The organism is Larkinella insperata, assembly GCF_026248825.1.
In the GTDB taxonomy this organism is placed as follows: Bacteria; Bacteroidota; Bacteroidia; order Cytophagales; family Spirosomataceae; genus Larkinella; species Larkinella insperata.
Window position 1 is genome coordinate 3,504,968 of the sequence record NZ_CP110973.1, and the last position, 57,671, is coordinate 3,562,638.

A 57,671-nucleotide genomic window follows, 5' to 3' on the forward strand; every position below is an offset into this window, starting at 1 on the left:
CAGACGATTTACCGAAGATACTGGCAACCGCTTTTTGCGGTAGCCCGTAAAAAGCTGTATTCAGAAGAAAACGCCGAAGAATTGATTCAGGATCTGTTTGTCGATCTGTGGGAGCGTCGGGAAACCCTTCAAATTGAGGATTTGAAAAAGTATTTGTTTGCGGCAGTGAAGTACAAGGTTCTGAATCATATCAAGGCCCTGCTGATTCGGCAGAAATACGAGACTTCCACGAACCGCGATGGGGCAGAGCTCGATTTTCAAACAGAAGACCTGCTGGCCTACGAAGATCTTAACAAAGCGCTGGAGCAGGGAATTGCCCACCTGCCCCACAAAACCCGGCAAATTTTCCGGCTAAACCGGCTGGAAAACCAGTCTGTCCGCCAAATTTCGGCTTCGTTGTCCATCCCCGAGCGCACGGTCGAATACCACATCATGCAGTCACTGCGCAGGCTGCGTTCTCATCTGAAAGAGTACGTTGAGGTAGTGTAACGGTTGCGGGTTTTTTCTGTCTTTTCGTCCGTGGAAAGATGGCAAAACTCAGCCGGAATCGTCGTAGTTTTAGCGAAAAATTACCGCAATGCGATTCCCTAAAACCGTTCGAGCTTTCTTTCTGCTGGCTTGGCTCCTGAGTAGCAACACCGTCATTAGTCAGGCGCAGCAACTTTCCCCGGCTATTCGCCTGAATCAGATCGGCTTCTACCCGAATGCCGCTAAAATTGCCATTGTCGTGGGCGAGGCATCCGACGAGTTTCAGGTAACGACGCCGGATTTAAAAAAGGTCGTTTTTAAAGGAACACTGAGCGCGGCCCGGCAAAATGCCATTTCGGGCAAAACCGCCCGGACGGCCGACTTTTCGGGCCTGAAAACCGCCGGGACGTTTGTTGTCGTGGTGCTGGGTGTAGGCCACTCGTATCCGTTTGAAATCAAAAATGACGTACACCGCGCCGTAGCCATTGGCTCGCTGAAAGGCTTTTACTACCAGCGGGTTTCGGTTGATCTGCCCGCTAAATACGCCGGAACGTGGAGCCGTCCGGCGGGGCACGTCCAGGAAGATACGCACGTTCGGGTGCATCCGTCGGCGGTGTCGCCCGGTCGTCCGGAGGAGACGGTTCTGTCGTCGCCGAGGGGGTGGTATGATGCCGGAGATTACAACAAGTACATCGTCAATTCGGGCATCACCGTGGGAACGCTGCTTTCGTTGTACGAAGATTTTCCGCAGTTCTGTCAACGGTTTGAAATCAATATTCCCGAAAGCGGTAATAAAGTTCCGGACCTGCTGGATGAGTCGCTCTGGAACCTGCGCTGGATGCTGACCATGCAGGACCCGGCCGACGGCGGGGTGTACCACAAACTGACCAATCCCCGCTTCGATGGCATGATCATGCCCGACAAAGCCAACAAAGAACGGTATGTCGTGCAGAAAAGTGTGACGGCGGCTCTGGATTTTGCGGCCGTGATGGCGCAGGCCGGGCGCATTTTCAAACCGTTCAGCCGGGAACTGCCCGGGCTGGCGGATTCGTGCGTGACGGCGGCCGTTCGGGCGTGGGCGTGGGCCCGCAAAAACCCGAACCAGCTCTACCGGCAGAACGAAATGAATGAAAAATTTGATCCGGATGTGCTCTCCGGTGAATACGGCGACCGCGACGCGAGCGACGAGTGGATCTGGGCGGCTGCCGAACTTTACGTGACCACGAAAGACGATGCCTATTACCAAGCCGTCAACCTGTTTCCCGACGATAAAATGCCATTGCCATCGTGGGCGCAGGTTCGGTTGCTGGGCTATTATACCCTGGCCCGTTTTGAAAAAAGCCTGAGTCCACTGGCTCAGAAGGACTTTCCGAAACTGAAAAAACAATTGATCAGTTTGGCCGACGGGTTGGTTCTGGACGTTGATAAACAGGCGTACCAGACCGTTATGGGCAAATCGGCGCAAGATTACATCTGGGGCAGCAGTTCTGTAGCCGCCAACCAGGGGGTTGCGCTGATTCAGGCCTACCGGTTGACCAACGACAAAAAGTATCTGCGCAATGCCCTGACCAACCTCGATTACCTGCTGGGCCGCAACGCTACCGGCTATTGCTTCGTGACGGGCTTCGGCGACAAACCGGTGATGAACCCACACCACCGCCCCTCGGTGGCCGATGGCATTGAAGCGCCGGTTCCCGGTCTGCTGTCGGGCGGGCCCAACGGAAACGCGCCGAAGCAGGATAAATGCGCGGGCTACACGGCTACATCGGCCGATGAAATGTTTATCGATGCTTCCTGCTCGTACGCTTCCAACGAAATTGCCATCAACTGGAACGCTCCGCTGGTGTACCTGGCCGGCGCCTTGGAAGCCCTGCAAAAAGCGCAGTAAAACCTGTTCGTTTAATTATGGATTACACCGTCATCCAGAAAATATGATTTTTCAGTGGGCTCGGGAACAACCCGGGCCTGTCTGTTTTTAGTGAGACAACTAGTTTGTTCCACCGGATTCGCGCAGCATCTCGACCCAGCCTTTGTAAACTTCCGCCGGGGCGTTGCAATCCAGCCGCTTGAATTTTACCCGTACCTGATAGAAATACATCCCGCCGGGCAAGTCTTGCCCCCGGTTGGTTTTACCGTCCCACCGCAGGCCCTCACCGCTGCTTTCGTAGACTTTCATTCCCCAGCGGTTGATAATGGTCAGCTCGGCCGACTCCACAAATCGCGGGCACCGCTGCGGCTGGAATACGTCGTTTTTACCGTCGCCATTGGGCGTAAAGACGTTAGGCATACCAAAAAATGGGCAATTATCCTTGCAGACCCGGTTGCTGGGCGTGCTTTCCTGTCCGCTCCGGCTGACCGCCGTAACCTGATAACAGCCCGCCAGCGAGGTCAGGTTTTCGTGCCGGTATGTCAGGGTTGCGGCATCGACCGTCGCCAGTAACTGCGGCTCATCGTCCTGGCAGGCCGTATAATACAGGTTATATTTCACAACATTCCGGTCGCAACTGCCCGTTGACGGGTTTTGCCAGGTCAGCGTATTGGTAAACGTGGGCTGGTTACAGAACGCATCATCGGCCAGACTGGCGCAATCGAGCTGGTCGATGGACAACACCGGCGGGCAGGGCCGGGTGGTATCGATGGGGATCGCGCAAACGCCCTGCGAAAAATTGTAGAGCAGCGTCGCCGAGAGGGGCGGGGAATACTGACCCGCCGTTTCGACCCGGTAGCAGTAACTGCTGTCGGTAGACATGGTGGCCGGAACGGTTCCGTCGGCGGCATACGTGTCACCACCCGTGTCGGTGTAAGTATAGGTATTCGCGCCCTGCACGGCAACCTCAGCAATGCGGTTAAATGGACCGTTGGGGCCGGTTTTGCTGCGGTAAATCCGGTGAACGCGGTTGTCGTTGCTCCAGGGCGTATTGGCCTGCCAGCTCAGCTGCACCCGACGCACCCCGGCCGTAGCGGTCAACCGGACTGAACTGGCATTTTCAGTAATATCAAGCCGTTGCAACTGGCCGGACGCCGGATCGGTGATGTAAAATTCGACGCGGTAGCGATACGCATTAGCCACGGTGTTCAGGCCCCGGTCGGTAAATACCGTGTCAGCGGCACCGGCCTGAAGCGTGGTGTTGATGGCGGCAACCTGCGCAAAATCGGTGCCAGTCAGGCCCGTTGCCCGCAGCAGACGGTATTGGTAGGGCCCGGAGCCATCGTTGGGGTTGATACCGGGCGGGCGCGTCCAGCGGACGGTAACGACCCCGCGGGCGGCATCGGTTGAATCGACGGTAACGTGGGTGATGAGCGGCACCTGTTCGGGCAGAGAAATACAGACCTCATCGGAAACCACGCTCTGTCCGCTGCCGGGGCGGGGGTACTGCACCACAATGCGGTAGCTGTATGCCACCCCGCGTGCCAGCCCGGCTGCGTTGTTGTTATCCGTAAAATTGGTTTGACCGATGGGTACCCGGCCCACTTCCACGTAACCCGATCCGGCGGGAATGCCCGTTTCGCAAACATCCGGTGTCAGGGTAGTGCAACCTTCCTTGCGGTAAATCACCATCTGGGCGTTGGCGGGCGGTGCGGTATTGCCGCAGGTGTAAGCCGACCACGACAAGGCAATGGCCCGTCCGGCCGCATCGGCTGTGGGCCGGGCCGTCAGGTTCTGCGGTTTGGGCGCGTAAACCCGGATCCGGAAAGAACCCAGCGTGGCGAGTTGCGTTTGGGTAGCGTGGGGGAAATCAACAACCCGGAAAATAACGTCATACGGTTCTGCGCGGACGTGGGCGCAGTTGGTCTGCCAGCGGAACGTGCCCGTGAGGGGGTTGTTCTGAACGCCGGAGGGCGTCAGCGTGGCGGTTGGATTGGCAACCAGGTTGAGGGTCGTACCATCGGCACCTTTGTTGAACGGGCCGCCGTAACCAGTTAGTTCGAGCCGGTTGCCATCGGGGTCGGTAGCCGTGATGGTTTCGTTGATGAGCGTTCCGGCTTCTACGCAAATCTCATCCGGTACCTTCAACTCGGGTCGTTTGTTGATGGAGGGCGTGACAATGATCTGCACATCCCGCACGATTTCACCGATTTTGACGCCATCCCGCCATTCTTCCACAATAAAAGCAATGTTGTACTGGCCTTGTTCGGCGGGCGAATCCCAGCAGACATCGCCGGTGATGGGGTTAACGGTCAGCGTTGCAGGGCCAGTACCGGCTTCGGTGGTGGGGTTGCGACCAATAGTTGCCGGATCGGTATAACCGGCCACGGGCAGCGGGCTGCAGGAAGCGTCGTCGTTTTCAAACTGCCTTCCGGAAGGAACGTATAGCCGGTAAGCCAGGCTATCGCCGTCGGCATCGAAAGCGGCCGGGTTGTGGCACCATTTCTGGCCGACGCGGGCCGAATCTAAGGGAGGATTCAGCAGAACCGGGGTGCTGTTAAGACCCAGACCGGAGTTAACCACGATGGTTGTCCGTAGTTTGAAATTGGTCTGTACGGAGTTCGGAATGTTGCGCGTGCCTTCGTTTCGATTGACGATGGTGCAGCTTATATCGTAAGTGCCCGGGCCGGGGTAGGTGTAAGTGGTTCGGTAGATATTGATGGTTGTGTTGGAATTGATGTTCCGGGTTTCGGCATCGACGCGCGGCACCCGGCGCATTTGCTGCCCGACTCCAAAGCAAAAATTGACATCCCGCTGGGCGAGGGCGGCATCATACCCACCGCCGGACCCGCGCGTAACGTCGTAATACACGGTTAGGGTAATCTCGTAGGTCAGTGCCGTTGAGGAAATCCGGCGGGTGGTGATTTCGCCCGCCCGAACGTGCGTTGCCAGTGCATCCGATGCTGTTGCCAGACAAAAGCCTACACAGCAAAACAGGAGTAGAAACCTTTTCATAGGAGGAACCGTAAGAGATCAACGTATGCTTTATAAACGGCTGATTGTCCGGTTTCTGATACCGCTCCATCGGCTTTCCAAAAAATAAAGTCGTTTCACTGGTTTGCCGAAAGCTTCCAAAAAAAAGCCGTTCGCGGCTGGACGGAACGGCTTTAAAGAACTTCCCGCGAACGGTTTAACGATCCAGCTCGACCATTGCTTTGATAACACCGTTGGCCGGATTCAGCCAGTCGGCAAACTGGTCTTTTACCTGGCCGAACTGCACCCGGTGTGTAATGTAAGTTATGGGGTCAATCAGCCCCTGTTTCAGCGAGTTCAGAACGTGTTCGAAATCCTGGCGGGTTGCGTTTCGGCTGCTCATCAGCGTGGCTTCCCGCTTATGAAATTCCGGATGACTCAAACAGACCTCCCCCCGCTGTAAACCGACCAGCACATACCGCCCGCCGTGGGCCATATACTGGAACGCGTTGTTGATGGCTTTCAGGTTGCCGGTGGCGTCGATGATAACCGTGGACATATCGCCGTTGGTGATGCTGCGGAGCTGCTCGGTTACGTCGGTCGAGCGGGCGTCAATTGTGTACGGTACCCGTAACTTCGTGCGGCAAAAGTCCAGCCGGGCTTCGTTGATGTCCATCGCGATTACCTGCCCGCCCGCAATACGGGCAAATTCCATCACGCCCAGACCGATGGGGCCTGCACCAATCACCAGCACAAATTCACCCGCCTGAACAGCCGCCCGCCGAATGCCGTGTGCGCCGATGGACAGCGGTTCGGCCAGGGCCAGTTCGTCGAGACTCAACCCGTCGCCGTGCACCAGCGAATACGACGGAACGCTCAGGTATTCCACCATGCCCCCGTCCATGTGGACGCCCGAAACCCGCAGTTGGGCGCAGCAGTTGGTTTTTCCGGCCCGGCAGGCCACGCAGGTTCCGCAGTAGAAGTACGGAATGATGGTAACCTGTTCGCCCTTTTCGAAACCGGGGGCGTTGTCGAAATCAACCAGTTCGCCCGCCAGCTCGTGGCCCAGAATGCGGGGATATTCAAAAAACGGCTGCGTTCCTTCAAAGGCGTGCAGGTCGGTTCCGCAGATACCGATGCGCTTGATTTTGACAATGGCATGGCCCGGCGTCACTTCCGGTTTCTGGCCGGAACGGTATTCAAACTGGCCGGGCGTTGTGCAGACTAAGGTTTCCATGATAGGGGATGAGTACCGGTCCTGAATCCCAACAGTAGGCAGGTGCGACCGGGTTAAGTGCGAAGATGGTTATTGATGGCTAAATAATTCTACTCCAGGGGCAAATTGTTGCTATTTCTGGTAGAAAACCAGGACGCATTGGGCCACTTTCCTACATTAGACGGCCGTTTATTGAGCAGAAAAGCGGTTTTTTGCCGATAGCTTCTTAATTTGACCACCAACCTGAAGATTTTTCGATATGATCAAGTTTTACCTGAGTGCCTTGCTACTCCTGGGGGGACATTGTCTCGTCCGGAGCCAGTCGTTAGCACCCGTCGAAAAGAAAATTATCCAGACCGTGCGGCAGAACCAGCCCGATACGGAGAAGTTTCTCGAGAAAACCGTCAACATCAACAGCGGGACGCTCAACCTGGAAGGCGTGCGGGAAAATGGCAAACTGCTCGCGGCTGAGTTTGAGAAGCTAGGCTTCAAAACGGAATGGATTGCGCTGCCGGATTCGCTCAACCGGGCGGGACACCTGGTGGCAACCCGGCAGGGCAAACGCGGGAAAAAGCTGTTTTTGATTGGACACCTGGATACGGTTTTTGAGAAAAGTTTGCCGTTTGAACCCTTTACGCGCGTGAACGATTCGACGGCCACGGGGCAGGGCGCCAACGACATCAAGGGCGGCAACGTGCTGATTCTGGCGGCATTGAAAGCCCTTCACGCGCACGGTTTGCTGGACGATGTTTCGATTACGGCCTATTTTACGGGCGACGAAGAAAGCAGCGGTGGCAGCGAGAGCCGCCGGGATTTTATTGAACGGGCCCGCAAGTGCGACGTTGCGCTGGCGTTTGAAGGAGCGCAGGGGTTGAATACGGTAACAACGGGTCGGCGCGGTTCCAGCAGCTGGACGCTCAAGGTGGTCTCCCGAACGGGCCATTCATCGCGGGTCTTCAGCGATCTGGGCTACGGGGCCATTTTCGAAACCGCCCGCATTCTGAACGAATTCCGGCGCGTGCTGGGGCAGGAGCAATACCTGACGTTCAACCCCGGCCTGATTATCGGCGGATCAGACATCAAATACGACGACAAGGCCGCCAAAGGGGAAACCACGGGAAAGACGAACATTGTGGCACCGTTGGCGCTGGTGAAGGGCGACCTGCGGTTTATCACGGAAAAACAAAAAGAAAGCGCCCGCGCCCGGATGCGCGAAATCGTGGAAAAAAGCCTGCCCATTACCAAAGCCACCATTACGTTTGAAGACGGTATTCCGGCTATGGAACCGGCCGAAAAAAACGAGAAGCTGCGGGAGGTGGTCGATCAGATCAGCCGGGACATGGGGCTGGGGCCGGTTCAATCGGGGGATCCGGGTTCGCGGGGAGCGGGCGACGTTTCGTTTGTGGCCCAGTACCTGCCCTGTCTGGACGGTCTGGGCGCGTCGGGCAAGGGAGCGCATAGCATTGAGGAAGATATCAACCTGAAGCAATATCCCTTGCTGATTCAGCGGGCCGCCCTGCTGCTGTACCGCCTGACCCGCTGAAGCTGAATACGGTTTGTAGAAAACTATTTGAAGGCGGACGAGTTAATCCGATGTCCACGCTTAATTAGCTTATGAACCGTATTTTTCTCTCCCGAACGATCGCGCCGGTGTTGCTGCTGCTGATCGCACTGCCTCTTAAGGCCCAGTTTCGGCTCGACGTTGAATCGGGTCTGGTACTCGGAACGGCCTACACGGATGTCAGGATTCCGAATCAGGGCGGTACGCTCGTTGATCTGGCTCAGCAGTTGAGCACAAACCCCAAGGTATTTTACCGGGCCCGGCTGGGCTACACCATTGCCAACCGGCACACGGTTTCGGTTTTGTACGCTCCGCTGACAGTTCGTTATGAGGGGCGGTTCAACCAGGATATCAATTACAACAACGTCGTTTTTCCGGCAAACCAGCCGACGACGGTTTTCTACAAGTTTAATTCGTACCGGCTGACGTATCGTTACGATTTTGTGACCCGCGACCGCTGGCGGGTAGGGGCGGGGCTTACGGCGAAAATCCGGGATGCAAATGTGCGGTTTGAAGGCGAATCGCGGCAGACGGGTTACGATAACGTCGGGTTTGTTCCGCTGGTCAACTTCTACGCGGCATACACGCCCGGAGATCGTTTGACGGTGCTGCTGGAGGGCGACGCGCTGGGTGCGCGGGCGGGCCGGGCGGAAGATATTTTTCTGGGAGCGGCTTACAAACTCAGTCCTGCCCTGTCTCTAAAAGCGGGCTACCGGGTGGTGGAAGGCGGGGCCGATACGCAGGAAATTTACACATTTACCTGGATCAACTACGCATCAGTGGGCCTGCTGGTAACGTTTTAACATCTGGTTAGAATGACCGTGAGAAAAACGGTCTTGGAAAGCGGGAAATTATACCATAAAAAAGCGGCCACTCCAACGATTTGGGGTGGCCGCTTTAGTTATTTTCAATTAGTGCGTAGCCGTTAATTTTACAATTATTCCCGGGCCATAATAGAGCGCATAGTAGGTGTCTGTGGTGCTGCTGGAAAGAATGTCAACAGCGGTGACATACGGCGGAAGACCCGGCGAAAACAAATTTCCGCTGGCATTGCCCCCGTCCATCTCGCCGTTGGCCACGCGCGATGGGGTCGAAAAACCAAACTCCGTTACGATGGGCTTGTTGCCGGGCGTCAGCGCGATGCTGGTCAGGCCCGAGAATTTGTCCTGGTAAACCATGGGTGTAACGGGAGCCGCTGCACTGCCACTTACTTTATAAATGGCTGACAAACCGGTGGGGAACGGGAAGCCTACCAAGGTGGTGACCAAAAAGTCGGTACCGTTGAAAACAATCCCGGTCGGTACGGCATCGATGGTCGGCGGGCCCACCGGGGTCGGATTCGGAACGTCCGGGAAGACGGCGTAAACGCTCAGTGCGCCGTTGTCTTTGTCCCGGCGGATGATGGCATTGGCGCCCGCATCGGTGATAAACAAATCGCCATCCGGCCCGAATGTCAGATCATACGGGTTCGAATCCGCGGGGTCCGGCGCGTTGGGGTGAAAACTGCGAATGGTGGTTCCCAGGTCGATGCCGGCTAGTGAACTGGCCTGAATCGGAGCGCTGCTGCCGGGAACAAAGCCGGAAACGTCCACAATGTAGAGCTTATCTTCGGTGCCGTGCAGAATGTACAGTTTACCGTCTTTGTAAGCCAGGTGGTTAAGTCCTTCCGGCGAATTCTCGGGGCTCATGGCCGAAGCAAAACCGGCGATGGCGGTGAAGGTTCCGGTTGGGGTGATTACCGATACCTGCCCGTTGTTGACCGTGCCGCTCCCGGCCTGAGTAACCCACAAATTGCCCTTGTCGTCTTCGGCCAGGCCGATGGGCGACAGCAATCCGGCGGCTACCGGTGGTCCGGGGGCTGCCGTTAAGGTCATGGGGTTAGGAAACTGGTGGTCCTGAAGGAGCTGCTGGCAGCTTGTAACCGTGAACAGGCAGCTTCCGACAATCACTAGCGTCAGCAGCCAGCGAAGTGAAAAGGATGAGGTAGTCATTCCCGAAATGGTTTGAGGTATAAACGATTGAAAGGTAGAAGGAACTTAAATGAAATGCGTTGCAAGGTAATTTATCGGACAAATCAGTGTATTCATAATTTATTATCTGGCAGCAATTTTTTTGGTTGAAACCGCACGTTTCGCCAATCAACCGGATTTACCACCAAAAAGACAAAATGAGGTTTTTATTTAACGGTGAATTTGACAACGTGTAGGTAAAATTACTGTCTGAGAACTAGGAAAATAAGGCTTGCATATATGGTGATATTTGTCTTAATTTTCAGCGCCTTAACTCAAACAGTTCAATCTCTATACATGTGAAAACTTCTATCGTAATTGTCGTAGACCATCACTTGCTGGCCCAGGCGCTGTCTGACTTGATCCAGGAGTTTGAAACGTATGAAGTACGCTATGTCGCCGAAAATGGGCGCGACCTGATTCGGTACCTGGGCCGCGGAACCCTCCCGGACATGGTATTGCTGGATATCAGCATGCCCGATATGGATGGGTATGAAACGGCCAAGTACCTGAAAGAGCGCCATCCCGCCATTAAAGTGCTGGCGTTGTCGATGCGGGACCGGGGTGAAAGCAGTACCCGAAGTTATTTGCCCAAAGGCAACCGACCGGCCGACCTGCGCGAAGCCCTCGATCATCTCCGCACCAAAAACGATCGCTATTCCGAGTTCATGACCAACCGGATTATTCGGAGTCTGAACGGAGCGGCCAAGGGAATACCGCTGGAGTATTATCATTTCAGCGAACGGGAACGGACCTTCCTGAAAATGGCGTGCAGCGATATGACCTACGCCGAGATCGCCGACAAAATGTGCGTCAGCGCGCGGACCGTTGACGGGTACCGGGAGGCAATTTTTCAGAAAATGCAGGTCAAAAGCCGGGTTGGCATGGCCATGACGGCCGTTCGCTGGGGCCTGGTGAAGTTATAAGCCGATTATCTCCAATTTTTACTGTACTTTTGTACCGGTGTACGGCTGGGTGGTAACTACGGCCGTACATTGTTTTCATTCGGCTTCGGCGCGGAGCAGTCCGTGTCGTAACTACTGTTCCAAAACAACACCACATGGCGAAAGTTTCTGATCACATCCGTCAGGCAAACGGAAAAACGATCTTTTCAATTGAAGTTATCCCCCCCATCAAAGGCGACAATCTCAAAAATCTGCTGGACAACATTGAACCCCTGATGGAGTTCAAGCCGCCGTTCATCGATGTCACCTACCACCGTGAAGAGTACATCGAGCGGCCCGAACCCGATGGCACCATCAGCAAAATCATCACCCGCAAACGGCCCGGTACCGTCGGCATCTGTTCCGCTATTCTCCATAAATTTGGCGTTGACCCGGTTCCGCATGTTCTCTGTGGCGGTTTTACGCGGGACGAAACCGAGGATTTTCTGGTTGATTTGAATTACCTCGGCATTGATAATGTGCTGGTATTGCGGGGGGATCCGGCTAAACCGTTCGATACCTTCAAGCCCAAAAACAATGGGTATTCGTACGCCAGTGAACTGGTGGAGCAGGTGGCCAACATGAACCGGGGCGTGTACCTGCACGAGAGCGACCACACGATGACTCCCAGCGACTTCTGCATTGGGGTGGCCGCCTATCCCGAAAAACACTTTGAAGCCGTCGACCACGAAACCGATTTTAAATACCTGAAACTAAAGGTCGATAAAGGGGCCGATTACATCGTGACCCAGATGTTTTTCGACAATCAGAAGTATTTCGATTTCGTTCAGAAATGCCGGGATGCGGGCATTACGGTACCCATCATTCCGGGCCTGAAACCGCTGAGTACCCGCAAACAATTGCAGGTTCTGCCGCGGTTGTTTCACCTCGAAATGCCCCAGGATTTGGTCAAAGCCGTTGAAGGCTGCGAAAACGATGCACAGGCGCGGCAGGTAGGCGTCGAGTGGAGCGTGCAGCAGTGCCGGGAACTAACCAAAGCGGGTGTACCGGGGCTGCACTTCTATACGATGGGCAAATCGGATAATGTTATCAAAATTGCCCGGGAGATTTTTTAATAGCCTGCCTGTTTTCCGAAGGCGCTTTATCAGCGAGTAAAGCGCCTTCGGGAGTGGAGAAAGGAACTCTAAACCCACATTACCATGAAACTCACGCTGATTGGCCTGGCTTTTGGTCTGGCCCTGCACGCGTTGTCGGGCTTTGCGCAGGATGCGGCTTACAACCAGCCATACCGTCCTCAATACCATTTTTCGCCCCGCATCAACTGGACCAACGACCCCAATGGGCTGGTCTACCACGAGGGGGAATACCACCTGTTTTACCAGTACAATCCGAAGGGCATTCGCTGGGGCCACATGACCTGGGGCCATGCCGTCAGCCCGGATCTGTTTCACTGGAAAGAACTGCCCCCCGCCATTGCCGAAGACGAGAAAGGAATGATTTTTTCGGGCAGTTGCGTGGTCGATGCGAAAAACACGAGCGGTTTTAGCAAAAACGGCGCCGTGCCGATGGTGGCGATTTACACGAACCACCGCGAAAATAATCAGAGCCAGCACATTGCTTACAGCCTGGATAAAGGCCGGACCTGGACAAAATACGAGGCCAACCCGGTGATTGACCTGAGCCAAAAAGACTTTCGCGATCCGAGCGTGTTCTGGCACGAACCGTCCAAACGCTGGATTATGACGGTTGTGTTACCGACCGAGAAAAAAGCCCTTTTTTACAGTTCTACCAACCTGAAACAGTGGAACAAAACCGGCGAGTTTGCGTCGGCCGATACGCCGGGAAATATCTGGGAGTGTCCGGCTTTGCTGGAAATACCGGTTGCGGGGTCAAAGCGCACGAAGTGGCTGCTGTTCATTTCAATCGGGGCCGGAACGCCCGCCGGTGGCTCGGGAATGCAGTATTACATCGGCGATTTCAACGGTAAAGCGTTTCGTAGTGATTTCAAACAGGGTGATGTGCGGTTTGTTGATTACGGCAAGGATTACTACGCGGCCATCACGTACAACAACACGCCCCGCAAAATCAGCCTGGGCTGGCTCAACAACTGGCAATACGCCAACGACATACCGACGAATCCGTTCCGGGGGGCCATGACCCTGCCGCGCGAACTGAAGATCGTGCAGATGAAAAAGGGCTACGAGCTTCGGCAGGAGGTGGTGAAGGAAATCCGTCCGCTCGCGTCGGACAGCTTTCAGTGGCGCGGGCTCGACACCAAAGAATTAAACCGCAGCCTGGACTCAAACCGCATTAAAGGCGATGTTTACGTGCTGACGTTCGAAGCGGAGGTGACGGGCGCGGCTTCGGGCGATGTGGGGGTTAAAGTGCGGAAAGGCGGGGGCGAAGAAACGCTGATTGGTTACAACACCGCCCGTCAGGAAGTGTACGTAGACCGCACACGCTCCGGCAAAACCGATTTTAAAAAAGAGTTTAGCGGGCGGTTTGTGGCCCCGTTGAAGCGGGAGGATCTGGCGAATGGCCGGATCAAAATGCAGATTTTTGTGGACCGCTCGTCGGTCGAGGTGTTTGTCAATGACGGTCAGGTCACCTCAACGAATCTGATCTTTCCCAAACCCGACAGCCAGGGCTTCGAGTTTTTCGGCGACGGTTTTCGGGCGGTCACCATCCGGAATATTGAATCGGTCTGGCCGTAAGTAAGAAACTTGTCTTAAACCCACTCTGCCATGAAATTCATTCTGCTCGTTTTCGGGCTTCTGGTTAGCCCGTTTTTGTATGCCCAGCGGTCTGCTGCGGAAAAAGCCGTATTAGCGGTTGAGCAGCAACGGTTTGACGCGCAGGTTACCCGCAATTATGCCGTCCTGGAAAACGTGCTGGGCGATGATCTGGTCTACAACCATTCGAACGGGTTGCAGGACACCAAGGAGTCGTACATTCAGGCGCTCAAAGACGGCAAACAGCGCTACGAAGCCATTGGTGTTCAGGAGCAAAAGATTCAGATACACGGCAACACGGCAATTATCAGCGGTATTTGTCTCGTCCGGGCAACCAACAACGGGCAAACCATTAATTCCAAACTGCGCTACCTCGACGTGTATGTCAAGAAAGGTCCACAGTGGCAGATGGTGGCCTGGCAATCACTGAAATTACCGGATTGACGGTTTGGATACCTGACCAAGGCTACAAATGAAACATCTGTTACTAGTGATTGGGTTGTGCTGGCTAAGCGGATCAGCGTACGGACAGCAGGTGGAAGTTGATGGAGGCATTTGGACCGAGCCAGACATGACAGAACCGCAGTACCCGGGTGGAATGAAAGCGTTGGGGGCCTACATCAAAAAGAACCAGCGCCATCCGAAAGCGGCTCGGGAAAACGGCATTCAGGGGCAGGTATTGGTTCGTTTTTGCATTAATTCATTGGGGTACGTTCCTGATTCAACGGTTCGAGTACTGAGAGGTATTGGTTACGGCTGTGATGAGGAAGCCGTTCGATTAGTAAGATGCATGCGCAGGTGGAAACCCGCAACAGCATCGGGAAAACCGTATGCGGTAATCTATCATATTCCAATCCTTTTCCCACCCAGGCCATAAAAAAGGCACCGCGTGGAAGCCGACGGTGCCTTTAAACAATCCTAATCAAGAAAAATTTTAGACGGAGAAGCTTTCTCCGCAGCCGCAGGTCCGGCTGGCGTTCGGGTTTTTAAACTGGAACCCTTTGCCGTTCAGGCCGTCGGAAAAATCCAGTTCGGTGCCAGCCAGGTAGAGCAGACTCTTGCGGTCGACGTAAATTTTAATGCCTTTATCTTCCACAATGTGGTCGTTGGGTTGCTGAGCCGTATCAAATTGCAGATCGTACATCAGACCCGAGCAACCGCCACCCTGAACCGCCACGCGAATGGCGTAGTCGTCGTTCAGGCCATCTTTCTGGCGAAGTTCAATAATTTTATCTTTGGCTTTATCCGTTACCGAAACCATAGCAGTACGTAGTATTTAATCACTAAGGTAAAAACCGCAGGCCGAAAAGAAAAGTTTCTTCAAAAACTCCGCTGAACTCCTTTACTCTCTGCTCAACTCTGCGAAATAACTAGTTAACTTGGGCGAAAGAACGAATGCTGTTTCGCGGAGCTAAGCGAAGAGCAGCGGAGGTAAGCAGAGAACATGATGACGAATGTAGAGCATATTGGCATTGCGGTAAAGAGTCTGGTGGAGGCCAATACCTTGTTTACAAAGTTGTTGGGCGAAAAACCGTACAAAAGCGAAGCCGTTGAATCGGAGGGCGTGACCACCTCGTTTTTCAAAGTCAACCAGACCAAGATCGAACTGCTGGAAGCCACGCGGCCCGACAGCCCAATCGCGAAGTTTCTGGAAAAAAAGGGCGAGGGTATCCATCACCTGGCGTTCGAGGTCTCGGACATTCACGCTGAAATCGAACGCCTGAAAGCCCAGGGCTTTACTCCTCTGAATGAAACCCCCAAACGGGGCGCCGATAACAAACTCGTCTGTTTTCTGCACCCCAGGGAAACGAACGGGGTTCTGGTGGAGTTGTGTCAGGAAATTAGACCGTCCTGAATGGGGAGTAAACGGATTGATGAATTAACCGATATTTGATTATGCTAAAGCGTGTTTCCATCCAGAATTTTAAAAGCCTGAAAGACGTTACACTCGATCTTCAGAAAGTTAATCTATTGATTGGGCCTAATAATTCGGGCAAGACGAATTTTCTAAAGGCGCTGGAGTTTTTCAAGATAACGGGTGTACAATCTCAAAAGATTATGGATCTTGAGTCTGTTTCTTACAAGCATCAAAGAGTGAAAATCAAGTATGAATTCGATTTTGTTCAGAGTCCGAATGGATACATGACTCGAAAATTTGGTAAAAAAGATAGAGAAAATTACCATTATATTCAAACTGCTGAAATAAAAGATAGCGACTCTTATTTATTTGTAGAATGGAAAGATGATTATTGGTTTACTAATGAATTGGGAGAAACGACAAGTTTTCAAGCCTACGAGAGAGATAGGGGTGAGTTTTTCGATTATATATCGACCAAGATTTTTAGGCCAGACCCATCAAAACTCACTCAAACTGTCGAGTTCTCGGCAGATGAAACAACGTTATCATCTGACTGCTCTAATCTTATTTCCTTCTACTTCTATATAAATAGTAATTACCCAAAGATAGCAAAGGACATTCGGTATGATCTATCAAAATGTATCCCTGAGATTTCAAATTTTACAACACCACCAGTAAAAATAGGGAATGAAAGTTTGCTAGGGTTACGATTCTTTGATAAAGAAGAAAACGGTTATTGGGCCGATGAAGTATCAGAAGGGGTACTTTATTTCTTGTCTTTGCTTTGTATAATTCACCAGCCTAATCCTCCTAAATTACTTCTTTTAGAAGAACCTGAACGTGGTATTCATCCGCGTCGAATCCATGAAGTAATGAATTTTATTTTTCGGCTTGTGGATGAAAAGGATATTCAGATCATACTAACTTCTCATAATGAAAATGTTCTTAATGAATTTTCATCCCTGCCTGAATCTGTTTTTGTCTTTGATAAAAATGAAGAGGGGGCTACTTATGTTCGTAATTTGAAAAAGATTATTGATGATTCTCACGAACGTAGCCAAAAAGAGGGGTTAGAAGAAATTGATTTTACTGATGATTTAGGCAAAAACTGGATGTACGGCTTATTAGGAGGAGTGCCCACCGAAGAATTATGAAACTAGTAAAGTATGCATTGATTGCTGAAGGTTATTCCGAATACAAGTTTATACCAGTTTACCTTCAGCGAATGGCTTCGTCACTCGGATTACAGGTCAAACGAAGTAAAATTGACCTCTTAAAAAAGCAACCGAGCAAATCCAAGGTCTATGCTGAAGCTGCAAAGCTAGGGCAAAGCGCTTTTCAGGATGGTGCCGCTTTGTGCTTGATCGGTGTTGATTTGGACGATTCTGACCATACACCCGAACAGAGTCAACACGCAAAAGAGCTTAAGAAGCTTGAGGGCTCTGTTAAACAGATACTAAATAGATATGGTGACAAAATCAAGTTTTATGTGCCTGTCCAGGCGATTGAACATTGGTTGGCTTACCAAAAATATAAATTGGATGCGGGGAAATGTCCAACCAATAACAGCCTTGAAAGCAAACATCAGGACGACTTAAAAGCATTGGTTTACGGAGATAAGAAAGCCAAGCAGTGGAAAATGGAAGAAGTGACCCAGGCTATCGCCGAAAAAGCCGACTTTGACGAACTCGCACGGCAGTCCCGTTCGTTCAACCATTTCCACCGGCAAGTCGTTACATTCTTAAGCAGTCACTAAACCACACGGCCATGAACTACTACAATTCCATCATAGATACCATCGGCAACACGCCCCTGGTGAAGCTTAATAAAGTAACCAAGGGCATTCGGGGAACGGTGCTGGCCAAGGTCGAATATTTTAACCCCGGTAACTCGGTGAAGGACCGGATCGCCATCCGGATGATTGAAGACGCGGAGAAAGCGGGAATTATTCAGCCCGGCGGCACCATCATCGAAGGCACAAGCGGTAACACCGGCTTCGGGCTGGCGCTGGCGGCTATTGCGAAGGGCTACAAGTGCATTTTCACGATGGCCGACAAACAGTCGAAGGAGAAAATCGATATTCTGCGGGCGGTGGGAGCCGATGTGGTGGTCTGCCCCACAAACGTGGAACCCGACGACCCGCGCTCGTATTATTCCGTTGCCAAACGCCTGAACCGGGAAATTCCGAACTCGCTGTATCCCAACCAGTACGATAACCTCTCAAACACCGCCGCTCACTACGACAGCACCGGCCCGGAAATCTGGCGGGATACGGATGGGAAAATAACCCACTTTGCCGCGGGCGTCGGTACGGGCGGAACCATCTGCGGCACGGCCAAATTCCTGAAAGAGCACAAACCGGATGTGATGACGGTCGGGATTGATACGTACGGTTCGGTGTTCAAGAAATACAAGGAAACCGGTGTTTTCGACGAGCGTGAAATCTACCCGTACCTGACCGAAGGCATCGGCGAAGACATTCTGCCGCAGAACGTCGACTTCAACCTGATTGACCATTTTGTGAAGGTGACCGACAAGGATGCGGCCATCATGGCCCGGCGGCTGTCGCGCGAGGAAGGGCTTTTTGTGGGCTGGTCCTGCGGATCGGCGGTGCACGGGGCGCTGGAATGGGCGCGTGAACACCTGACCGACGAAGACGTGATGGTGATTCTGCTGCCCGACCACGGCACGCGCTACCTCGCCAAAATCTACAACGATACCTGGATGAAGGACCACGGGTTTCTGGAATCCCGCGAGTTTTCGACGGCCCGCGATATTGTCCGCAGCAAAAACGGCAAGGGAACGCTAACAACCGTCGGGCAGGACCTGAAAATAGGCGACGCCATCCGGCTGCTCAACCAGCACAGCATCTCCCAAATACCGGTGACCGATGCTGAAGGCGAAATTGTCGGCAGCCTGACCGACTCCACCATCCTGAACAAACTGATCGAAGACCCGACCGTGAAGGAGCTGAGCGTGGGCGAGGTGATGGACAAACCGTTCAAATTTGTGGCGCTCGATAATACCGTTGATGTGCTTTCTTCGCTCATCGACCGCGAAAACAAAGCCCTGCTCGTCCGCGACGAAAACCAGCAGGTCCACATTATCACCCAAGCCGACTTGCTGGCTGCCATAACGAGTTAAGAGTTAAAAAATGAAGCGTTGGCTCCGTTCGTTAGCCAGAATTTCGGCGGAGCCAACTCTTCACTATAAACTCTTAATTCTTAACTTTCACTTTCGGTTGTCTTCGCCCGAAACCATGCCCAGATAGCTCCAGTAGCGGCTTTCGGCGATTTCACCAGCGTTGACGGCTTCCTTGATGGCGCAGCCCGGTTCGTTGATGTGCAGGCAGTTGTGGAACCGACACTGGTTCAGGCGGTCGCGCATTTCGGGGAAGTAGTGGCTGATTTCTTCCTTTTCCATATCAGCCAGCCCCAGTTCCTTGATGCCCGGGGTGTCGATGATGAAGGTGTTGGGCGCAATCTCGAACATTTCAGCGAACGTTGTCGTGTGAACGCCCTTGTTGGCAAACGTCGATACTTCGTTGGTTCGGAGTTGCAGATCGGGAGCCACCGCATTGACCAGCGACGACTTGCCTACGCCGGAGTGACCGGACAACAGGCTGATTTTCTGGTCCAGCAGCAACCGGAACGCTTCGACGTTTTCTCCTTCCGTTGCCGATGTTTCGAGGCAGTTGTACCCGATTTCTTCGTACAGGCCGATGATTTCCCGTTGGTACTCCAGCCCTTCATCCTGTAAGATATCCGCTTTGTTGAAGACCAGCGTGGTCGGGATGCGGAATGATTCGGCGGTCACCAGAAACCGGTCGATGAAGCCCAGCGAGGTCCGGGGAAACGCCAGCGTGACGATCAGCACGGCCTGGTCGATGTTGGCGGCCAGAATGTGTCCGTGGGCGGTTTTGTGGACGGATTTTCGGATGATGTAATTCTCGCGGGGTTCGATGCCGGTGATGACCACGGTGTTTTCAATCTCATCTTCGAGCTCGAACTGCACGCGGTCGCCGACGGCAATCGGGTTGGTGACTTTCAGGCCCTGGATCTTGAATTTGCCTTTCAGCCGGGCGCGGTAAATGTGCCCGTCGTGGTTGCGGACTTCGTACCAGGAGCCGGTCGAGCGTATGATTAAGCCAGTTTGCAAAATAGTTGAGCGGGTTGTTACACAGGGTTGATCAGAGAACATCAAAGTTGATCAGAGGGTTTAAATATCGGATTAACCACTCGACGAACTCCATTTTTTAACAAAGTAACGTGAAAATTGATTAGCAAGCCCAAGTGAAAATGACCCAATTTCAGGTAGGTTAATGTTTGAGCAAGGTGCACGTCGGTCAATTCTTCAACGGTTTTTAGTTCTATTACTACCTTCTTCTCTACCAGCAAATCCATCCGATAGCCATGATCGAGTTTTACTTCTTTGTAAATGATTGGCATTGGCTTTTCCCGTTCAACGAATAGTCCCATCTTGCCCAATTCATAAGCCAAACATTCGCGGTATGCTGACTCCAATAGCCCAGGACCCAATGATCGATGGACCTCTATTGCCCCTTGCAGGACCCGCTGTGAAATTTGATTCAAAAGCATCTCTGATTGACTCTGATAGTCTCTGATTAACTCTGTGTAACAACCCCTTTTACTACCTCCATTACTTTAGACGTAGCGCCCGTATTTCGGGTAACATAATCACCAGAGATGGCCGAAGCCGTTGCCAGCGCGTCCGAATCCGCGTAAAGCCGCCGGAAAACCGTTTCGAGGGCCGCCGAGTCCGGTACCGGGAAAGCCGCTCCGGCCTTCGTCAGATCAACGGCTTCCTGAAACTTGCCGTAGTTGGGTCCGAAGAACAGCGGCATCCGAAACGTAGCCGCTTCCAGAATGTTATGCAGCCCTTTCCCAAACGCACCGCCGATGTAGGCGAATTCACCGTACTGGTAGAGCGAAGAAAGCATCCCGATGTTGTCGATAATGAGCTGGTTGAACGGTTGAAGAGAGGAGTGGTTCGCGGCTTCCGAAAACCGGACGGTCGGGCCGGGGAGCTGACTACGCCAGCGCTCAATTTCGTCGTCGTGGATTTCGTGGGGGGCAACAATGACTTTCAAGGGTTGATCGAAGCGGTTCAGAAACGGAATCAGCACGTCCATGTCGGCCTGCCAGGCGCTCCCGACCACCAGCAACGGCTGATCGGCTTTGAACGCCCGGGCAACCGGTATTTCTCGGCGGGCGTCGGCCACCTGCTGCACCCGGTCGAAGCGCGTGTCGCCCGCCAGCGTCACGTTCGTTACGCCAATGCGCTGAAGCAGGTCGACCGACTCCTGGTTTTGAACCAGAATGTGGTCGAAATAGCGCAGAAACGAGCGGTAAAAACCGCCGTACGGTTTGAAAAAGATCTGGTCGGCCCGGAAAATGGCCGAAAAGGAGAGAATTGGAACCTGACGGTTTTTCAATTCCCGCAGGTAATTGTACCAGAATTCGTATTTAATGAAAAACGCGATGGACGGGTTCACCAACTGGACGAATTGCCGGGCGTTTTCGGGCGTATCGAACGGGAGGTAAAAGATAAAATCGGCCCCGGTGTAGTTCTTCCGGACTTCGTAACCCGAGGGCGAGAAAAACGTCAGCAGAATTTTGTAACCGGGATACCGTTGCCGGAACGCTTCGATAACCGGGCGCCCCTGCTCAAATTCCCCCAGCGACGCAGCATGAAACCAGGCGATGGGTGCGGCATTACCGGCCAATTTTGCTTTTATTTGTTCAGCCCATTGCTGACGTCCCGCAACGGCCAGCCGGGCTTTGGGATGAAATTGAGCCACCACCTGGAGCGTAGCCTGATAGAGTCGGATGGAGGTATTGTAAAGTGCAGCGAGCAAGCGGATGGTGCGTTGGTTCGAATTCGTAAAACTACAAACTTAACTCATACCCCCATGCAAACGTACGACACACTTGTCGAAGCCCTCGACGACCTGAACCGAAAAGGATTCACGCTCGACTTTAACCTAGCCGGCGATTCGCTGATTTGCCGGAGCAAAGACCTGCAACTGAGCCCGGAGCAATTTCACATTGTGGATGTTTACCGCTTCGAAGGCGTAAGTGACCCGGACGATAATTCAATCCTGTACGCCATCGAGTCGAAAGACGGGCAGAAGGGAACGCTCGTCAACGCCTACGGAGCGTACGCCGATGAGCTGTCGGACGAAATGGTGGAGAAATTGAAAATTGATTGATTTCGGGCGAAACTTTTCGGGCGCGATATGGCTTATATGGACGTAGTTACGTGTGAACAAGCATCATGAACTGGAACAAACTGCAAGACAACGCCCAATTAGACCAAATCCGGAACGAGTCGGCCGAACAGCCGGTATTGATTTTCAAACACAGCACCCGCTGTTCCATCAGCTCAACGGCATTAAGCCGCATGGAGCGCAACTGGAGTGATGCGGCCGGTATTAAGCCGTATTATCTGGACCTGATTGCCTTCCGCTCGGTATCAAATCAGGTGGCGGAGGACTTTGGCGTTCCGCACCAGTCACCGCAGGTCTTGCTGATTCAGAACGGTGAATGTGTTTACGACGCTTCCCATTTTGACATTTCGTTCGATGCCCTGAAACAGCAGGTTGTATCGGCCTAATTCAGCTATAGAGTAGTATCAAGCGCCGCGTCTGCCAAAGACGGGGCGCTTTTTTTGTTTTCAGCCGAACAAATATGCTCACCGAACCCGGAAATTAACCCCGTAGCGTAATCTTCGCCCGGTGGCAAACGCCCCCGATCGGCGGGTTAAATTTCGAGACGCTTACCTCGACGGTATCAACCTTGGGATATTTTTTACGGATTTCAACGATGATGTTGTGGGCAATGTGTTCGAGCAGCCGGGCGGGCTGCTGCATGGCCGCGTGGGTAATGTTGTACAAGTCGCCGTAGTTGACCGTCGTGCTTAAGCGGTCGAGCTGGGCGGCTTCGGTGAGGTCGGCGGTAACGGTTATGTCGACGGAGTACTTGTTACCAATCTTCTGTTCTTCGTCGTAAAAGCCGTGGTAGGCGAAAAATTCGAGTCCTTCAAGCGAAATGGTTCCCATGAGCAGCGAATTGACGGTTTTTCCGTCTTTCCCAACTGGTTAAATTTTCGCCCAAAAGTAGAACAAAAAAGCGGACTCGGCGTCCGCTTTTCGTTAAATCTGGTCGAAGAAGGAACCGGCTTCTTTTTTCTTTCCTTCCGGTTCAGTTTCCTCGGCAACGGCCTGCGGCTCGATTGTATCCTCCTCGGCGATGGGTTCCGTAATGGGCAACCCCGCTTCGGCGGCTTCGGCACCCTGGGCCGCCACCGGGTCGGCAAAGACCGCTTCGTCGGCTAGGGGTTCGGTATTGTCGATTGCGTGTTGCAGGGCATCGTCCGTCGTTTCTACGTGCAGGGTCTCGGGGTTCACCAGGTCCGAATCCCCGTCGGCGGCTGGGGTTCCCTTCGCGGCAAGGGGCTCGTTTTCGGTGTGCTGCGCGGTCACCTCGTCAATTTTGGCCTGAATGGACGCCTGATTGAATTTCTTTTCAAACCGATCAACATTTTCGAGGGCGCCGTTGGCCAGCATCTGAATCTGCTTGATCAATCCTTCCTTGTATTTCTCCATCGCCTTGAAGTCGTGTTCCATCGCCTTCAGGTCGTTGAGGATGTTTTCTTTGATGTAGCGTGCCTGATTCTCAGCATCCTGCACCATCAGCGTGGAGCGCTTGCGGGCTTCGGCCAGAATTTCATCGGCTTTCTGTTTCGACTCGTTCAGGTATTTTTCGGCGGCTTTGTTGGCCTGATCGGTGATCTGCGTACTGGTATCGTCGGCGGTCTTCAACGTTTTAAACAACGTCATCTCGATGTCCTTGAACTTGCTGAGTTCTTTTTCGGCCAGTTCGAGTTGCATCTTCAGCATTTTCCCCTCACTCGTTACACGCTCCCATTCCTGCGAAAGAGACGCCAGAAACGCGTCTACTTCTTCGGGACGGTATCCGCCGAATCCTTTCTTTTCAAATGTATGCTGCCGAATCTCGATGGGCGTTATTTTCATGTTGGAAAGGTTTATGGTGCCATAACTTTCACTTTTCTGCTAAAAGTAAAGTTATCCGGCCGAAATTATCAATTTTTTGTCCTGAAATTTGCGAAATTGCCAAGAACAAAGCAAATCATTTAGCTAGCGGGTAATCTCCCAGACCGAAATCAGCCGGTCATCGCTGGCCGAAACGAGTTGCTGTTGAAACGAGCTCCAGAGCAATTTATTGACCGACGTTCCGTGTCCGGCGTGCCGCGCCCGGTCGATTACTTTCAGCAGCCGGAAGCTCCCGGCATCCCAGACTTTGATGGATTTATCCATGCTGCACGTGGCAAACAAGGCGCCGTCCGGGCTGTAGCAAATGTGGTTGATGGCGAAGAGGTGGGCCGGAATGTCCTGTTGTTCGGCGTAGCGGTCGGCAACCACCCATGCTTTCAGGTGGGCGTCGCGCCCGGCCGAGAGCAGGTACTGTCCGTCTGGTGAGTACTGAACCGTGAAAACGGAATTGCTGTGCGCGGGAATGGTTTGTTTGAGCGTCAGATCCTGGGCGTCGAAAATCCGGATACCGTGGTCGCTGTACCCCACGGCAACTTCCCGGCTGGTTGGGTTGATGGCAATGCTGCGGGCGCTTTTGTCGCTTACTTTCAGGTGTTTCCGAACCGCAAATTCGGCCCGGTCCATTACGATAAGAACCCCGTCGGACAAGGCTATCCAGGCCGAATCCTCAAAAAACTTGATGTCAAAAATGGCCGCGGATGTAATCTGGGCCGACCGAACTTCCTGCTTCTGAACCGGGTCAATGATGTGGATGCCGTCGTAATTTTGCCCGACCCACAGTTGCCCGCGTTCCGGCTCGAACGCCAGGGCGTAAACGGAAGCGGGAATACGGGCCAGCAGGGTGCCCAGGTCCGGTTTGTCCAGCTGCCAGCGAACCACCAGACCATCGGCCCCGGCCGAAAAGAATTCGGTTGGCGACCCGCCTGAATCAAGCGTATAGACACAATCGCGGTGCCCGGCAAACGTATCAACTTTATGAACTTGCATTAGCTATAGTTTGTACAATGATAAAGGGAAAATGCGAAACTGTTCGGGTGTGTTTACTTTTTCGCTTCCGATTCCCCATTTTCCTTTTATCATTGCACCCTCAAATCGAGATTCGGATTATGTCAGTTTATCAAACCCACCGGCTGGGGGCCAGTTGTACGGCGGTGTTGTGGAAAATTGAGGAAAGCGAAGACGAACTGCGCCCACTGCTGACGCTGACGGTTCCGGAGCAAATGGAATTGCTGACCATCACGCACCCGGCTCAGCGCGTCGAGTGGCTGGCGTGCCGGGCGGCCGTCCGGGCGCTGGTGGAATCGAACGGACCCTACGCGGGCTTGTACAAAGACGAATACGGAAAGCCCCACCTGATCGGGCTGGATGCGCACATCTCCATTTCCCACACCTCGGGCTGGGCGGCTGCCGTTATGCACCATTCCAAACCCGTTGGGATTGATATTGAGCCGTTTCGGCAGCAATTCGTGCGGGTGGTTCCGCGGGTATTGTCCGACGACGAAATCCGCCACGCCGACGGGGATCTGCACCGGTTGGCTGTTTACTGGTGCGCCAAGGAAGCACTCTATAAACTGTACGGGAAACGCCAGCTCACCTTCCGCGAACACCTGCACGTGGAGCCGTTTTCCGACGGAGCCGGGTTGCTAACGGGGCACGTCCGTTTGCCCGACGACGTACGGGAATTGAAGATTCATTACTTCGAAACCGGGCCGGGGATGCTGGCCGTGGCCTTTTAGTGCCCCTACGGACCAGGGCCCGTAGGGACGGAAGGTTATTTACTGGTATAGTCCGAGAGGGGCGGGGTAGCTCCTTCGTCGTTGACGGCATCCATCAGTTGTTCTACTTCCTTAACCCGGCCGGTATCGCCGATTTTCTCGAACGCCAGCATCAGGTTCCGCAGCACGCGCCGGACAATGTCCAGGTTGGTGCAGGGCTGGTAATAGGTATCGGCTGGTTTGAGGTTCAACTGACCAATGTAATGATCAATGTCGGACTTGGAAAACACCAGGCCACGGTTGAACACGTTGATGTAAAACTGCGTATGGTCTTTCTTATAAGTCAGCACAAACAAACTGGGCAGGTTGACCCCGTATACCGGCAAACCCAGTTGCTGGGCCACCATCATGTATATGACGCACAGCGAAATCGGGTTGCCGCGCCGACTTTCCAGCACGACGTTGATCATCGAGTTGGACGGCGAATGGAAATGTTTGGTATTGGCGGCAAACTTGAGCTTGTTAAAAAAGACGCTGTTTAAGGTCTTGATCTGATCAATCGGGTGCATTTCCGACTTCCCTTCCAGCCAAACATCCAGGTAAAGTTGTTTGATTTCCTGCCGGAGTTTATCAAGCGACAGATCCGGGTACTGGTACGTCGCTACAATCCATAAACCTTCCAGGAGGTCGATGCCGCCCGTGTCTTTCCAGGTACGGATTCGTTCCAGAACGGACTGGTATTGAAGATCGTGGATCAGCTCCTCGATTTTCTTTTGATGAAGCGGATTAAAGCTATCCTCCCACTCACTCTCCAGATAAGGAATCAACTGCCCACCTAATTCACGAATTCTCTGCTCTACATGCTCGGTGATTTCCTGGTCATCATCGTCTAACAGCGAAATCAACGCTTTTATTTCGTTATCGTTTATCATGCCCTTCCAACTAGAGTTACGGTCCGGTTTGTTAAACCATGGACAAATCGGTGGCCCGACGCTTCGGTGGAACCGTGCTGCGACGGCCTACCCGAAGATAAAAACTTATTTTTAGAAACCTACTGAATTTTATACTTTTGCCCGCAGGCACTAGGAAATGTCCTGAATTTATAACACCATTTTATAAAAAATGATTTTCTTACCAGGGTTGATAAAATTTCCCGTCAACCCGCACGTACCGGCAAGTTTTTTGCTTGATTCGTACAAACTCAACGCGTGAAATAACTCCTTACATATAAGCACTCCCATGAGAATTTTAGTCACTGGCGGAGCCGGATTCATCGGTTCGCACACGGTTGTTGAACTGGTGAATGCCGGGTACGAACCGATTATCATCGATAATTTCTCAAATTCTGACCGTTCTGCCTTGGATGGTCTGCGTCAGATTCTCAACCGCGATGTTATCTTCTATCAGGGGGATTGCAACGATCCGGAAACGCTGAACGCGATTTTTGAAAAAGAAAGCCTTGGGGGTGTCATTCACTTTGCGGCTCACAAAGCCGTGGGCGAGTCGGTGGCCAAGCCGTTGATGTATTACCGCAACAACCTGGATTCAACCATCCTGCTGCTCGAAACCATGCAGCGGTATGGCGTTTCGAACCTCGTTTTCTCGTCTTCGTGTACGGTTTACGGTCAGCCCGAGCAACTGCCCGTGACCGAAGCCACGCCCCGGCTACCGGCGCAGTCGCCTTACGGGAATACCAAAACCATCTGCGAAGACATCATCCGCGATACCGTCCGCTCGGGAGCAGCCATGAAAGCCATTGCTTTGCGGTATTTCAACCCGATTGGTGCTCACCCGTCCGGCCTGATTGGCGAGTTGCCGCTGGGCGTACCGAGCAACCTGGTTCCGTTCATTACGCAGACGGCCGCCGGACTGCGGGAAAAAGTAACGGTTTTCGGTAACGATTACGATACCCCCGACGGTACCTGCATCCGGGATTACATTCACGTGGTGGATCTGGCCAAGGCCCACGTTCAGGCCCTGCGGCTGCTCGATTCGCAGGAAGAAAATTCTTATTATGATATATTCAACGTCGGTACGGGCCAGGGCAATACCGTGCTCGAACTGATCAAGACGTTTGAAGAAGTCAACCAGTTAAAACTGAATTACAGCATCGGTCCGCGCCGTCCGGGCGACGTGGAGAAAATCTACGCTCAGGTCGATAAAGTAAACAACGTCATGGGCTGGCGGGCCGAAAAGTCGCTGGCCGACGGGCTGCGTGATGCGTGGCGCTGGGAGCAAAATCTGCATTTAAAAAATTCAACCGTTTCGGGTTAAGCGTTATGGGAAAGAAGATTCTGATTACCGGCGGAGCCGGCTTTATTGGTTCACACGTTGTTCGGTTGTTTGTGACCAAATACCCTGATTATCAAATTTTTAATCTGGATAAACTAACGTATGCCGGTAACCTCGCCAACCTTGCGGACATTGAGGACGCTCCCAACTACACCTTCGTGAAGGGCGACATTACCGATGCTTCTTTCCTGGAGCAACTGTTTCAGGAGCAGAACTTCGACGGCGTTATTCACCTGGCGGCCGAATCGCACGTGGACCGCTCGATCACCGACCCGATGGCGTTTGTCACGACCAACGTCGTGGGAACGGTTAATCTGCTCAATGCCGCCAAAAATAGCTGGCTGCCCGATTTCACCGGCAAGCGTTTCTACCACGTTTCGACCGACGAGGTGTATGGGTCGCTGCACAATCCGGAAGATTTCTTCGTCGAAACCACTCCGTACGACCCGCAATCGCCCTACTCGGCTTCGAAGGCGGCTTCGGATCATTTCGTGCGGGCATACGGCAACACTTATAAGCTGCCGGTTGTCCTGTCGAACTGCTCGAACAACTACGGTCCGAATCATTTTCCGGAGAAGCTTATTCCGCTGATGATTCATAACATCCAGACCAACAAGCCGCTGCCGGTCTACGGAAAAGGTGAGAACGTGCGCGACTGGCTGTATGTGATTGATCACGCCCGGGCCATCGACACGATTTACCACAACGGCAAAAACGGGGACACCTACAACATTGGCGGCTTCAACGAGTGGAAAAACATTGACCTGGTGAATCTGCTGTGCGGCATCATGGACCGGAAGCTGGGGCGCCCCGAAGGCACTTCGGCCCAACTCATTACGTACGTCACCGACCGCGCGGGCCACGATCTGCGGTACGCCATCGACGCCAGTAAATTGATGAATGAGCTGGGCTGGAAGCCGTCCCTGCAATTTGAAGAGGGCCTGGAAAAAACCGTTGACTGGTTCCTGACCAATCAGGACTGGCTGGAAAACGTTACCTCCGGCGCTTATCAGAAGTATTACGACTCCATGTACGAAAACCGATAACCAATTTTGAATGAGCGAATGAGTGAATAAGGCGGCCAATTTTTGGCCCGCAGTGCTATTCGCTCATTCGCTCATTCCCTCATCAAAACCATGAAAGGCATCATTTTGGCCGGAGGTTCCGGAACCCGTTTGCACCCGCTGACATTGGCCGTCAGCAAGCAACTCATGCCGGTTTATGACAAGCCGATGATTTATTATCCGCTATCGATTCTGATGCTGGCGGGTATTCGCGAAATTCTCATTATTTCAACGCCCCACGATCTGCCGAATTTCAAGAAACTGCTTGGCGATGGCGAGCAGGTTGGCTGTTCGTTCAGCTACGCCGAGCAGCCCCTGCCGAACGGTCTGGCGCAGGCGTTTGTGATCGGGGAGGAGTTTATCGGTAAAGACAAAGTGGCGCTGATTCTGGGCGATAACATTTTTTACGGATCGGGTCTTTCAAAACTGCTGCAATCCAACAACGATCCCGACGGCGGGGTGGTGTATGCCTACAAAGTCAACGATCCGGAGCGCTACGGGGTGGTGGAGTTCGATGATAACAAAAAAGCCCTGTCGATTGAAGAAAAGCCGCAGCAGCCCAAGTCGAACTACGCCGTGCCGGGCCTGTATTTTTACGACAATGACGTGGTAGAGATTGCCAAGAATCTGAAGCCCAGCCCCCGGGGCGAGTACGAGATCACGGATGTAAACAAAGTGTATCTGGAGCGTGGCAAACTGAAAGTCGGTATTCTGGACCGGGGTACTGCCTGGCTGGATACGGGTACGTTTGCGTCGCTGATGCAGGCGGGTCAGTTTGTGGAAGTGATCGAGGAGCGTCAGGGTATGAAAATCGGCTCCATCGAGGAAGTGGCGTACCGGATGGGCTACATCAACGACGATCAACTGAAAGCCATCGCTCAACCGCTGGTCAAAAGCGGCTACGGCCAATACCTGCTGAATCTGCTGAAATAGCAAAACAGGGGAGGGCGAATGAAAGATTCGTTTCTCCCTTTGTCCCTCAAAAAAAAAGCCTGGACAAAGTCCTGGCCTTTTCCAAACCTAACCTATGAGATGAGAAAATCGGCTTGTCCCATCGGGTGATGAAACGTACCAAGTCTCTGCAAATGTGCAGGGAAATTACTAAGAAATTTAGAGAAGAAACCCCTTATTTATAAAAAATTAAGAGTAACTCAATCCTGCAAGTGATTCTGCGCATTTGACTACGTAGTTCTACTTGATCTCCTTGAGGTAATAGACTGTTATTCAATGCATTAATCTGTTTTTTGCCTTCCTTTCTGCTTGTAATTCCTGCCTCTCTTTTCTATTTTGGATGAACTTTAACGATCAACTCTCATCCAGGAAAACATGACACAAGATCCAAAAGAACCCTACCGGGGCGATGTAGGCGACTTCATTCGGAATCGTGACGCGGAAATGTTAACCCGCAATTTTCGTCTGCTTAAAGAAGAAAGTCAGGGGTCGGGAAAAGATACGTACACCCGCGCCGAGTTTTTTGGAATCAATCGGATTAATGAGTTATTGGGCTACGACGACTGCGTCGGCATCCGGATTTATTACGGACTGGGCAAAGGACAAGATGACAATGGCGACCCGAAACCGCAACTGGTGCTGACGGCTGTTAATTCAAAGGGCAAAGACATTTTCCTGGGCAGCCTGACCCGCGATTCGGAGTTTCGAGGAAGAGAAACCGACGACATCGACGATCCGACCGGTTTGAAAGATATGCCCGCCGGGAGAGATGCCCTGGCGAATGGGCATCCATGTCCCCAGCACTGCTAATTTTATTTATAAATGCTTGAACGTCTGGTTAGCAATTTACAAGCATACCCATTAGATTATATTGGCCATATTTTTATACTGTTGCCGGTAGCTCTTAGTATTTATCGGCGACAGTTCTTAACCAAGGAGTTAATATTATTAATTCTATTTTTTCTAACTTCTTTTTTAGAGGAATGTATACAACTTTATTATTCGCTAAAGGCGTGGAGCAATATTCATTTATATAACCTCTATTTAATCGTCGATATATTTCTAGTCGGATGCATATACTATCAAAAGTTTGAATTTAAAATACATAAAAAGTACATAGTCATAGCTACCTCAATAAGTATAATTATTTCCATTATATTTTTTAAATACGATGAGTTTTCATCAGTAGGGAATACCGTATTTAGAATATTTAGCACAGCTTTAGTTTTATCATACTTTAATTGGTTGTTGGTTGAAATGAAAATAGCCAATATGCTACTGCATAGTTTTTTTTGGATAAGTGCAGGTCTATTACTTTATTCACTAGGGACATTCTTTATGTATTTATTTAGTCAATATACAATAAGTGCCAAGGCTAGCAGCAATATATTTGACCTATATTGGTCTGTTAAGCAAATACTGTATATCCTTTTTTGTGTTTTTTCATCTATTGGTTTTTGGGTGAGTAAATACGATATAAAGAATTATGTGTAATATGCATTAACAGTTTAATCATTAAATTGATTTAGCTATTTATTAGTAGCATTTCCGTTTACTAAAAGACAATTGTTTATCACAACAAGTCTGTGCAAATTTGAGACCTTATCATAACCACCATTTTTAAGTTAAACCTCTTTTTAACCATGAGTGCAATCAGCAGTGGAGCAGGACGCTTCATTTCAGAAGAAGAAGCCGAGCAATTTAAAGGCGCGTACCAGCAACGTAAGAAACAACAACAAATTCCGGAGTCGGATACGGTTCGTTCCGAGTTTTTTGGCAGCGACAATCTGCAACAAATTCTAAGCCAGCCGGGGTGCGTAGGCATCCGGGTGTACCACGCCAAGCGCCAGGAGAAAATCAACGGTTCCGAACACCTGGTCCCCCGGGTGGTACTGGTCGGCGTTGATGAAAACGGGGATGAACTGCTGGAACTGAGCGAACCCATCGAAGCCGGAATGAAAGATATGCCGGCGGTTCGGTCGGGTCAGTTGGCAGACGGTCCGTTGTGTCCGCCAGAATGCAACAAAGTAGGCAAAGGAGGTTGATAGGAACGAGTTATTTATGGTGGATCACCCTTATATCCAGTTAGTTCTTAAGTATCCCCATACGTTTTTGCCAGACCTGTTCCTGGTGTTAGCCTTGGTAACAGGTCTGGTAAATTACCCATTTCTGGATAAGGCCAGTCATTGGCTGTTTAGAATGCTGATTTTATCACTGGGGATTTCTCTTTTACAAAATCACAATGCTGCGTATCGGTTAAACAACCTTTACCTGTATAATTTAAACTCGGTTGCCGAAATAAGCTGTATTGCGGGGGCTTACTGGGTGGAGCTAAAATCCAAACGCAACCGAACGATTGTGCTGGCCGGTCTAGGAGTTTATCTATTGGTATTTTTAGTCGATTTCAGTTGGACCCGAATTGCCGGTATTACGCTCGGCGTTCAGCGGATTGTCATGATTTTGTACGCGCTTCTTTACTTCCATTATATTCTGACGAAGATGCAGGTACAAAATATATTGATTCATGCCATGTTCTGGATCAGCGCCGGAGCAATCGTGCACGCTGCCGGAACCCTGTTTGTTTTTCTGTTTGTGAAAGTAACCCTCGGTGACCTTAGCTCGAACGGAAGTTACGGGTTGTACATCCAGATCGTCAGGGCTTTTACCGCATTTTTTTACGTCGTTCTGATCATCAGTTTCTGGCTCCGGCGACGTGAGTTCAGGATGGTCGAACACATGACCGTTTAATATGAGGTGCTTGCGGATGTGGCGTCAAGATGGTATATTTCGACAATTGATTTTATTATAAGTCCGTGTATGGGACCGCACTTTGCTTCTGACTCGCTGTGAACGAGGACATGAAATTATACATTGCCGTAGGTACGGCCGTTCTGCTGGTGATGGCGATTTTTATCATCGTCTTTGTGGCCTATTACCAGCAAAAACAGATTCGTCAACAACTCATTCTGAAGGAATGGCAGGAGAAATACCGTAAAGGTCTGCTCGCGGCCACCCTCCAGGCGCAGGAACACGAACGTCGGCGCATCGCCCAGGATCTGCACGACGAAATCGGGACAATGCTGTCGGTGACCAAGTTGAGCCTCAATCAACTGGGCCGGACCGTGGAACACAACGACCCCAGCTCAACGGTGCTGGTTCAGAAAACCCGCTCGCTGCTGGACGAAACCATTGCCAACGTCCGGCGCATCAGCCGCGATCTGGTGCCGACTACCCTCGAACGCTTCGGGCTGGTTTCGGCGCTGGAAGAACTGGCCGAAAAAGCCAGCAACGGCGAGGTTCACGTCGAATTGTCGTGTTCTGACAAGCTGCCGCCCCTGATGCCGCAACTGGACCTGACGCTGTTTCGCATTGCGCAGGAGCTGATCAACAACGCCATCAAACACGCCAACGCCCAGCATATTATTATTGATCTGCACTGCCAGCCGAACGGTATGCTGCTGTCCGTTATTGATGACGGGCAGGGATTCGATCTGGATGAAATTATGAAAGATAAGAAACGGGGGCTGGGTCTCCGTAACATCGAAAGCCGTCTGAACGTGATTGACGGTCATGTCACGTTTGATGTGGAAGAAGGCCGTGGCTCCCGGATTCACATTCAGGTGAAAAACCTGAAGCCGGAAGTGGAGGTAGAAGTGGAACCGGTGTAAAAGATAAAAACGGTTTGAAGAAGGGCACGATCAAGTGGTTCTCATCAGCTGGATGATAAGGCGGACCAAACCAGCCGTTTACCCATTAAGCCGCTAGCCACAAACGTTACAAGCTCCAAGCCACCCCTTACTATGAAAAAGATCAAGATTGCCCTCGCCGACGATCATAATTTATTCCGCAAGGGAATGGCTTCCGTACTGAGCCAGGTGCCGGACTTTGAGCTGGTACTCGAAGCCAGCAACGGCCAGGAACTGATCGACAAGCTGACCCGCCGGATGCCCGATGTGGTGTTGCTCGACCTCGAAATGCCGGTTATGGACGGCATCGCTACCACCGAATACATTCGCGAAAACCATCCCGATGTTCGCATTATCATGCTGACGATGCACGACGAGGACCGTTTCGTGTTGCACCTGCTCGAAAAAGGCGTTAGCGGCTACGTGCTGAAGGATGCCGATCTGGACGAGGTGGAAAAAGCCGTTCACCGGGTAATGGACGACGGCGTCTACCTCAACGACTTTGTGTCGAAGGTGATGCACCGGAAAATGGTGAACAAACCAACTACCGTCATCAAGAATCCGCAGACCTCGACGCTTTACAACAGCAAAGTGCTGCTGTCGGAGCGCGAAAAAGAAGTGTTGAAGCTAATCTGTGAAGGATTATCGACGGCCGAAATCAGCGAGAAAATCTTCCTGAGCCCGCGCACGGTCGAAGGGCACCGGCTGCGGATACTGGAAAAAACCGGGACTAAAAATACCGCCGGAATGGTGGCCTACGCCTTCAAAAATAACTTGGTTTAATACCGGAAAAGAGAAAGCGGGGCGGAAAGGAGTAGGGGACCGGTTGGGATTCCCTGCTCCTTTCCGCCCCGCTTCTTTATTGGCCGGCGTCCCATTTCGCTTAACGCCTTTTTTTCAACTTATTTGCAACCGGTGTTGTTACCAAAATAAAACCTGAGTCTATTCGTAAAGAATTGAATAAATAGTAGACAATCTTTCTATTTGAATCATTTAACTTTGCCAATCGAACAAGGGTGATCCCGAATTATGGACAGATTCTCGTATATAGCTAATTCTGAAGCAGCCTACATCGACGATTTATACCGGGCTTATAAACAAGACCCTGGATCGGTAGATGAAAGCTGGCAAAAATTTTTTGAGGGTTTTGAGTTTTCCCAGTCGTATAGTGAAGGTGGCAACGGAACCAACGGCCACACCAACGGCGAAGCAGCTACAAAACCCGTAATCGACACCAAGCACGCTGAAAAAGAAGTATCAGTAGCCAGCCTGATTAAAGCGTATCGCTCACGGGGCCACCTGTTGGCCAAAACCAACCCCATTCGGGATCGGAAAGACCGCAATCCGCGGATCGGTCTGGAAGATTACGCCCTGTCGGAAGCCGATCTCGACACGGTGTTTGAAGCCGGTAACCTGCTGGGAATCGGGCCGAGCTCTTTGCGGAAAATCATGGAATCGCTGGAAAAGATCTACGCCGGAACCATTGGTTTTGAGTACATGTACATCCGCGAGATCGACGTGAAGAACTGGCTGCGCAATAAAATCGAAAAAGAAGCGCTGGTGTTCGATCCCACGCTGGAAGAGAAAAAGCGGATTTTGAAAAAACTGAACGAAGCAACGGTTTTTGAGAATTTTCTGCATACTAAATATTTAGGTCAGAAGCGGTTTTCACTCGAAGGAGGGGAAACCACCATTCCGGCGCTCGATGCCATCATCAACCACGCCGGGGAACTGGGTGTTGAAGAAGTCATGATCGGGATGGCGCACCGTGGTCGTTTGAACGTGCTGGTAAACATCCTCGGCAAGTCGTACGAGGCTGTCTTCAGTGGTTTCGAAGGCAACGTGCCCGACCAGGTTTTTGGCGATGGCGACGTAAAATACCACCTGGGCTATTCGAGCCTGATCGAAACCGCGTCGGGCAAGCAGGTCAGCGTGAAACTGGCGCCGAACCCGTCGCACCTCGAAGCCGTCAACCCGATTATCGAAGGGTTTGTGCGGGCGCAGGCTGACGAAGAATACGCCGGGAATTACGACAAAATCCTGCCAATCCTGATCCACGGCGACGCGGCTGTGGCCGGGCAGGGAATTGTTTACGAAGTAACCCAAATGGCAAAGCTGGCCGGTTACCAAACCGGGGGAACACTTCACTTTGTAATCAACAACCAGATTGGTTTTACAACCGACTTTGAAGACGCCCGTTCGTCGATCTACTGTTCGGATGTTGCCAAAATCATCGACGCGCCGGTTTTCCACGTCAACGGTGACGATCCGGAAGCGGTTATTTTCTGCGTGAAACTCGCCATTGAGTTTCGGGAGAAATTTAACCGGGACGTCTTTATCGACATGGTTTGCTACCGTCGGTACGGCCACAACGAGTCCGACGAGCCGAAGTTTACGCAGCCGACGTTGTACAGCACCATTGAAAGACACGCCAATCCGCGGGAGATTTATAACAAAAGCCTAATTGAGCGGGGCGAGGTGGATGCCGAACTGGCGACCAACATGGACGCTGAGTTTAAAAAGGAGTTGCAGGACCGGCTCGACATGGTGAAGCAGAAAGCCGAAATTCCGTACAAACCGTTGCGGCTCGACCGCGAGTGGGCGGAGTTGCGCGTGAGCCAGCCGGAAGACTTCGACCAGTCGCCCGAAACCGGGGTAGCCATGGACGTGCTTGAGAAAGTCGGCAACGCCTTGGTGTCGGTTCCAAACGGTTTCAAACCGTTGAAGCAGATTGAAAAACTGCTGAAAGACCGTCGGCAAATGTTGTTCGAAACGAAGCAGGTTAACTGGGGAACGGCGGAGTTGCTGGCCTACGGTTCGATTCTGCTCGAAAATAAAGTGGTTCGTCTGAGCGGACAGGATGTGCAGCGCGGAACGTTCTCGCACCGCCATGCCGTTCTGCACGATTCGGAAACCAACGAATCCTACAATTCGCTCGACCACATCGAGGGGAGCCAGCAGAAGCTTCAGATCTACAATTCGCTGCTGTCGGAATACGGTGTACTGGGCTTTGAGTTCGGGTACTCCATGGCCAATCCCCACGCGCTGGTGATTTGGGAAGCTCAGTTTGGGGACTTCTCCAACGGAGCGCAGGTCATCATCGACCAGTTTGTTTCCTCCTGCGAATCGAAATGGGGACTCATGAACGGTCTGGTGATGTTGTTGCCCCACGGTTACGAAGGCCAGGGGCCGGAACACTCCAACGCCCGTCCGGAACGGTATCTGCAACTCTCGGCGGAATACAACATGGTGGTTGCCAACGTGACCACGCCGGCCAACTTCTTCCACCTGCTGCGTCGGCAGTTGACCTGGCAGTTCCGGAAACCGCTGGTGGTGATGTCACCGAAATCTTTATTGCGGCACCCACAAGTAGTTTCGTCGCTGGAAGATCTTACCAAAGGTACTTTTAAGGAAGTGTTGCCCGATCCGTTCGCAGTTGGCAAGAAAGTAAAACGAGTCCTGCTCTGTACGGGTAAGATTTATTACGAATTACTCGAAAAACAACAGGCCGACAAGCGTGACGATGTGGCCGTCGTTCGGTTGGAGCAGTTACATCCGTTCCCGCAAAAACAGCTTGATGCCATTCTGGCAGAATACGGTAAAAATGCGGAATTGGTGTGGGTGCAGGAAGAACCGTCGAACATGGGTGCATGGACGTACCTGCTGCGTACGGTGCCGGAACTGAAACTGCGCGGCATCACGCGGAAAAACAGTGCGTCACCGGCAACCGGGTATTCCAAAGTTCACAGTCAGGAACAGGCCGACATCATCCGCCGGGCGTTTGAATAAGGTTTTACAGTTATCCTGAACGCACAGATAGCTGACAACTGAAAACGAAGAGAAAATGGCAATAGAAATGAAAGTACCCCCGGTTGGGGAGTCGATTACGGAAGTAACGGTTGGTGCATGGCATAAGAAAGAGGGGGATTCGGTAAAGAGAGACGAGGTGCTGTGCGAACTGGAATCGGATAAGGCATCGTTTGAATTTCCGGCAGAAGCCGATGGTGTGTTGCACATCCTGGCTCAGGAAGGCGATGTGTTGCCCATCGGTGCCGTACTGTGTACCATTGACGCTGCGGGAGCGTCCAACGGTGAAGCTCCCAAAGCAGAAGCCCCGGCTGCGGCCAAACCCGCTGAACAACCGGCGGCTGCGCAGCCTGAACCGGCTAAGTCCGAGCCCGCTCCGCAACCGGCTCCTGCTCCGGAACCCGCAACGGATTCAGCGGCTAAAACCGTAGAAATGAAAGTTCCCCCGGTGGGCGAATCAATTACGGAAGTAACGATTGCCTCCTGGAATAAAAAAGACGGTGACAAAGTGGAGCTGGACGAAGTTCTGTGCGAACTGGAATCCGACAAAGCAACGTTCGAATTACCGTCTGAAGCCGCCGGAACACTCCGGATTGTGGCCGAAGCCGGATCAACGCTGGCGATTGGCGCCGTAATCTGCCGGATCGAAGTGGGCGCGGGTGCCGCCCAGCCTGCTTCTCAACCCGCAGCCCCGGCACCTCAACCGGCTGCCCAGCCGGCAGCCGCTCAATCCGGCGAACAAGGATACGCTGCCAATCATCCGTCACCGGTTGCGGCTAAGATTCTGGCCGAAAAAGGCATAGATCCGAAAGAAGTGAACGGCACGGGCATTGGCGGCCGCATCACAAAAGAAGACGCGGTGAAGGCCGAAAAAGCCGCACCAGCACCCGCTCCGCAACCGGCGGCTGCCCCGGCTTCCAAACCGGCTCCGGCCCCAGCGGCACCGGCAGCGGTTTCCGGCACCGGCAACCGGGGACAACGGCGCGAGCGGATGACTTCCCTGCGGAAAACCATCGCCCGGCGGTTGGTAGCCGTGAAAAATGAAACGGCCATGCTGACAACCTTCAACGAGGTTGATATGAAGCCGATCATGGATCTGCGGGCCAAATACAAAGACAAGTTCAAGGACAAACACGCGGTTGGTCTGGGCTTTATGTCGTTCTTCACGAAGGCGGTTTGCATTGCCCTGCAGGACTTCCCGAATGTGAACGCCATGATCGACGGTGATTCGATCGTTTACAACGACTACTGCGATGTGTCGATTGCCGTTTCAACGGAACGGGGGCTGGTAGTCCCGGTGATCCGGAACGCCGAAAGCATGGACTTTGCCGCCGTCGAGAAGGAAATCATTCGTCTGGCGGGCCTGGCGCGGGACAACAAACTGACCATCGAGCAGATGTCCGGCGGAACGTTTACGATCACCAACGGTGGTATTTTCGGTTCGATGCTGTCGACGCCGATTATCAACGCACCCCAGTCGGCCATTCTGGGAATGCACAACATCGTTGAGCGTCCGGTAGTTGTGAACGGTGAAATCGTTGTTCGTCCCATGATGTACGTGGCGTTGTCGTACGATCACCGCATCATTGACGGTAAAGATTCTGTGAGCTTCCTGGTCCGGGTAAAACAATTGCTGGAAGATCCGGCGCGGATTTTACTGGGCGTTTAACGTATTGGTAGGACGGATTGTAAAGCCGTCTTTGCTTCAGACAACCGGTCTGGCGCAGAGATGATTTTAAAGTCCGTCCTACGTTTGTTTATAGCTAATTTACTGGCAAAAAGCTTTACAATTTTATGCAATACGACGTTATCGTCATTGGTTCCGGGCCCGGCGGCTATGTGGCAGCAATTCGCTGCGCACAGTTGGGCATGAAAACGGCCATCGTAGAAAAATACAAAACGTTGGGCGGTACCTGCCTGAACGTTGGCTGTATTCCGTCCAAAGCCCTGCTCGATTCCTCGGAGCATTTTTACAACGCGGCCCACACGTTCGCCGAACACGGTATCAAGCTGGCCGACCTTCAGGTTGATCTGCCCCAGATGATCAAGCGGAAGGAGGGAGTCGTGGAAGCCAACGTAACCGGTATCTCGTTCCTGATGAAAAAGAACAAAATCACGGTTCATCAGGGATTTGGCTCCTTTGCCGATGCCAACACGTTGAAGGTGAAGAAGGACGACGGCAGCGAGGAGCAGATCACGGCCAAGAATTTTATCATCGCTACCGGTTCTAAACCGTCGTCGTTTCCGTCGATGCCGATTGATAAGAAGCGCATCATCACCTCCACCGAAGCCCTGACGTTACAGGAAGTGCCCAAACACCTGATCGTAATCGGAGCCGGCGTGATTGGCGCGGAGCTGGGGTCGGTTTACGCCCGCATCGGTTCCAAAGTTTCGTTTGTCGAATTTGCGGATTCAATGATTCCGACGATGGACAAAACGATGGGCAAAGAACTGCAGAAAGCCGTTAAAAAGCTGGGGGCCGAGTTCTACTTCAGCCACAAAGTCACCAGCGTGGAAAATACCGGTGAGGGGGTGGTGGTGAAAGCCGACAATCCGAAAGGTGAACAAATCACCATCGAAGGTGATTACTGCCTCGTTTCCGTTGGTCGTCGCCCGTACACCGACGGTCTGAATCTGGAAGCGGCTGGTCTGGCCGTCGACAACCGGGGCCGCATCGAAGTGGACGATCACCTGCGGACAAAGGTGCCAAACATCTACGCCATCGGCGACGTGATTCGCGGGGCGATGCTGGCGCACAAAGCCGAGGAGGAAGGTGTTTTCGTGGCTGAAACGCTGGCGGGACAGAAGCCGCACGTCAACTACCGGCTGATTCCGGGCGTAGTATACACCTGGCCGGAAGTGGCCAGCGTGGGCTTTACGGAAGAAGAACTCAAGCAGGAGGGCCGGGCCTACAAAGTGGGGTCGTTCCCGTACAAAGCCCTGGGCCGCGCCCGCGCTTCGATGGATATAGACGGGCTGGTGAAAGTGCTGGCCGACAAGCAAACCGACGAAATTCTGGGCATGCACATCATTGGTGCCCGCGCTGCCGATATGATCGCGGAGTGCGTTGTCGCGATGGAATACCGGGCTTCGGCGGAAGATATCGCACGGATCTCGCACGCGCACCCGACCTACACGGAAGCCATCAAGGAAGCCTGTCTGGCCGCGACCGAAAACCGGGCCATTCACATGTAATCAATTGGAATTAGCTGGTAGTCAATAGGACTTATCGGATGTTTTTCCGCCCCGCTTTGGAAATCAAGCGGGGTTTTTCTTTTTTAGTGAATACCCCTTCATCCCATGAAAAAACTAATACTTCTTGCTTTCTGCCTTTTTGCAACCGGAGTTTATGCCCAAACAACCGACTCGGTCACCATCCGGAAAATCTACAACGAAGTGTTGAACAACAGCCCGTCCTACGAGTGGCTACGGCATTTGACCCAGCAGATCGGTCCGCGCCTGAGCGGTTCGGCCGGGGCGCAGCAAGCCGTCGACTGGACCAAGCAACTGATGGAACAGCAGGGCTTCGACCGGGTGTTTTTGCAGGAAGTGATGGTGCCGCATTGGGTGCGTGGTGCGAAGGAAGTCGCTTACGTTCAGAATGGAAAGCAGAAAACAGCGGTTCCCATTGCGGCCCTGGGCGGTTCTGTTGCTACACCCCCAAAGGGGATTCAAGCGCAGGTTATTGAAGTGAAAAATTTTCAGGAGCTGCGGGAGTTGGGAGCAGACAAGGTTAAAGGCAAAATTGTCCTTTATAACCGCCCAATGGACCCGACCAAACTCAATACGTTCGAAGCCTACGCCGGAGCCGTTGATCAGCGGGGCAATGGCGCGACCGAAGCCGCTAAACTCGGGGCCGTGGGCGTGATCGTTCGGTCGATGACCACGGCGCTCGACGACAACCCACATACCGGTAGTATGCGCTACGCGACCGGTGTTCCGCTGATTCCGGCGGCTTCCATCAGCACCAATGGCGCGGAATTGCTCAGCAAGCTGCTGAAGCAAAACCCCGGGCTGACGTTTTATTTCAAACAGAATTGCGAAACGTTGCCCGACGCCAAATCTTACAACGTCGTTGGCGAAATAAAAGGCTCCGAAAAACCGGATGAAATCATCGTGGTAGGTGGGCACCTCGATTCGTGGGATTTGGGGCAGGGCGCCCACGACGACGGGTCCGGCTGCATGCAATCCATTGAGGTGCTGCGGGCGATGAAAGCACTCGGCATCAAACCGAAACGGACCCTCCGGGCGGTGATGTTCATGAACGAAGAAAACGGCTTGCGGGGGGGCATCGGCTATGCCGACTACGCCAAAAAGAATAACGAAAAGCACCTGGCCGCCGTCGAATCCGACAACGGTGGCTTTACGCCCCGTGGGTTTGGCATTGTCGGGACGCCGGAGCAACGGGCCAAAGCCATGTCGTGGAAACCACTGCTGGCTCCCTACGGCTTACACGAGATTGGTGCGGGGTCGGGTGGGGCCGACATTGGCCCCCTGGCGCAGCTCGGCACGGTGTTGTTTGGCTTTAAGCCGGACTCCCAACGGTATTTTGATTTCCACCACACGGGCATCGACCGGTTTGAAGGCGTCAACAAACGGGAGCTGGAGCTTGGCGCGGCTTCCATGGCGGCCCTGGTTTATTTGCTGGATCAGCACGGGTTATAAAAAGATACTTGTTTCGCGGAGTTGAGCGGAGGTTCCGCTTGGTGCTCCGCTCAACTCCGCGAAACAACGTTCACTGCAGCTTCTCATTATCCCGGTGCCGCGTCGCATCCCGAACGGTTTTCTTCTCCAGATTTTTCTGAAAAGCCGCCGTCAAATCCACCCCGGTCTGATTGGCCAGGCAGATCAGCACCCACAGCACATCGGCCATTTCATCGCCCAGGTCTTTGCTCTTATCGGACTCCTTCTCCGACTGTTCGCCGTAGCGCCGGGCGATGATCCGGGCCACTTCGCCGACTTCCTCCGTCAGTATTGCCATGTTGGTAAGTTCGTTGAAATAACGGACGCCGATGGTTTTGATCCACTCATCAACGGTATCCTGCGCTTCGCGTAAGGTCATTTGAAAGGAGCTGTTTGCGGTTTTACCAGTTCAAAAAGACAAAGCTATTTCTTCTGGCCGATAGGTGCGACGGCCAACCCCGTTAATCGGTAAATAAGACCAATTTTTACGGAAGCCGGTTAGGTTTGCTCATCCATGCTCTTTACGGATTAAGTTGCACCTATGCTGATGAGCCACCGTCCCGACACGTCGAATGATCTGATCCACTGGAATGCTTTCCGGGAGGGAAGTGAGTCGGCGTTTGCGGCTTTGTATTCAACGTATTACCGGCATTTGCTGAACTACGGCCGACGGTTTGGCAGCGATGCCGCCACCGCCGAAGATGCCATTCATGATGTGTTTATCGACTTGTGGAAGTATCGTCAGACGCTGACGCAGCCGCAATCCATTCAGTCCTACATTCTCAAAGCCTTCCGCAACCGGCTGGTAACGCAGCTGGCCGAACACCAACGGCGGTTTGCGACCGTCGACCGTGAGGAGCCATTCGGCCTGGTGGCTACCGAACCTTCCTCGGAGGACCGGTTGGTGGAGGATACCCTGAATCGGGAGCAACGTGCGCAGATCGAACGGGCTTTCAAAACCCTGTCGCCCCGGCAGCAGGAAGTGCTGTACCTTCGCTACTACACAGACTTAAACTACGACGAAATTTGCGCCATCATGAGCATTACCTACAACACGGCCCGTACCCAGCTTTACCAGGCCCTGAGCGTCCTGCGCAAACGCCTGGCAACCGATTGGCCGGTTCTGCTCTGGTGGATTAGTCTGCTCAATGAGCAATAGCTGAAATTTTTCTGCAAATTTTTCCTTTTTTCATACTACAAACTCCCGGCTTCCTTCTCTTACGGTTGATTGACCTCACCACATGGCATGAAACCGCTGGAGTATTACGCAACGCTCGAAATCATTGACCTTGCCCGCGATCCGGATTTTCGAAGGTGGATCCGAAACCCGACACCGGAACAGAATCAGTTCTGGGAATCGTTCAAAGCCGTTTATCCCCACCAGCAGACGACGCTGGAACAGGCCCGTTTGCTGGTTATTGGGTTGGAATCCACCTGGCAAAATGTCTCCGACAGCGCCGTTGATGCCTCTTTTCAACGGCTTCTCCATAAAAAGCGAGCCTGGCAACCGGTGCCGAAGCGGTTCATCTGGAGGACGGCTTTCTATCGGTATGCCGCAGCGGTTGCGGTCGTGACGCTGGCCGGTTTGGGCGGGTGGTACCTAGACCGGATCACCGCCCCGATTACCTACCGGACTACCTACGGTCAGGTGCGTACGATCAGCTTGCCGGACGGGTCGGTGGTTACGCTAAACGCCAACTCCACCCTGGAAATGGCGAAAAACTGGCAGGAAAAAGGCCGGCGCGAGGTCCGGCTTACCGGCGAAGCGTTTTTTGACGTAAACAAAAAGCCGTCGGGCCAGCGGATGCCTTTTGTAGTCCATACGGGCGAAGCCGATGTGGTGGTGCTGGGCACGCGTTTCAACGTAAACACCCGCCGGACCCGAACGCAGGTTGTGCTGCAGGAAGGACGGGTCAGAGTCGATTTGCGGCAGCAACCCGACGTGCTGATGCAGCCGGGTGATCTGGTCGAAGCCGCAAACGGCCAGGCAGCGGTGCGTCGGGGGCGGGTCAATGCCCACCGGTACGTGGCCTGGCGCAACAACCTGCTGGTGCTGGATGACGAACCGCTTCGCGAAATCCTGCAACGGTTGCAGGACCAGTACGGCCTGACGGTTTCGATTCCCGATGAACGGCTGCTGAACGAACGGTTTACGAGCACGGTTCCGGCCAACCAACCAGACCTCCTGCTGCGGCTCATTGCCACAACCTTACACTTGCAAATCAGTAAAAACGAAAATCAAATAGTGCTATCCCAATTAAATCAATGAAAAACCCTCTGCCAACCACCATCCGACTGGTGATTCTGGGCGTATGGTGTCTTGCGACTACGGCCGAAGCCCAATTGCTGGCCTCGTCGCATCACCGACCGGCTCGCCAATTGTCCCCGACGCTCCGAACCACCAAGCCAGCGGTTCGCGCGTTGACCGATGTTTTGCTGGATCTGGAACGCAAATACGGTATTCGGTTTGCTTACCAGCGCAAGCTTCTGCGCGATAAAACCGTTGCTTTACCAGTACCGACCGCAACCGACCGCGAAACGGTTTTAAAGGCCGTCCTGAATCCCAACGGGCTGACCTTCCGCAAAGTGGGGGAGCAGCATTATGTTATCATCGAAGCCGGCGACGAAACGGGTCGGGCGAAGTCGACGTTGGCCCCACCGGATGAAAACGGACCGCTGCAATCCCGCCCGGGCGGAATAGAAAGCGAACGCCCGACGATGCTTCCGACGGCATTAATCGTGCGTCAAACCCCGGAGTCACCGGTTCAGGAACGCCGGATTACGGGCCGGGTGACTGCCGAAGAAAACGCTGAAGGGTTGCCGGGCGTGAGCGTCGCTTTGAAGGGAACCACCCGCGGCACAACCACTGATGCAACGGGAGCCTACACGGTTGCTATTCCCAACGAAGGCGGTACGCTGGTATTTAGCTTTATCGGGTACGTCACCCAGGAGGTGCCCGTCGGGAGCCAGTCAACCATCAACGTCGTCCTGAAAGGGTCAGACCAGACGCTGAACGAAGTGGTGGTAGTCGGTTACGGAACGCAGCAAAAACGCGACGTAACCGGCTCAATTGCCTCGATCAGCACCAAAAACATCAAAGATCAGCCCGTTCCGAACATTGTGGAAGGGTTAACGGGCCGCCTGCCGGGGGTGTTGATTCAGCAAAGCACGGGGGCACCGGGCAACAGCCCGTCCATCAAGATTCGCGGTTTGGGCTCAATCAGCGCCGGAAACGGACCGCTGGTGGTGATCGACGGCCAGCCGCTGAACTCGGGCGATCTGGCCAACGGCGGTGGGTTGAACCTGCTCAACCCGAACGACATCGACAAGATTGACATTCTGAAAGATGCCTCGGCGACGGCCATTTACGGGTCGCGCGGGGCCAACGGTGTGGTGGTGGTGACGACCAAGCGCGGCAAATCCGGTCAGGGACGGTTGAACTTCGATTACTACACCGGGGTGCAGCAGGTGACCAAGAAGATGGACATGCTGAATTCCCAGCAATATGCCGAGTTCTCGAAGGAAGCCTTCAACAACGCTTACCTCGAACGCGTGCCGGGTGCTAAAATCGAAGACCCAAACAGCGCCCGCCCGTCCGGACAGCGGTACCGGTACCCGCGTGGGGAGTTTACCGGCGTGAACTTCGACGACCCGGGCAGCCTGCCGACCTACAATTACCAGGATATGATTTTTCAGAACGCCCCTATGAGCAACTACCAGCTATCGGCGTCGGGGGGGAGCGACAAGGTACAGTACATGGTGTCGGGTAACTACCTGAGTCAGAAAGGTATTATCAAACGGTCGGGTATTGATCGGTATACGGTTCGGACGAACATCGACGCGCAGATGACCTCGTACCTGAAAATGGGCATCAGCCTGAGTCCGTCGTTCTCGGTGGAAAACCGCGTTAATACCGATCGGCACTGGGCCGATAACGGGATTATCAACTCGGCCCTGAGTCTGCCGCCGTTTATTCCGATTTACCAGCCGGGCACCACGGTTTACAACTCCCAGGCGTTTTACGCAGCCCCCTACGACTGGCCGGGCATCACCAACCCCGTCGCCAATATCTACGAGGTCGATAACCGGCTCCGCACCACGCGGTTACTCGGTAACGCCTACGCGGAAGTAAAATTGCCGTTCAACGTCCTGTACCGCGGAACCATCGGGGCTGATGTGCGCCAACTACGCCAAAACCAGTTCAGAACGTCAGCACTGCCGCTGAATCAGTTGCTGCCCCCGACGCCCAATTCGGCCTACGCGGAAAACTCAGAGGAGCTGAACTGGGTGACCAACCACACGCTGACCTACCAGAAAGAAATTGCCCAGAAACATCGCCTTGAGGTGTTGGTGGGTCTGGAAAGTCAGAAGAACGATTTTGAACGCACCCGGGTCGATGCAAACAACTTCCCGAACGATCTGGTCCGAACCATCAACGCCGGAACCCTGATCAACAACTCGGAAACGGCGTCGCGTAACCTGCGGGATCAGTGGTCGCTGGCGTCGTATTTTGGTCGGGTGGCCTATTCGTTCAACGACCGGTATCTATTCAACGCATCGTTCCGGCGCGATGGCTCGTCGCGGTTTGGGTCCAACAAACGCTGGGGCACGTTCCCGTCGGCTTCCGTGGGCTGGCGGGTGTCGGAGGAGTCGTTCCTGAAAAACAACCGCTTTATTTCGGAACTGAAGCTCAAAGCCAGCTACGGTATTTCGGGCAATAACGCCTTCACGAGTAACTACCCGGCAATCGGTCTGTTGGGCGCGGACAACTACGTGCTGGGCAACGCGCTGGCGAACGGTCTGGCCGTCAACACCATCGGAAACGAAAATCTGACCTGGGAAAAAAGCCGTCAAACGGATATTGGTCTGGAGTTGGGCGTGCTGAACAACCGCATTTTTTTAACGGCGGACTATTACAAACGCATTACCACGGACCTGTTGCTGGCCGTGCAGGTGCCAACGCTGACGGGTTTCTCGACCGCCGTAAAGAACATCGGGAAAGTGGAGAACAAAGGGTTGGAACTGGCCCTGAATACCCGCAACCTAACCGGCGAATTTAGCTGGACAACAGACCTGAACTTCTCGTTCAACCGCAACAAAGTGCTGGCCCTCGGACCCACGGGCGACCCCATCCGGAGCGGAACGGGCGTGGGCGAATCGAACATTACCGTCATTGGCGAACCGCTGGGTAGCTTCTACGGATACCGCCAGCTCGGCGTGTTCCGCGATCAGGCCGACCTGGATTCGTACCCGCACTTTGCCGATTCGCGGCCGGGTGATGTGAAATACGAAGACGTAAACGGCGACGGAAAAGTTGACGCCAACGACCGGACCCTGATCGGCAATAATCAGCCGGATTTTATCTACGGGATGACCAATACCTTCACCTTCAAAGGGTTTGATCTGGGAATTGTCGTGCAGGGTGTCCAGGGATCGAGCATTCTGAACCTGTCGCGCCGGTTCTACGAAAACCTCGAAGGAAACGCCAACTCGCTGACGACGGCCCTAAACCGCTGGCGTTCACCGGAGCAACCCGGCGATGGCATCACGCCCCGCGCCAACTCGCGCACAACGGGAAACAACAACGCGATTTCGTCGCGCTGGGTGGAGAGTGGCAGCTACTTCCGCATCCGGAACATCACGATTGGCTACAACCTGCCCAAAACGCTGATCCAGCGGGCGAAACTGCAAACGATCCGGCTGTACGGCGGGGTGCAGAACGCCCTGACTATTTCGAAATACCTGGGCTATAATCCGGAGGTGAGTGGGTACGAAGGCCCGCTGACCGGTGGCGTTGATTACGGCAGCTACCCGCTCGCCCGTACGTACACAATTGGCGTAAACATTGGCCTTTAATCTTGCACATTCATGAAACGGAATTATTTGTTTGTTGCCCTGCTCAGCCTGACGCTGGGGAGCTGTAAAGAGGAATTTCTGGCATTATCGCCAATTTCGCAGGCTAGCACCACTACCTTCTACAAAACCGGTGCTGATCTGCTGAATGCCCTGAACGGTGCGTACGGAGCGCTCCAGCTGAACGGACAGTACGGCCAGTTTTACGTCGTGTCGGAAGTACCCTCGGACGACACGCGGCCGGTGTTGTCGGGGTCGGTTACGGATCAGGACGAATTCGACAAGTTTTACCTGCGAACCACCAACCCGTATCTGGCCACCCGCTGGAGCGACGGTTACAAGGGAATTTACCGCTGCAATGCCATCATTGACCGGAGCGCGGGCGTGACGATGGACGAAGCCCTGAAAAGCCGGATTCTGGGAGAAGCCAAATTTTTGCGGGCGCTGATGTATTTCAACCTCGTGCGCGTTTTTGGCGATGTGCCGCTGGTTGTTAAGGAAATCATTGACCCACAGGAAGGCTACGAATACAGCCGGACACCGGTGGCGGATATCTACGCGCAGATTATCAAGGATTTGACGGAGGCCGAAGCCGCGCTGCCGGCAACCTACACCGGAACCAACGTGGGCCGGGCTACGAGCGGAGCCGCCAAGTCGTTGCTGGGGAAAGTGCATCTGACCCGGAAGAATTACCGGGATGCGGCTGGCAAGCTGAAAGAGGTGATCGATGCCGGAACGTATGAGTTGCTGCCGAGCTACGCCAGTGTTTTCCAGGCGTCGAACAAGAACCACAAAGAGTCGATTTTTGATGTGCAGTACAAAAAGGGCAGCATCGGCGAGGGCAGCAACTTCGCCAACCAGTACGCGCCGGAAAACTCGGGGAATGCGGTCATTCAGTTCGGGGGCGCGGGTAACAACCAGCCGACGCCGGACCTGATTGCGGCTTACGAGCCGGGTGATCTGCGGAAGGATGTTTCACTGGCAACCAGTTATACGAATACCAGCGGAGCCAAAATAGACTATAATTTCGTTCGGAAATACCGCGACGCCCCCGTGGTGAACAACGACTCAGAAGACAACTGGCCGGTGTTGCGCTACGCCGATGTGCTGCTGATGTACGCCGAAGCTCTGAACGAAACTGGAAATACCGCCGACGCCCTGCCGTATTTGAATCGCATCCGGACGCGGGCCGGACTGGCGGCCAAAACCGCTGCCGAGGTCGGTACGCAGGCTGCCATGCGGATGACACTGGAGCAGGAACGGCGCGTCGAACTGGCGTTTGAAGGCCACCGGTGGTTCGATCTGGTCCGGACGGGCCGGGCGCTGCCCATCCTGCAGGCCAAGGCGACCGCCATCGGTATCAAAACCAATTTAACCGAAAACAACCTGGTATTCCCGATTCCGCAGAGCCAGATCGACATCAATCGGTCGAAGATCACGCAGAACCAGGGGTATTAACTAAGAACGACAAAGGAGCAGAGACGTGAGACAAGAGATCAAACTCCTTTTTCTCACGTCTCTGCTCCTTTACTCTTCAAAGGCTAATTTTCGGAGCATATCGACCGTCACGTAGTCCAGGGCCCGTTCGTGGGTGCTGGCCAGCAGAATGGGTGGTGCCACGCCCGCTTCGTAGGCTTCCCGCCAGCGCAGGATGTGCAGACACCAGCGGTCGCCGGGTTTCAGACCGGGGAAGCGCAGTTCGGGGCGCGGGGTGATCAGGTCGTTGCCCCGTCGGCGCGAAAATTCCAGAAATTGCTGGGTAACAATCGCGCAGACGAGATGATGTCCCTGATCCTCTTCGTCCGTGCGGCAGAAACCGTCGCGGAAAAAACCGGTCATTGGTCTGGTGCAGCAACATTCCAGCGAAGTACCATTGACATTCAGGGCAGCCATAAACAAAATCGGGGTGATACGGCACCCAAGTTAGCGGATAACGGCTTTGATCACAACCGGTTGGTGGTCGGATGGATACCGTTGTTCCTTCGCATCGGTCAAAACACCGTATTTCAGCACGTCAATGCCTTTTTTGACGAAAATGTAATCGATGCGATTTTTCATCGGCGCATCAAATTTAAAGCTGTTAAATGTGCCTTCAGGACCGTAGGGCGGGTTTTTCGTTACATCGTGTGCATCGCCCAGCAGCGTTTTGATGGTCTGAATCTGCTCGGTCTCCGGTGTTGAGTTGAAGTCGCCGACCAGCACCACGGGTTCATCCTTGGCAATTTCCTTGATTTTCTGCACCATTAGCTTACCCGACTGCCGACGCGCTTCGACGCCCTGGTGATCAAAGTGAACGCTGAAAAAGTAGAATTTCTTTTTGGTTGTCAGATCCTGAAAATAAGCCCACGAACAGATGCGGTTGCAGCAGGTCGCATCCCAGCCTTTGCCGGGTTTGTCGGGCGTTTCGCTCAGCCAGAAGTCGCCGGACTTCAAGACTTTGAAACGATCTTTTTTGTAGAAAATCGCCGAGTGCTCACCGGCCTGTTTACCGTCGTCGCGGCCCGCGCCCAGAAAGGCAAACTCGTTCAGCTCGGCAATATCATCGAGTTGGCCGCGGAAGCCTTCCTGCGTGCCGAACAGATCAAATTCGTGAAAGCGAATCAGGGCCTTGACATTTTCTTTACGGTTGGGCCAGGCGTTGATTCCATCGTTTTGGGTGTTCATCCGCAGGTTATAGGTGGCAATGGTAATGGGGGTGTCTTTTTGGGAAAAGGATTCCTGGGTCATTAAAATGCTACAAAGCAGGATTAGGATGGTCAGTTTCATGTGATTTTGGTTAGATTGAAAAATTGTATCGCGGAGGTAAGCAGCGCTAAAAAGAGTTGAGCAGAGGCTCCGCTTAACTCTTTTTAGCGCTGCTTACCTCCGCGAAATAAGGCAGCTTTTACCATCCCGGATTCTGGCCCAGCTCCTGATTCTGCAGCCGGTCGTTTTCGGGAATGGGGTAGAGGTAAAATTTATCGTTCCATTTGCGTGGAATGTTGCTCAGCCAGGTCAGTTCGCCGGACGTATCGTTCGACAACCGCTGCGGATTCGGAACGCCGTTGACGGTTTCGGCCACGTTGATGTACGTTACTCCCGCCAGTTGCGTCGCCGGTTTCACTTTGTAAAACACCACGTCGTTTTTGCCGTCTTCGTTCAAATCCAGCGGAGTGTCGAGCGCCGGAACGTAGAAACCGTTCCAGACCTGCTCCATCAACTCCCCACGTTTCCAACGAATCAGATCCGGGAACCGGAATCCTTCCAGCGCCAGTTCAATGCCCCGTTCGCGCCGGATTTCGAGCAGCGACGGATCGGCGATACCCGGAAAATAAGTGGCTTGCAGGTAGGGATCAACCACCGCGGGCCGGGCCGTCAGACCGCCCGTGATTCCGGCCCGTTTCCGCAACGCACCGATCGTTTGCGCCCAGTCGGCGTCGGTAAAGGTACCTAACTCGGCTTTAGCTTCCGCGTAGTTCAGCAAAATTTCGGCGTAGCGCATGATCGAGATGGAGTTGTCGTTGCGGCTGCCACCGTCGTAAAATGTGTCGTCCAGCGTCCATTTGATCGGCTGATAGCCGGTGTAGGTGTACGAGAAAACCGGGGGAGCGGGCTCGGCTACCCCGCCGTTCACCCGGCTATAGCCGGGCGTCCGGATGGTTTGCGAAAGCCGTTTGTCGCGTCCTTTCACTTCCTCTACAAACGTGAGGGTTTTGTAACCGGGTTTGCTGGTAAACGGCGTGCCATCGCTGTTCAGGTAGGTGTTCACAAACGTGCGGGTGAGGCTCACGCGGGCGCCGTACGTGGCGCTGGTCCACCACCAGTTGGCGTCGTTGAACACGCTCAGGGCTGGATCAACAACCGACGACAGCATGATTTCGTTGGTGATCGGTGTCTTGTTGATAAACAATTGGCGGTAGGATTTGTCGGTTCCGCCCGCTTCGTAGAGCGAGAAACCGCCTTCTTTCATCACCGCTTCGGAGGCTGTTACGGCTTCGGTCAGCCACTTGGCGGCCGTCCCTTCGAGTTTGTAGGAGGTGTGGTATTTCCGGAACGTGCCTTCAAACAAGCAAATCCGGGATTTGAAACCTTGGGCAACGGCTTTGGTGATCAGCGTACGCGAGTTGTCGGAGGTGGTCCGGATGTTCTGGGTGGCGTAATTCAGGTCGGCCAGCACCGAGTCCATCACCATCACGCGGGAGTCCCGTCCTCGGTACAAATCCTGGTCCGTTACGGTCATCGCTTTGTTGATCCAGGGCACATCGCCAAACCGTTTGACTTTATCGAAGTAGAACAGCGCCCGGAAAAACCGCGCCAGACCGATGTAATGCCGCCGGACCTCCACCGGAACCGCCGGGTTGGTCGTGTTTTCGATGAAATAGTTAATATTCCGCAATGCACGCCAGTCCCAACCCGAGCTTTGTCGGGGGCCGTAAGCCCCTTCCCGAATGAAATCCGGCACCTGCGTCCGGGCGGCAAAATCCGCCATTTCGTCGCTGCGGATAACGGTGTTGGCCGTTGGCAGAATGCTGAAATCCGGGTTCGTCAGGTTGTCGTAAAACGAGTTGGCGTACAGTTCCAGCCCTTTCTCACTGCTGAAAACGGCGTCCTTGGTGGCCGTAGATTCGGGCACCTGCTCCAGTTCACTACAGCCGGCAAAAAACAGACCGGCCAGCAAAATTCCTATATGTTGTACTTTCATGGTGTTCCTAAAAGCGATTAAAAGGTTACGGAAAGGCCCATCGTGAAGCTTTTCAGAATCGGGTAATTATGGCCGTTTCCGCTCGAGCCGTTGGTCAGCACCCGGTCAGATTCGGTGGCACTTTCCACGTCCAGATCCCGCGTCAGTTTGTAGAGCGACGCCAGCGTCCAGATGTTTTCGGCCGACACAAACACCCGGGCGCTGTTCATGCCCGCCTTGCTAATCAGCAGTTTCGGCAGGTTGTAGCCCAGTTGGATGTTTTTCAACCGCATGTACGCCAGGCTTTGCAGGTATTTCGTCTGCGCCTGTGCCAGCTCACCCGCACCGTTCTGGGCTACGTAGCCACGGTAGCGAGGCAGGTAAGCGTTCGGATTTTCGGGCGACCAGATGTTGTCCAGGTGCCAGGTCGGCAGGCGGTTGTAGGGGCGGTTGTACTGCCCCCAGAACGTCCCGGCTTCGGCACCGGGCCACCAGTCCTGCTTGCCCACGCCCTGAAAAAAGGCCGAGAAGAAGAAGCTGTTCCAGTCGGCATTGAGCATGATGCCGTACGTGTAACGGGGCGTCGAGTTACCGATCACCCGGCGGTCGCCCGGATTATCGACGGTATTGTCGCCGTTGTTGATCACACCGTCGCCGTTAATATCCCGGAATTTGATGTCGCCCGGCAGCCATTGGCCGGTGCTCGATGCCCGGAATAAGGTTTGCTTGGCCGAATTCTTAATGTCTTCTTCCGAGGTAAAGAAGCCGTCGGTGGTGTAACCCCAGATTTCACCCACGGTCTGACCGGCGTAATAATCCGTCAACCGCCGGTACGGGTTGTTGAACTTGTCGATCCGGGCGGTGTAATCCGCCATCGTCAACCGCACTTCGTAGCCGAACGGTTTGCCGCCAAGGTTGGCCTTGTCCCGCCAGGCCAGCACGGCCTCCCAGCCTTTGGTGGTCAGGTCGGCGTAGTTGCCCTTAGGTATGTCGGTTCCAAAGACGGCGGGCAGGGTCATTCCAACCGTAAACATATCGGTCGTTTTACGAATGTAGGCGTCGGCGTTCAGGGTCAGGCGGTTGTTCAGCATACCCAGATCCAGGCCTAGATCGGCGGTGGTGGACGTTTCCCAGGTCAGGCCGTCGGGAATTACGCTCGGCTGACCGGTTTTCTGCGGACGCGTACCGTTCAGGATTCGTCCTGATTGTGAAATGGCAAACTTCTCCTGGAAGGAGTACGAATCAATCGTTCCATTTCCCAGCGAACCGTACGACCCCCGGATTTTCAGGTCAGAAATAATTTTGGGCGATACCTTCCAGAACGGCTCGTTAACCACGCGCCAACCCGCCGATACCGACGGGAAGAACGCATACCGCTGACCCGCCGGGAACTTGGACGAACCATCATACCGGCCGTTTACTTCCAGCAGATACCGGTCTTTGAAGCCGTAGTTCAGGCGGTAAAAACCACCGACGATGGCCCAGATGTCGCTTCCGCCACCCGTCGTAATGGCCTGACCCAGCGCCAGGTTTATGTCATTTGCATCTTCGTAAATCAAGCCGTTCCGAACTACTTCCAGCCGGCGGTAGTTGGACGTTTCGTAGTTGTACCCCACCAGCGCTTTCACGTAATGGTTCTGGTTGATCTTGGGTTCGTACTCGGCGTAGAGGTTGGTGGCCGTGTAGAGCGTCTCGCGGTAAATGTTTTGCAGGTCGTTGGTGTTCGTTCCCACGTATTCAATCACGCCCGGTTTGCGGCTGTAGGGCACCGGCACCCGCCGACGGTATTCGTTGTTATCGGTCGTTTGAAACGTAAAGTTACCGTTGATCCGAAACTGGTTATCGAAGAAATTGGTCGTAAAATCAGCGGTGTTCCGAAAAACGCGCCGGTCCATGTCGATGCCGTTCTTGCCGTACCAGAAATCGCCCACGGTGTAAGCGGCTGAGTACGACAGCGTTCCGTCCGGGTTGAACATCGGCGACATGTTATGGCCTTCGTCCGAGATGTTCCGCCAGATGCTACCGCCTTCACCGACGTTCAGCGGGTTGTGGTATTTCAGGGACGAAAAATCGGCGTTGTTACCAACCTTCAGCCACGGAAATACCTGCACCGACCCTTTGGCGCGCAAGCTCAGGATGTTGTAATCGTCGGAATTGTAGCGAAATAAACCGTTCTGCGCGTAATACCGTCCGGTTACGTAAAAATCCGCCTTTCCGCTGCTGCCCGATACCGAGAGGTTGTGCTCCGTTGCGCTGGTCCGGTTTTTATACAACTCCTTGTACCAGTCGGTGTTGTGGTAATAAACGTATTCGCCGGTGGCCGGATCAATGTCCGTTTTGGGCAGGCTGGGATCGTTGTTCCGTCGTTCAAACTCCGCCAGGTAAGCCGGAGAAAACCGCACGGTTTTGTTGACGTTCTGGGGCGTTTGTGAGTAATCGTTCCAGGCCGACCAGCCCTCGTTGAACATTTTGGCAAACGTGTACCCGTTGGTCACAAAATCCGGCACTGTCGTGGGGCTTTTGATGGAATGGTTCAGCGAATACGTAACGCTGGTCCGGTCTTTCGTCGGGTTTTTGGTCGTGATCAGCACCACCCCGAACGCGCCCCGTGCTCCATAGATGGCCGCCGAAGCTGCGTCTTTCAGCACCGATACCGAGGCCACATCGTTGGGGTTCAAACGGCTGGGGTCGCCCTCCACACCATCGATCAGCACCAGGGCGTTCCCGCCCTGACCAATCGAGGTAGTACCCCGGATGTTATACGACGGGGATTGAATGGGTTTTCCGTCGCCCATCCGCAGGTTCAGGTTGGGGATGGTGCCCTGCAATCCCTGCGTCAGGTTGGGCAGCGAACGGTTGTCGAGCACCTCACTCGTGATCTGATCAACCGCGCCGGTCAGGTTTACTTTTTTCTGCGTTCCGTACCCCACCACCACAATTTCACTCAACGTTTTGGTGTCTGGTTTCAGGGAAACCGTCAAGCTCGTGCGGTTGCCCACCACAACCTCCTGCGGTTCGTAGCCCACAAAGCTAAAAACCAGCACGGCATCGGTAGAAGGTACCACCAGCCGGTAAGCACCGTCGGCGTCGGTGGTGGTTCCCCTGGAAGAGCCTTTCAAGATAACGCTGACCCCGGGCAGGGCGCCACCTTTTTCGCTGTCGACGACGCGACCTTCGATGCTGACGTCCGCGACGGCGGTTTTTGCATCGGTCGGTTGCCTGCCGCTAGCGAATGTCTGGCCGTAGCCTGTAACCTGATCGCAGGTCAGCAGGAAAGCCAGAAAACACGCGTTTCGTACGAGTTTTTTCATAGAAAACTTGGATAACTAATTGGGTTATTAGACACTAGGACAGACCACGATGGGCTTGTCTTGATAAAATAAAGCAAGGGGTTGTCGGGATTATTTTACTGTATTCGGAGCGGCTTATTTTACTGAAAAAATTCAACGTTCGGTTCTTGAGCGCGTTACACATTCATTTTTGTCCACATTTCGGTGGAAAATAATCAACTGCCTTCCTAGTTAGTATTGAATTCGGCCAGTCTCGTAGTAATTGGTGGCCACTGGCGATTGCTCCGGCGGAGCAGGATCGGGTGTTAGGAATTGAACTGCGAAGAAACAGGATTGGCGGCTTTTTCGGACGCTGAGGCAGGTTAAGAAATTGTGATTTTAATCGGGAGAATAATGAAGAAAAGTTTACTTGACATTTTGACGGATTGACTGGCCGGAGTACTTACTGCCGGTTTTTGGAGTCGATGAGGATGGTCACCGGGCCGTCGTTCAGCAAGGAGACTTTCATGTCAGCCCCGAATTCACCGGTTTCGATTGGTTTGCCCAAATCCGCCGAAAGCTGCTGGATCATTTGTTCGTAGAGGGGAACGGCCACCTCGGGCCGGGCGGCTTCGATGAACGACGGGCGGTTGCCTTTTTTGGTACTGGCGTGCAGCGTAAACTGGCTAATGAGCAGAATAGAGCCGTCGACGGCTTTCAGGTCCAGGTTCATTTTGCCTTCCGCATCGCCGAAAATCCGCATGCCAACAATTTTTTTGCTGAGCCAGTCGAGGTCTTCGCGCGTATCCTCGTGAGTGATGCCCAGCAGAATGAGAAAACCAGTGCCAATCTGGCCTTTTACGTGTCCGTCGATGGTGACGGAGGCTTCGGAAACGCGTTGAATAACTGCAATCACGGGTCAAATACTAAGGAGTAAACTGGCAATGAGAAAATAAACGCCGATACCGATCAGGTCGTTAACGGTTGTGATAAACGGGCCGGAGGCAATTGCGGGGTTAATCCCAAACTGATTCAGGACGATGGGCGTGATGGTACCCATAAACGACGCCAGCAGGACCACGGTAAGCAGGGCCAGCGAAACCACCGGTACCAGCCGCGGTTCACCGATCAGCAGGCAGTATGAACCGGCCAGCGAGCCGATGATTAACCCGTTGATGAGGGCCACCAGCACCATTTTAGCCAGCCGCTGACCCACCGTTGCGCTCAGCCCCGACTTTTCGGCCAGGCTCTGCACGATCAGCGAAGCGGTCTGAATGCCGACGTTGCCGCCGGTGGAACCGATGATCGGAATGAAAGCCGCCAGGGCGGCAATTTTGCTCAACTGGGCGTTGAACGTGTTAATAACCGTTGCGGCCAGCAAACTGCCGACGGCCCCGGCAATCAGCCACGGCAACCGGGCTCCGACGAGCTTCCAGATGGTATCGTCTTCCTCTTCGACATCGCCCGTGATACCGGTAATGGCCTGGATGTCAAGCTCGGCCTGTTCGGTGATTACGTCCACCACGTCGTCAATGGTGATCTGGCCCAAGAGCCGTCCCTGCACATTAACCACCGGTACGGCTTCGAGGTCATACCGTTGCATTACTTCGGCCACCTCCTGAACGGGGCGGTAGGTTTCCACAAAAATGACGTCCTCCTCGTAGATGTCGGCAATTTTGGCGGCTTTGCGCGCCAGCACGATTTTCTTCAGCGACACCCGACCCACGAGCTTTTCCCCGTCGTCGACCACATAAACCGAATAGACGTTCTCCACATTTTCGGCCTGCTGCCGGATTTCCTCCACGCACTGGGTAACGGTCAGGTTGAGGTTGATCTTGATGAGCTCTTTTTGCATCAATCCCCCGGCAACATCTTCGTCGTAGTGCAGCAGATCAAGGATAAACCGGGCCTGTTCGCGGTCGGTCAGCAGGGCGATAACTTCCTCGCGGGTCTGAATGGGCTGTTCATTCAGCAGGTCCACGGCATCATCCGAATCCATTTCATCGA

General features: G+C 53.4%; 50 protein-coding genes (2 of these 50 running past the window's edge). 32 read left to right on the plus strand and 18 right to left on the minus strand.

Annotation, left to right across the window (positions count from 1 at the left end):
• Together OQ371_RS14035 and OQ371_RS14040 are read left to right on the plus strand one after the other, a co-directional pair.
• On the plus strand, window positions 1-489 hold the 3' portion of the coding sequence (locus OQ371_RS14035) for an RNA polymerase sigma-70 factor (protein WP_265988623.1). 27 nt of this gene lie to the left of the window's left edge; 489 of the gene's 516 nt are visible here — the last part of the coding sequence; its start codon lies beyond the left edge, outside the window; its stop codon occupies window positions 487-489.
• A gap of 88 nt (window positions 490-577) precedes the next feature.
• Window positions 578-2,356 (plus strand): glycoside hydrolase family 9 protein, encoded by a 1,779-nt coding sequence (locus OQ371_RS14040; RefSeq protein ID WP_265988624.1) that lies wholly within the window; start codon window positions 578-580, stop codon window positions 2,354-2,356.
• 99 nt (window positions 2,357-2,455) lie between these two features.
• Here OQ371_RS14040 and OQ371_RS14045 read toward each other — a convergent pair whose 3' ends face one another.
• Window positions 2,456-5,350 (minus strand): T9SS type B sorting domain-containing protein, encoded by a 2,895-nt coding sequence (locus tag OQ371_RS14045; protein WP_265988625.1) that lies wholly within the window; start codon window positions 5,348-5,350, stop codon window positions 2,456-2,458.
• A 175-nt stretch (window positions 5,351-5,525) separates the two neighbouring features.
• The gene (locus tag OQ371_RS14050) at window positions 5,526-6,545 is read right to left on the minus strand and encodes a zinc-binding alcohol dehydrogenase family protein (RefSeq protein ID WP_265988626.1); all 1,020 of its coding nucleotides are present in this window, start codon (window positions 6,543-6,545) and stop codon (window positions 5,526-5,528) included.
• A 238-nt stretch (window positions 6,546-6,783) separates the two neighbouring features.
• Between OQ371_RS14050 and OQ371_RS14055 the strand changes: the two genes are divergently transcribed.
• Both OQ371_RS14055 and OQ371_RS14060 read left to right on the plus strand, forming a co-directional pair.
• Window positions 6,784-8,067: a M20/M25/M40 family metallo-hydrolase gene (locus OQ371_RS14055; protein ID WP_265988627.1), complete on the plus strand. Its 1,284-nt coding sequence runs from the start codon at window positions 6,784-6,786 to the stop codon at window positions 8,065-8,067.
• A 71-nt stretch (window positions 8,068-8,138) separates the two neighbouring features.
• Window positions 8,139-8,888 (plus strand): porin family protein, encoded by a 750-nt coding sequence (locus OQ371_RS14060; protein WP_265988628.1) that lies wholly within the window; start codon window positions 8,139-8,141, stop codon window positions 8,886-8,888.
• Window positions 8,889-8,996: 108 nt separating this feature from the next.
• On the opposite strand, the gene OQ371_RS14065 is transcribed toward OQ371_RS14060, so the two are convergent.
• Window positions 8,997-10,076 (minus strand): ScyD/ScyE family protein, encoded by a 1,080-nt coding sequence (locus OQ371_RS14065; RefSeq protein WP_265988629.1) that lies wholly within the window; start codon window positions 10,074-10,076, stop codon window positions 8,997-8,999.
• Window positions 10,077-10,393: 317 nt separating this feature from the next.
• On the opposite strand from OQ371_RS14065, the gene OQ371_RS14070 reads away from it, so the two are divergent.
• The 5 genes from OQ371_RS14070 (at window position 10,394) to OQ371_RS26345 (ending at window position 14,608) form a co-directional block, all read left to right on the plus strand.
• Window positions 10,394-11,020 (plus strand): response regulator transcription factor, encoded by a 627-nt coding sequence (locus tag OQ371_RS14070; protein WP_265988630.1) that lies wholly within the window; start codon window positions 10,394-10,396, stop codon window positions 11,018-11,020.
• Between the two features lie 134 nt (window positions 11,021-11,154).
• On the plus strand, window positions 11,155-12,114 hold the full coding sequence (metF, locus tag OQ371_RS14075) for a methylenetetrahydrofolate reductase [NAD(P)H] (RefSeq protein ID WP_265988632.1): 960 nt from the start codon (window positions 11,155-11,157) through the stop codon (window positions 12,112-12,114).
• Between the two features lie 84 nt (window positions 12,115-12,198).
• Window positions 12,199-13,713: a glycoside hydrolase family 32 protein gene (locus OQ371_RS14080; RefSeq protein ID WP_265988634.1), complete on the plus strand. Its 1,515-nt coding sequence runs from the start codon at window positions 12,199-12,201 to the stop codon at window positions 13,711-13,713.
• 30 nt (window positions 13,714-13,743) lie between these two features.
• Window positions 13,744-14,175 (plus strand): nuclear transport factor 2 family protein, encoded by a 432-nt coding sequence (locus OQ371_RS14085; protein WP_265988635.1) that lies wholly within the window; start codon window positions 13,744-13,746, stop codon window positions 14,173-14,175.
• Between the two features lie 154 nt (window positions 14,176-14,329).
• The gene (locus tag OQ371_RS26345; RefSeq protein WP_374761451.1) at window positions 14,330-14,608 is read left to right on the plus strand and encodes an energy transducer TonB; all 279 of its coding nucleotides are present in this window, start codon (window positions 14,330-14,332) and stop codon (window positions 14,606-14,608) included.
• A gap of 57 nt (window positions 14,609-14,665) precedes the next feature.
• Here the strand turns inward: OQ371_RS26345 and OQ371_RS14090 are convergent, their stop codons facing one another.
• A complete protein-coding gene (locus OQ371_RS14090) occupies window positions 14,666-14,992 on the minus strand; it encodes a HesB/IscA family protein (RefSeq protein WP_111627125.1) in 327 nt (108 codons plus the stop codon).
• 183 nt (window positions 14,993-15,175) lie between these two features.
• Here OQ371_RS14090 and mce point away from each other — a divergent pair, with 183 nt between their 5' ends.
• The 4 genes from mce to OQ371_RS14110 are packed head-to-tail and all read left to right on the plus strand — an operon-like array spanning window position 15,176 to window position 18,733.
• The gene (gene mce, locus OQ371_RS14095) at window positions 15,176-15,586 is read left to right on the plus strand and encodes a methylmalonyl-CoA epimerase (RefSeq protein WP_265988637.1); all 411 of its coding nucleotides are present in this window, start codon (window positions 15,176-15,178) and stop codon (window positions 15,584-15,586) included.
• Between the two features lie 41 nt (window positions 15,587-15,627).
• On the plus strand, window positions 15,628-16,743 hold the full coding sequence (locus OQ371_RS14100) for an AAA family ATPase (RefSeq protein WP_265988638.1): 1,116 nt from the start codon (window positions 15,628-15,630) through the stop codon (window positions 16,741-16,743).
• On the plus strand, window positions 16,740-17,345 hold the full coding sequence (locus OQ371_RS14105; protein ID WP_265988639.1) for a DUF4276 family protein: 606 nt from the start codon (window positions 16,740-16,742) through the stop codon (window positions 17,343-17,345). The genes OQ371_RS14100 and OQ371_RS14105 overlap by 4 nt, the downstream gene beginning before the upstream one ends.
• Window positions 17,346-17,356: 11 nt before the next feature.
• On the plus strand, window positions 17,357-18,733 hold the full coding sequence (locus OQ371_RS14110) for a cystathionine beta-synthase (protein WP_265988640.1): 1,377 nt from the start codon (window positions 17,357-17,359) through the stop codon (window positions 18,731-18,733).
• 87 nt (window positions 18,734-18,820) lie between these two features.
• On the opposite strand, the gene rsgA is transcribed toward OQ371_RS14110, so the two are convergent.
• From rsgA to OQ371_RS14125, 3 genes are read right to left on the minus strand one after another with little or no spacing between them, the layout of a single operon-like run.
• Entirely contained in the window at window positions 18,821-19,747 is a 927-nt protein-coding gene (gene rsgA / locus OQ371_RS14115; RefSeq protein WP_265988642.1) for a ribosome small subunit-dependent GTPase A, read from the minus strand.
• A 41-nt stretch (window positions 19,748-19,788) separates the two neighbouring features.
• On the minus strand, window positions 19,789-20,187 hold the full coding sequence (locus OQ371_RS14120; RefSeq protein ID WP_265988643.1) for a GxxExxY protein: 399 nt from the start codon (window positions 20,185-20,187) through the stop codon (window positions 19,789-19,791).
• 26 nt (window positions 20,188-20,213) lie between these two features.
• Entirely contained in the window at window positions 20,214-21,467 is a 1,254-nt protein-coding gene (locus tag OQ371_RS14125; RefSeq protein WP_265988645.1) for a 3-deoxy-D-manno-octulosonic acid transferase, read from the minus strand.
• Window positions 21,468-21,521: 54 nt separating this feature from the next.
• Between OQ371_RS14125 and OQ371_RS14130 the strand changes: the two genes are divergently transcribed.
• Complete coding sequence (locus OQ371_RS14130) at window positions 21,522-21,821, plus strand: phosphoribosylpyrophosphate synthetase (protein ID WP_265988647.1); 300 nt, start codon at window positions 21,522-21,524, stop codon at window positions 21,819-21,821.
• A gap of 65 nt (window positions 21,822-21,886) precedes the next feature.
• Window positions 21,887-22,225, plus strand: a complete 339-nt coding sequence (gene ytxJ / locus OQ371_RS14135) for a bacillithiol system redox-active protein YtxJ (RefSeq protein ID WP_265988648.1) — start codon at window positions 21,887-21,889, stop codon at window positions 22,223-22,225.
• 94 nt (window positions 22,226-22,319) lie between these two features.
• Here ytxJ and folB read toward each other — a convergent pair whose 3' ends face one another.
• The 3 genes from folB to OQ371_RS14150 all read right to left on the minus strand — a co-directional run bounded on the left by folB (window position 22,320) and on the right by OQ371_RS14150 (window position 24,671).
• A complete protein-coding gene (gene folB / locus OQ371_RS14140) occupies window positions 22,320-22,670 on the minus strand; it encodes a dihydroneopterin aldolase (RefSeq protein WP_265988649.1) in 351 nt (116 codons plus the stop codon).
• Between the two features lie 93 nt (window positions 22,671-22,763).
• Entirely contained in the window at window positions 22,764-23,645 is an 882-nt protein-coding gene (locus tag OQ371_RS14145; protein ID WP_265988650.1) for a DivIVA domain-containing protein, read from the minus strand.
• 123 nt (window positions 23,646-23,768) lie between these two features.
• Entirely contained in the window at window positions 23,769-24,671 is a 903-nt protein-coding gene (locus OQ371_RS14150) for a WD40 repeat domain-containing protein (protein WP_265988652.1), read from the minus strand.
• Between the two features lie 119 nt (window positions 24,672-24,790).
• Between OQ371_RS14150 and OQ371_RS14155 the strand changes: the two genes are divergently transcribed.
• The gene (locus tag OQ371_RS14155; RefSeq protein WP_265988654.1) at window positions 24,791-25,420 is read left to right on the plus strand and encodes a 4'-phosphopantetheinyl transferase family protein; all 630 of its coding nucleotides are present in this window, start codon (window positions 24,791-24,793) and stop codon (window positions 25,418-25,420) included.
• 35 nt (window positions 25,421-25,455) lie between these two features.
• On the opposite strand, the gene OQ371_RS14160 is transcribed toward OQ371_RS14155, so the two are convergent.
• Complete coding sequence (locus OQ371_RS14160; RefSeq protein WP_265994309.1) at window positions 25,456-26,328, minus strand: transglutaminase-like domain-containing protein; 873 nt, start codon at window positions 26,326-26,328, stop codon at window positions 25,456-25,458.
• 310 nt (window positions 26,329-26,638) lie between these two features.
• On the opposite strand from OQ371_RS14160, the gene galE reads away from it, so the two are divergent.
• The 12 genes from galE to OQ371_RS14220 all read left to right on the plus strand — a co-directional run bounded on the left by galE (window position 26,639) and on the right by OQ371_RS14220 (window position 41,864).
• Entirely contained in the window at window positions 26,639-27,673 is a 1,035-nt protein-coding gene (galE, locus tag OQ371_RS14165) for a UDP-glucose 4-epimerase GalE (protein ID WP_265988656.1), read from the plus strand.
• 5 nt (window positions 27,674-27,678) lie between these two features.
• On the plus strand, window positions 27,679-28,737 hold the full coding sequence (gene rfbB / locus OQ371_RS14170; RefSeq protein ID WP_265988658.1) for a dTDP-glucose 4,6-dehydratase: 1,059 nt from the start codon (window positions 27,679-27,681) through the stop codon (window positions 28,735-28,737).
• A gap of 90 nt (window positions 28,738-28,827) precedes the next feature.
• Window positions 28,828-29,688, plus strand: coding sequence for a glucose-1-phosphate thymidylyltransferase RfbA (gene rfbA, locus OQ371_RS14175; protein WP_265988660.1), 861 nt, complete (start codon window positions 28,828-28,830; stop codon window positions 29,686-29,688).
• A gap of 393 nt (window positions 29,689-30,081) precedes the next feature.
• On the plus strand, window positions 30,082-30,516 hold the full coding sequence (locus OQ371_RS14180; RefSeq protein WP_265988662.1) for a hypothetical protein: 435 nt from the start codon (window positions 30,082-30,084) through the stop codon (window positions 30,514-30,516).
• Window positions 30,517-31,349: 833 nt separating this feature from the next.
• A complete protein-coding gene (locus OQ371_RS14185; RefSeq protein ID WP_265988664.1) occupies window positions 31,350-31,751 on the plus strand; it encodes a hypothetical protein in 402 nt (133 codons plus the stop codon).
• A gap of 280 nt (window positions 31,752-32,031) precedes the next feature.
• Window positions 32,032-32,454, plus strand: coding sequence for a hypothetical protein (locus OQ371_RS14190; RefSeq protein ID WP_265988666.1), 423 nt, complete (start codon window positions 32,032-32,034; stop codon window positions 32,452-32,454).
• 110 nt (window positions 32,455-32,564) lie between these two features.
• The gene (locus tag OQ371_RS14195; protein WP_265988668.1) at window positions 32,565-33,374 is read left to right on the plus strand and encodes a sensor histidine kinase; all 810 of its coding nucleotides are present in this window, start codon (window positions 32,565-32,567) and stop codon (window positions 33,372-33,374) included.
• A gap of 132 nt (window positions 33,375-33,506) precedes the next feature.
• Window positions 33,507-34,175 carry a response regulator transcription factor gene (locus tag OQ371_RS14200; RefSeq protein ID WP_265988670.1) on the plus strand — a complete coding sequence of 223 codons (669 nt, stop codon included), beginning with the start codon at window positions 33,507-33,509 and terminating at the stop codon, window positions 34,173-34,175.
• A 246-nt stretch (window positions 34,176-34,421) separates the two neighbouring features.
• On the plus strand, window positions 34,422-37,181 hold the full coding sequence (locus OQ371_RS14205) for a 2-oxoglutarate dehydrogenase E1 component (protein WP_265988672.1): 2,760 nt from the start codon (window positions 34,422-34,424) through the stop codon (window positions 37,179-37,181).
• A gap of 55 nt (window positions 37,182-37,236) precedes the next feature.
• Window positions 37,237-38,868 carry a 2-oxoglutarate dehydrogenase complex dihydrolipoyllysine-residue succinyltransferase gene (gene odhB, locus OQ371_RS14210; RefSeq protein ID WP_265988673.1) on the plus strand — a complete coding sequence of 544 codons (1,632 nt, stop codon included), beginning with the start codon at window positions 37,237-37,239 and terminating at the stop codon, window positions 38,866-38,868.
• Window positions 38,869-38,993: 125 nt separating this feature from the next.
• Window positions 38,994-40,394: a dihydrolipoyl dehydrogenase gene (lpdA, locus tag OQ371_RS14215; RefSeq protein ID WP_265988675.1), complete on the plus strand. Its 1,401-nt coding sequence runs from the start codon at window positions 38,994-38,996 to the stop codon at window positions 40,392-40,394.
• 105 nt (window positions 40,395-40,499) lie between these two features.
• Window positions 40,500-41,864, plus strand: a complete 1,365-nt coding sequence (locus OQ371_RS14220; RefSeq protein WP_265988677.1) for a M20/M25/M40 family metallo-hydrolase — start codon at window positions 40,500-40,502, stop codon at window positions 41,862-41,864.
• 70 nt (window positions 41,865-41,934) lie between these two features.
• Here OQ371_RS14220 and OQ371_RS14225 read toward each other — a convergent pair whose 3' ends face one another.
• A complete protein-coding gene (locus tag OQ371_RS14225; protein ID WP_265988679.1) occupies window positions 41,935-42,261 on the minus strand; it encodes a nucleotide pyrophosphohydrolase in 327 nt (108 codons plus the stop codon).
• Between the two features lie 168 nt (window positions 42,262-42,429).
• On the opposite strand from OQ371_RS14225, the gene OQ371_RS14230 reads away from it, so the two are divergent.
• From OQ371_RS14230 to OQ371_RS14245, 4 genes are all read left to right on the plus strand, one after another.
• A complete protein-coding gene (locus tag OQ371_RS14230; RefSeq protein ID WP_265988681.1) occupies window positions 42,430-43,041 on the plus strand; it encodes an RNA polymerase sigma factor in 612 nt (203 codons plus the stop codon).
• An 87-nt stretch (window positions 43,042-43,128) separates the two neighbouring features.
• Complete coding sequence (locus OQ371_RS14235; RefSeq protein ID WP_265988682.1) at window positions 43,129-44,151, plus strand: FecR family protein; 1,023 nt, start codon at window positions 43,129-43,131, stop codon at window positions 44,149-44,151.
• The gene (locus OQ371_RS14240; protein WP_265988684.1) at window positions 44,148-47,738 is read left to right on the plus strand and encodes a SusC/RagA family TonB-linked outer membrane protein; all 3,591 of its coding nucleotides are present in this window, start codon (window positions 44,148-44,150) and stop codon (window positions 47,736-47,738) included. Before OQ371_RS14235 ends, OQ371_RS14240 begins: the two co-directional genes overlap by 4 nt.
• 12 nt (window positions 47,739-47,750) lie before the next feature.
• Window positions 47,751-49,193 carry a RagB/SusD family nutrient uptake outer membrane protein gene (locus OQ371_RS14245; protein ID WP_265988685.1) on the plus strand — a complete coding sequence of 481 codons (1,443 nt, stop codon included), beginning with the start codon at window positions 47,751-47,753 and terminating at the stop codon, window positions 49,191-49,193.
• A gap of 69 nt (window positions 49,194-49,262) precedes the next feature.
• Here OQ371_RS14245 and OQ371_RS14250 read toward each other — a convergent pair whose 3' ends face one another.
• The 6 genes from OQ371_RS14250 to mgtE form a co-directional block, all read right to left on the minus strand.
• Entirely contained in the window at window positions 49,263-49,628 is a 366-nt protein-coding gene (locus tag OQ371_RS14250; protein WP_265988687.1) for a DUF2237 family protein, read from the minus strand.
• A gap of 30 nt (window positions 49,629-49,658) precedes the next feature.
• Window positions 49,659-50,501 (minus strand): endonuclease/exonuclease/phosphatase family protein, encoded by an 843-nt coding sequence (locus OQ371_RS14255; protein ID WP_265988688.1) that lies wholly within the window; start codon window positions 50,499-50,501, stop codon window positions 49,659-49,661.
• Between the two features lie 118 nt (window positions 50,502-50,619).
• Window positions 50,620-52,416 carry a RagB/SusD family nutrient uptake outer membrane protein gene (locus tag OQ371_RS14260; RefSeq protein WP_265988689.1) on the minus strand — a complete coding sequence of 599 codons (1,797 nt, stop codon included), beginning with the start codon at window positions 52,414-52,416 and terminating at the stop codon, window positions 50,620-50,622.
• Between the two features lie 17 nt (window positions 52,417-52,433).
• The gene (locus OQ371_RS14265) at window positions 52,434-55,706 is read right to left on the minus strand and encodes a SusC/RagA family TonB-linked outer membrane protein (protein ID WP_265988690.1); all 3,273 of its coding nucleotides are present in this window, start codon (window positions 55,704-55,706) and stop codon (window positions 52,434-52,436) included.
• Between the two features lie 421 nt (window positions 55,707-56,127).
• Window positions 56,128-56,580 carry a D-aminoacyl-tRNA deacylase gene (gene dtd / locus OQ371_RS14270; RefSeq protein ID WP_265988691.1) on the minus strand — a complete coding sequence of 151 codons (453 nt, stop codon included), beginning with the start codon at window positions 56,578-56,580 and terminating at the stop codon, window positions 56,128-56,130.
• A gap of 3 nt (window positions 56,581-56,583) precedes the next feature.
• Window positions 56,584-57,671, minus strand: partial view of a magnesium transporter gene (gene mgtE, locus OQ371_RS14275; protein ID WP_265988693.1) — the 3' portion only. The gene runs 265 nt beyond the window's last position; 1,088 of the gene's 1,353 nt are visible here — the last part of the coding sequence; the start codon falls outside the window, past its right edge; the stop codon is at window positions 56,584-56,586.

What these genes read in the sequence shown, in the direction of transcription:
- OQ371_RS14040 (WP_265988624.1), top strand. Translation starts at nt 578, where the DNA reads ATGCGATTCCCTAAAACCGTTCGAGCTTTCTTTCTGCTGGCTTGGCTC.
- OQ371_RS14045 (WP_265988625.1), bottom strand. Translation starts at nt 5,350, where the DNA reads ATGAAAAGGTTTCTACTCCTGTTTTGCTGTGTAGGCTTTTGTCTGGCA.
- OQ371_RS14050 (WP_265988626.1), bottom strand. Translation starts at nt 6,545, where the DNA reads ATGGAAACCTTAGTCTGCACAACGCCCGGCCAGTTTGAATACCGTTCC.
- OQ371_RS14055 (WP_265988627.1), top strand. Translation starts at nt 6,784, where the DNA reads ATGATCAAGTTTTACCTGAGTGCCTTGCTACTCCTGGGGGGACATTGT.
- OQ371_RS14060 (WP_265988628.1), top strand. Translation starts at nt 8,139, where the DNA reads ATGAACCGTATTTTTCTCTCCCGAACGATCGCGCCGGTGTTGCTGCTG.
- OQ371_RS14065 (WP_265988629.1), bottom strand. Translation starts at nt 10,076, where the DNA reads ATGACTACCTCATCCTTTTCACTTCGCTGGCTGCTGACGCTAGTGATT.
- metF (WP_265988632.1), top strand. Translation starts at nt 11,155, where the DNA reads ATGGCGAAAGTTTCTGATCACATCCGTCAGGCAAACGGAAAAACGATC.
- OQ371_RS14080 (WP_265988634.1), top strand. Translation starts at nt 12,199, where the DNA reads ATGAAACTCACGCTGATTGGCCTGGCTTTTGGTCTGGCCCTGCACGCG.
- OQ371_RS14085 (WP_265988635.1), top strand. Translation starts at nt 13,744, where the DNA reads ATGAAATTCATTCTGCTCGTTTTCGGGCTTCTGGTTAGCCCGTTTTTG.
- OQ371_RS26345 (WP_374761451.1), top strand. Translation starts at nt 14,330, where the DNA reads ATGAAAGCGTTGGGGGCCTACATCAAAAAGAACCAGCGCCATCCGAAA.
- OQ371_RS14090 (WP_111627125.1), bottom strand. Translation starts at nt 14,992, where the DNA reads ATGGTTTCGGTAACGGATAAAGCCAAAGATAAAATTATTGAACTTCGC.
- mce (WP_265988637.1), top strand. Translation starts at nt 15,176, where the DNA reads ATGATGACGAATGTAGAGCATATTGGCATTGCGGTAAAGAGTCTGGTG.
- OQ371_RS14100 (WP_265988638.1), top strand. Translation starts at nt 15,628, where the DNA reads ATGCTAAAGCGTGTTTCCATCCAGAATTTTAAAAGCCTGAAAGACGTT.
- OQ371_RS14105 (WP_265988639.1), top strand. Translation starts at nt 16,740, where the DNA reads ATGAAACTAGTAAAGTATGCATTGATTGCTGAAGGTTATTCCGAATAC.
- OQ371_RS14110 (WP_265988640.1), top strand. Translation starts at nt 17,357, where the DNA reads ATGAACTACTACAATTCCATCATAGATACCATCGGCAACACGCCCCTG.
- OQ371_RS14120 (WP_265988643.1), bottom strand. Translation starts at nt 20,187, where the DNA reads ATGCTTTTGAATCAAATTTCACAGCGGGTCCTGCAAGGGGCAATAGAG.
- OQ371_RS14130 (WP_265988647.1), top strand. Translation starts at nt 21,522, where the DNA reads ATGCAAACGTACGACACACTTGTCGAAGCCCTCGACGACCTGAACCGA.
- ytxJ (WP_265988648.1), top strand. Translation starts at nt 21,887, where the DNA reads ATGAACTGGAACAAACTGCAAGACAACGCCCAATTAGACCAAATCCGG.
- folB (WP_265988649.1), bottom strand. Translation starts at nt 22,670, where the DNA reads ATGGGAACCATTTCGCTTGAAGGACTCGAATTTTTCGCCTACCACGGC.
- OQ371_RS14145 (WP_265988650.1), bottom strand. Translation starts at nt 23,645, where the DNA reads ATGAAAATAACGCCCATCGAGATTCGGCAGCATACATTTGAAAAGAAA.
- OQ371_RS14150 (WP_265988652.1), bottom strand. Translation starts at nt 24,671, where the DNA reads ATGCAAGTTCATAAAGTTGATACGTTTGCCGGGCACCGCGATTGTGTC.
- OQ371_RS14155 (WP_265988654.1), top strand. Translation starts at nt 24,791, where the DNA reads ATGTCAGTTTATCAAACCCACCGGCTGGGGGCCAGTTGTACGGCGGTG.
- galE (WP_265988656.1), top strand. Translation starts at nt 26,639, where the DNA reads ATGAGAATTTTAGTCACTGGCGGAGCCGGATTCATCGGTTCGCACACG.
- rfbB (WP_265988658.1), top strand. Translation starts at nt 27,679, where the DNA reads ATGGGAAAGAAGATTCTGATTACCGGCGGAGCCGGCTTTATTGGTTCA.
- rfbA (WP_265988660.1), top strand. Translation starts at nt 28,828, where the DNA reads ATGAAAGGCATCATTTTGGCCGGAGGTTCCGGAACCCGTTTGCACCCG.
- OQ371_RS14180 (WP_265988662.1), top strand. Translation starts at nt 30,082, where the DNA reads ATGACACAAGATCCAAAAGAACCCTACCGGGGCGATGTAGGCGACTTC.
- OQ371_RS14185 (WP_265988664.1), top strand. Translation starts at nt 31,350, where the DNA reads ATGAGTGCAATCAGCAGTGGAGCAGGACGCTTCATTTCAGAAGAAGAA.
- OQ371_RS14195 (WP_265988668.1), top strand. Translation starts at nt 32,565, where the DNA reads ATGAAATTATACATTGCCGTAGGTACGGCCGTTCTGCTGGTGATGGCG.
- OQ371_RS14200 (WP_265988670.1), top strand. Translation starts at nt 33,507, where the DNA reads ATGAAAAAGATCAAGATTGCCCTCGCCGACGATCATAATTTATTCCGC.
- OQ371_RS14205 (WP_265988672.1), top strand. Translation starts at nt 34,422, where the DNA reads ATGGACAGATTCTCGTATATAGCTAATTCTGAAGCAGCCTACATCGAC.
- odhB (WP_265988673.1), top strand. Translation starts at nt 37,237, where the DNA reads ATGGCAATAGAAATGAAAGTACCCCCGGTTGGGGAGTCGATTACGGAA.
- lpdA (WP_265988675.1), top strand. Translation starts at nt 38,994, where the DNA reads ATGCAATACGACGTTATCGTCATTGGTTCCGGGCCCGGCGGCTATGTG.
- OQ371_RS14220 (WP_265988677.1), top strand. Translation starts at nt 40,500, where the DNA reads ATGAAAAAACTAATACTTCTTGCTTTCTGCCTTTTTGCAACCGGAGTT.
- OQ371_RS14225 (WP_265988679.1), bottom strand. Translation starts at nt 42,261, where the DNA reads ATGACCTTACGCGAAGCGCAGGATACCGTTGATGAGTGGATCAAAACC.
- OQ371_RS14230 (WP_265988681.1), top strand. Translation starts at nt 42,430, where the DNA reads ATGAGCCACCGTCCCGACACGTCGAATGATCTGATCCACTGGAATGCT.
- OQ371_RS14235 (WP_265988682.1), top strand. Translation starts at nt 43,129, where the DNA reads ATGAAACCGCTGGAGTATTACGCAACGCTCGAAATCATTGACCTTGCC.
- OQ371_RS14240 (WP_265988684.1), top strand. Translation starts at nt 44,148, where the DNA reads ATGAAAAACCCTCTGCCAACCACCATCCGACTGGTGATTCTGGGCGTA.
- OQ371_RS14245 (WP_265988685.1), top strand. Translation starts at nt 47,751, where the DNA reads ATGAAACGGAATTATTTGTTTGTTGCCCTGCTCAGCCTGACGCTGGGG.
- OQ371_RS14250 (WP_265988687.1), bottom strand. Translation starts at nt 49,628, where the DNA reads ATGGCTGCCCTGAATGTCAATGGTACTTCGCTGGAATGTTGCTGCACC.
- OQ371_RS14255 (WP_265988688.1), bottom strand. Translation starts at nt 50,501, where the DNA reads ATGAAACTGACCATCCTAATCCTGCTTTGTAGCATTTTAATGACCCAG.
- OQ371_RS14260 (WP_265988689.1), bottom strand. Translation starts at nt 52,416, where the DNA reads ATGAAAGTACAACATATAGGAATTTTGCTGGCCGGTCTGTTTTTTGCC.
- OQ371_RS14265 (WP_265988690.1), bottom strand. Translation starts at nt 55,706, where the DNA reads ATGAAAAAACTCGTACGAAACGCGTGTTTTCTGGCTTTCCTGCTGACC.